Here is a 57671-nt window from a genome sequence, read left to right on the forward strand (position 1 = left end):
AATAGAACCGGCCATATCAGCGCAGAGCAAGGTAGTAAAGCAATTCGAGATCTTTACTATCTAGGTTTAGCTCGAAGTTATTCCGAATCTGATTTGGAAAACTTTGCAAGTTACATCACTAAGGTCGATACGGAAGAAGACCTCAGCCAAGAGGATCAAATCATTGGACGAGTGCTACAGCTTGAACAATTTAATTATTTGACTTATTCCTTAGCTAATCTAATGGACTTAAGTAAAATCACTTCTTATACACTCAAAAGAATGGAAAAAATCGTCGAACAATTGAAAAATCCAACAGATGGGTCAAACGATGAAGACACTTTACACGATTTATTAATGAATGTACCGCCTAAAATAGCTCAGTTACTTATCGCCGTTGCACGTAGTAAAGAACTAGATAGCGATGAAGAAATCGATACTAAAACTCTTAATGAGATATTACCTAACCTTCAAAGAATTAATGAAATGCTAAAGTCCTTAGACGTACCCAAGGACTTCCTAATTGCCTTTAATGAGTTCGCTCAAAATATGGAAACAAAATCAACTAAACCTCATTATTCCTTATAAACATTCTAGGCAAACTATAGATCGGGGGGGGAATGGTTACAAAATTGCATAAACTCATAGACAGATAGTGGTTTGGAGAAAAAATAGCCTTGAATAAATTCAACATTTTTTTGCTTTAAATAATCGTATTGAGCCCGCTTTTCAACTCCCTCAGCAACAAGTCTTAAATTCAAACTTTTAGCCATCACAATAATATGCTCGGTCACATTACTGATGACCGACTCCATTCCTAAACTTTCAATAAATGTTTTATCTATTTTTAGTACATCCAAGGGTAAATTCTGTAAATAAGATAAACTGGAAAATCCTGTACCAAAATCATCAATCACCACGACATATCCCAATTCTCGTGCTCGAATAATAATTTTTTTTGCTTTCTCTGCTTCTAAAAAAGTGCGCTCTGTAAGTTCTATCCAAATTTGATTTCTTGCTATCTTACTTTTTGCTATCTTCGATTCCAACTGTTCAAAAATCCTGCCGGTATAGAGATCTTCACTCCATACATTAATAGAAATATGTAATTTCTTATTTTGCGCAAGAAAATTTGCCATTTCGCGAAAGACGATATCAATCACGCGTTCTGTTATCAATGAAGTAACTCCGATTTCCTCTGCATAAGAGATGAATAGATCAGGCCGTATCACCTGGCCATTAGGACGTTGCCATCTTACTAAAGCCTCGGCACCAAAACATTCACCAGATGCGGAATGAACCATGGGTTGATACTGTACAAATAACTCATTATTTTTTAATGCTTCATTCAACTCTGATTTAAAAGACAAACGTTTCTGTGAATAATAGATAACCAAGCCTACAATAAACGCAGCGGTGATAAATCCTAATGGTAATAAGATGTATTGCAGCCTTTTATAACTCTGATTCACGAACGATTCAGGTTCTGATGCAATAAAGTAAAATGGACCATACTGATTAATAGATATCATTCGTCCATCAAGAAGAATTACTTGATTTTTTTCCAGGTTTTTTGCAGGCTTTAGACGTTCTTTTCCATGGAACAGTTCATAATACTTACTCAAATTATCATGACTCAATTTATTGATTATTATTTTAAGTAAGTAAGGCTCAATATCATTCTGCTCAGTGATTATTTTCCCATTGTAAATAATAGCCAACCATGTTTCGCGGGGTACAATAATGTCAGAGAAGCGTTTCGGATCCACAAAAACATCATAGTTTCCTTTTTTGCGCACAGTAATTAGAGATGCTTTAGGGTCAACTGATAATAGTGTAATGACACCTACCTCTAAACCATCCGGTAGAGTTAAATCCGTTTTAGAACGACGAATTTTTGTATGGGGGACCCCACACCCTCTACAAAGCTCCACACCATGTTTAAAATAAGAAATACCCTTAATATCTATTTTTGCTTCTGCAGCTTCTCGCATCCATTGGATATGTTCTGGCGAGCAGGCTGAAACTAATTTATGACCTTCAAGTGACGAAAGTACCTCTCGAGTTTGATTTAGCGTATCTTTTGCGCGGATGAGCATTCGGCTAGTATATTCATATAGAGTTTGACTCTCTTGATTAAACGCCAATAACCATGCAAAAAAAAGTGCCCCGATCATGGGCAAAATTGCCCCAATAATCGCCAAGAACACTGCGGTACCAATTATCCTTATCCGGCGCATCCTTTCTCCCAATTAAGGGCACCTACTAAAATTGAAGTTTTTCAGCACCTATTTTTAGTTGGCTCCTGCCAAGTTTTAAGAACTCATTGAGTTTTGTATTTTAACACTTGGATCCAATTGTTCTGGTTTATCATTTTCTCTATTATTGTTCATTTTGTCTTTAAAACTCTTAGTCTTTTCAACACCCTTAGTTATGATATTATCATCAAAAATCGAGGCCACTTTTAAAAAAAACTCAGATATTTTTCTTAAAACTCGGGGTAATTTGTGCTTTAGGCTTGAAGCAAAGTGTAAATCAACCTTATCTTGCAGTGCGTCGTCATTCTCAATTCTATGAACCAGTACATTACAAAATTTTTTCAGCTGATCTTTTCTCATCAATTTATGGGACGGGTCCATACTCTGGATTTCCTTATCGAGTAATGACACTAAATTATAAATATCTTTCTTATATAAAATAACCTCGCTGAGATGTCGAACTTTTTCTTTTCCTTCGTCCTCAAGTCTATTATTGACCACCTCTAACAATCTGCTTCGAAGTCCATAGGTAAAAGCTCCGCCTTTAGGTATCCCGGTAATCTCACTTAATACTCTAATTAAATCCTTTGCTTTAAAATTAAATTCTGTATTTTGCTCTACCAACTCCGCTATATCTTTTGGGATTTTTATGTCATCAAGTACTAAACAACACCCAAGCTCTAGGCTTTCATAGATTATTTCTCGATCCGTGCGACTGTGCGCCGCCTCCACATTCGCTAAAAGCCCTCTTATCTTATCCCATTGGCCTGTTTGTGCGTACAATGGCATTAATTGCCGTTGAACCTCAATATTATCTTGAGTTCCAAGATGTTCTAAAGCCACAATTTTCTGGGTACGACTATGTAAATGATGAATCCGGTCAAACTCTGCTTTAATCTCCAGGTTAACTATAGGAATAATAGATATTTTTGAAGGCATCATCAGTGCTTTTTCTTTAGGTAACTCCTCGATCGCATCTTGAATTTCTTTGGCTGCTTTATACCAAGTTATTCCATTCCCATGCTTAAAAGCCTGTTTCAATAATTTATTAATTTTTTCATATCCAGGGGTATCTTCGATGATATTCTTTACATACAAACAATATACTTCAGGAGAACAATACGTGTTACGTTGTAAATCATCTATCTCTCGAGTGCGAGCACGGAACATAAAATTCATGTAGGGGTCTTGGCCAACAACCGCTGTGCCCACAAGTCCTATATTCTTTTTCCATACATCAAAGGGGATGGAGGCGGATTGTTCGCGCCCCCAAGTCAAAATGCGGACATTTACCTTATCATTTTGTTCATCATACTCAATATTTCTAATAATAAAAAAATGACCATCCATAAAGCGTTGCACTAGATTTTGACTCTTGGGCTCCCCTTCCTCTGGGTCGAGTATATATGAAGCAAGACTTCCTGTACCTGCAAAACCAACCATATAACCATCCTGGATGAGGAATTGTAATTGCTTTATTGCTTCCCGATTATGGATAGGAATATTTTGCACATGGTGATAACCTGCTTGTTTCATCCAACGATTTATTTCCTGATGAGTCGTAACACCGAACAGCTGTTTGGCCAGCTCTGCACCTTCTGCACTATAGCGAACAATTGAATTTTCCGAAGAGCGTATCCCATTTAAAATGACATGATCGACATCACGAATCGTATCGTCCTGGGCACTTCTTTTATTTGCAACCGCATCAGTGACCTCAATGCGCAACACCCCTTCTTTGCCAGCAAACTCTTTAAGATCGCACACCCCCTTAGAGGCAAGCTCCGATACTATTTGTACGTATTTCAATGGATTAAATAAAGCGATATTGTGTACAAATGCATTGACGCCACAGACCTGCTCATCTCGTTGATTGATATAACGGGGATCCAATACCCGCATCATCATTTGGAGAGCAAGTAAATTACGATCAAAATTTTTAAATTTAAGTGGGTCCAGGTTATTTAAAAAGTTATCATAACTATACGCTTCATAATCACACTTTACTGATTGCAACAAGGGGAATTCTTCGAGGATTTGTTTAATTGCTTCTTGTTCGCCTGTTAGAAACGCAAAAGCTTCCAGCTGTTTTGCTACTATATATATTTGAGGATTGTTTTTATCGTACCAATCACTTTGCGTTTCTCGAAGATGCTCTTGAAATTTTTCCAATAAAACTTTTGCCAAATTTTTCACATACACAGGAGATAAAGGAGCATCTTCTTCGTTTTGACAAATATGCGTAACATTATCTAAAACAAGTAAATAATCCTGATAGGAAGTGGCCTTCTTTCCATTGATGATCGCATCAAATGTGACTTGGCCATTCGCACCATAATCTAAAAATTCTGATAGTGAAAATCCCATGTGATCCTCAAATAAAAACTGTTTTTATCAATGAGCGAACACCTGAAATGTATTCGATTTTGAAGAAAATGTATTATTTTTTCATCAGATTAAAAATACCAGATTGCTCTACTCGTCACTTATAATCTTAGTATAGTTGAACATTTGTGTTTAAAATCATTTAATACGGATGAGAAGCACTGCTGGTTTTTATATTCTTGCATTTAATGGATTATCTTTAAAAAAGGATACAACAATTGGCACTGGTTGCCTTCTCCCTAGTTTGATGCGCAAAATAATGATTTAGATTTTTTTTGTCCAACCGTTCAGGATAAGTAAACTCCTTGTCACTTAATAAGTGATTCAGCCATGAAGCGTTCATATTGAGAGACGAATTATAGAATGTACAGAGGTCTGTTTCAGTTAGGGAAAAAATCGTACCTATCCATGGATCGAGCAAAAAATCTTTTGTGATAACCACAGTATGTTCAATGTCTTCAATATCATAAATAAATGCGGGAATTTTTTGTTGTCGTAGTAATGCAGCTAAATAGAACGCTTGATGTTCACAGTTCCCCGTCCTACATTCAGACATTGTATATTTTATGGGAGCTCGCGCATCAAGAAAATTAATTTTCTTAGTCTCAATATATTGTGAAACTTTAAACAGAAAAGATCGAAGCTTGCCCATTTCCTGCAGCGCAATGAAACTATTTTCGTTATATTGAGCCATTCGCTGGGGACAAATTTTTGTTGTTAATTGATTAATAACTAATGCAGAAGTACTCGCAACACACACGCTCATGGTTGCCTCTAGTGCCTTACGTAACACCATATAATATTCATTTGGTGGATCAACCGTCTTTTTTTCATCTTTGAAAAATTTAACCATATCAATCTCCCTTTGAATGAATACAGTAGTTCAATTGCAACAAATTTTAAATAGGACTGGGTAATAATCAAATCATCTCGACCAATTAATGAGCTTTTTACATATATTTTGAGTATCAAAACGTGAATTTTTTTACTCAAGAAAATAACTTTTACTGAAGCTCACAATGAGTTAATATTAAGCACAATGATTATCTTAACTATTTTCATAACGTTCATTTTGAGCTCTATTTTTTCTTGAGCCAATTGAGTAATTCGTTATGAAAACTTCATAAAAAATATATTTATAATAAGGACATATATATCGCGTTTAGAACAATAGGCTGTTGTAATTGAACAATGCAATTATCTTTCTTCAGCCTATCATTTTGACATTAGTGCTTTTGAAAACATGCTGTGAACGGAAAAATGGATGTCCTCGAACACATAATAAAATTTGAGGATTTTTCTAGCTAACTAAAGAAGAGAGGGATAATGGGCATTTTTAAGGATATGACAGACCGTTATTGTCAAAAAATATTGGAAACCTATCAAACGCAAGCAGACGAAAAAACGTATAAAGGCAAAGAAGCAAAGCTATTGGTTGAACGGAATGAATTTGCCAAATGTTTAATCAAAAAAATAAAAGAAATTGAAGTTAAAGATAATGATTATCTTGACTATTTTGATCGCATTGTAAAAGAAATTAACTCGCAGAAGAAAGAGGTAAAGACTGCGGTTAAAGAATACAATAAAGAAAATAAGACGGAATTCACTACGGATCTCTACGAAAGTCTTTTTCATAATGGCTTAGTCAATTTTATTAGTGCCTTACGCAATCTATTTGAAAGTAGCCCTGCGCTTGTTACAGACATTAAAGATAAATCGTTATTTAGCACCAAGGGAGATGTCCCCTGGGTGTGTCAATTTTCAGCTGTTTTGTATGAATATATTCTTGAAAGAGAATTTGAGTTTGCGGTCGATAAAGTGGATAGAGATATTTTTGATGCAAAAAAACAATTGATCTTTAAGTACATCCAAAGCGTAGGAGACCTCTGTTCTCGCTTTGACAAGAAGGAAGATGATACTAGCTATCAGGAGTTGATGAAGGCATTATTAAAAAGTATGCGTTCGGAAGAACAAAAAATACAACGACGCCAATCAGAAGGAAATACAACAAGTTATAGTGTCATGTCTTATTTTTATAAGGCCTCTGAACAAATAGTAGGGAAGAATCAATTAGGACAAAAAATCGAGCTTTTAGTGAGCGAATTTGATGGAAGAGCGGAAAAGGGATTAGTGTGTAAATAATCCCTGGTTATGCTCCTTCAATAACATCCATTCTGGAGTTTTATTCGCTTTTTAGGTGTTGCTGCAAAAAATCATACGCTTTTCGTGCATACACAAGTGGAGGCGCTTTGGCAGGATCCTGTTCCGCTTCCACGATCATCCAACCGGAATATTGATGTTTTTGCAGCATCTTAATAATCGAAGCAAAATCAATAGCGCCATCTCCAGGAACGGTAAATACCCCAGCACGTACGGCGTCCATAAAGTTCATATGATCACTCTTAACTCGGTTAAGCACTTCAGCACGAATATCCTTTAAGTGAACATACAAAATGCGCTCATAATATTTATTAATTAAATCAAGCGAATCAATATCAGCAAAAGCTGCATGTCCGGTATCAAGCAATAAAGAAAGCAATTGAGGGCTAGTGTTTTCCATTAAATAATCGATTTCATGCTCATAAAAAACTCCCGTACCTGCATGGTAGTGATAAACAAGCCGCATATTAAAATCATGAGCAATACGGCCAATGGCATGCAATCCCTGAATCAGTTTTCCCCACTGAGCCTCACTAAATTCGGGCTTATGCGGACTTAAAATAGGTAGTTCTGTTCCTTGAATCGCATGTCCACATTCACATACATTGATAAACGATGCCCCCACTGCTTTCATGAAACTTAAATGCTCCATAAATCGCGATAAAGTCTGTTCATACTGTGTAGGCTCAGTAAAAAAAGTACTGAACCAAGCACTCGATAACTGCAATCCCCGCTCATTTAACGCTTTTTTTAAAACAGAAGCTTCACGAGGATACTTATTACCTAGCTCAGTTCCCACATAACCTGCTTCAGACATTTCACTAATGCATTGTTCAAAACTAATTTCTTTACCTAATTCAGGATCATCATCATTGCACCAATTGATTGGGGCTATTCCCAGTTTTATCCTCATACATCGTTTCCTTAATATTCTCTAACCAGTTTTAATTGTTCTTGCATCGCGTGATGTGCCTTACTCACTTCTTCAGAGTTCGAAATTTCTGCAACTGCGACACGCCACCATGTTTGATAACCATTACTCATCGTTTTAGGTAGGGTCGGCACTACAATCACCGAAGAATTTTTTTCATTACGCGCCGCATTCATGGCGACAGTCAATTGTTCATAAGCATCTACAAAAAAAGTTTTAGCCCCTAGTCCTTCTGCATACTTACAAAAATCAATCGGTAAATACTCTCCGGATAACTTATTGGTTTTAGCCTCTCGAAAGCGAAACTCATTCCCAAAGCCTTGGCTACCCTGACTTTCCTGTAAGTTTCTAATACATTGAAAACCATGATTATCGAAAATGATAATGGTCATTTTTTTATGTTCTTGAATGCTCGTTAGCAGTTCTGAATGCATCATCAAAAAGCTGCCATCGCCCACCAAAACATACACCTCACCCGGTGTCTTTTCTTTAGCTAACCGTACCCCTAAACCCGCCGCGACTTCGTAACCCATGCACGAATAAGCATATTCCAGATGATAATCTTTAGGTGTTTTGGATTTCCAAAGACGATGCAAATCACCGGGTAAACTACCTGCAGCACAGATGATGACATCATCTTCCGTCACTATCTCATTTAATAAACCGAGAACTTTAACTTGGGATAAACCACCTTCTGCAGTATGAGGCGAAGTACAAATGCGTTTTAATTCCTGCTGCCATTCATTTTGATAATGCTGCACCTGTTGCTGGTATTCTTGGGATGTTTTATACGCCCCCAATTTCTTTCCTAATTGCTCTAAGCCTGTTTTTGCATCTCCTTTCAACATCAACCCATTCATTTTGATTGCATCAAAACGAGAAACATTGAGATGAATAATTTGGCACTCTTTATTTTTAAAACCCCATTTAGACGCAGTAGTAAAATCTTGCAAACGTGAGCCAATCACTAAAATCACATCGGCTTGCGCGGCGAGCGCATTGGCTACTTCAGAACCCGTAACACCTACTCCGCCCACATTCATGGAATGGCGTGCTGGCAAAGCACTTTTCCCAGCCTGAGTTTCAGCAACAGGGATTTTGTGATGTTCAGCAAATTGTGATAAAACATCTGCCGCCAATGAGTAATGCACGCCTCCTCCAGCAATAATGAAGGGCTTTTGGGCTTTAAGAAGAAGTTGCGCTGCTTCCTCAAGCGCACGTTCACTCACCGGGGCTCTATCAATATGCCAAAAACGTTTTTCAAAAAAAGAATCGTCATAATCATAGGCTTCAGACTGCACATCCTGCGGTAAACATAAAGTGACTGCACCTGTTTCGACAGGATCAGTAAGCACCCTCATTGCATTGAGACACGCCGTCATCAATTGCTCTGGGCGAGTGATACGGTCCCAATATTTACTAACCGGTTTGAAGCAATCATTAACAGATAGAGTATAGTCATGTGAGGCCTCAAGTTGTTGTAATACCGGATCCGGTTGTCTGCAACTGAATATGTCTCCTGGCAATAACAATAAAGGAATTCTATTGGTTGTTGCGGTAGCCGCTGCCGTAATCATATTGGTCGCACCTGGACCTATAGAAGAAGTACAAGCAAAAATACTTAATCTATTTTTTTGTTTCGCATAAGCTGTCGCTGCATGCGCCATTCCTTGTTCGTTATGTCCCTGATAATAAGTCAAACCATAATTATCGTATTCAAGGGCTTCACCTAATCCTGTCACATTGCCATGTCCAAAAATTCCAAATACACCTGCAACAAACTGATGTGATTTACCATCCAACACGACATATTGATTTGCTAAAAATCGCAATAAGGCCTGAGCCATTGTCAATCTAATCTTCATAAAAACCACCCTTTAAGATTATTATTTTTTCCACACTCTATTATTTGCTTTACGTGTTCGCGTCCATTCATGTTCTTTGATGAACGTTGGTGTCGTATAAGGGTTATCTTTTAAATGACGAATAAACCAAAGCGTATAAAGAGCATATCCTGGAGCCGCACAATGAGCATGGGTCTGACCGTTCGCAATTCGATAGGTATCATAATTTTCGATACGTAAAACCTCGTTTCCATTTTCACCAAATGCATAGCCTTGTGGTTCTGAAAAACGATAATGATAGATTTCCGGCTGATCGTGATAATGGGAGGGATAACTTGACCACCGCCCTTGGAAGGTAATAATTTCGCCAACAACCAAATTTGACTCAGGTCTGTTGCGCTTATCAAATACAGTCCTTACGATGCGATACGAACTATCGTCTAAAATGTCTTTTCCTCGATTATCCAACTCCAAAAGATTGGACTGATTAAATAATAAAGGAGCAAATGAAGCATCATTCTCTGTTTCAATCAAGAGAATTTCACAATAAGTCAACGCCTCAACAACAGCTGTTTGGCCTGAGGGGCAATGCAAGACAATAGGTTCTTGAGAAAAATAATCGTAGCGGGCTGCACGCTGGCTTTGTTGTGCAAAATGGAACTCCACACATCCCGTCATTAATAGCGCCGCAAACTCATAGTGCTCATTGAAGAAGTATTTTTCTCCCGCAGCCAATTTAATCGAGCTAAAATTCATACTGTCATTTGATAAAGGATTTATAGTGACAATCGAATTGAATCCTCTAGTAAACCCTTGTGGATTCTTAATAAGCAACTGAGGAAGCGGCGCCTTCTTTTGGTGTAATTCTGCTAAACGAGCGCTGTTCCAAATTTGCGGATGCTCATCAAAATGTTGAATAAAATATTCTAACTCTTCTTTATAGGGAATGGCGGGGGCACAACCATGTCGCGTGACAACTAAAGCACCACTGGCATTTGCATAAGTAGTAGCAAGTTCCCAGGATCTTCCTCGTAGAAGAGCCGATAAAAGACCCGCCATAAATCCATCCCCAGCACCCAGTACATTAAGTATCTCAACAGGAAACGGTTTCGTTGGTAGGTTCTTGCTGCTGTGAGCAAAATTAACTTCACAACCTTTTGCACCTTGTTTTATCACTACAGGCGCTTGAGTTAAGTCCCTTATTTTCTTTAAGGCGCGATCAACCTCATCACATCCACCAGCAATACAAATTTCCTCTTCCGTACCCACAATTAAATCACACAAAGGCAAAATGCGTTGGTAGGTTCTACTTACGTTTTGGCTCTGGAGGTATCGTGTTTCTCCATCGCCCAATGTGGTTAATCCCCAAAGAACCGGACGATAATCCAGATCGAGAACTACTGCCGTTTCGGCTTGTCGTGCAAGTTGGGTAACTTCTTCAGTAGTTTGCAGCATGGCCTTTGTGGATAAACCGGTGCCGGTAATTAAAAGAGCTTTTGCCTGCTGCAATACATTTTGGCTTATTTGATGCGACTTAATTTGCATATCCGCACAATCATTGCGATAAAACATCAAAGGAAATTCATGAGGTGGCTTAATCCCGAGCAATACAAGGCCAGTCAAATGCTGAGCGGTTTCCTGCAATAAATCCGTATTGACCCCCTCACTTTCAAGCTCTTTTTTTAAAAAACGCCCCATCTCATCCTGGCCAATACAAGACAACATCATGCAGTTTAGGCCAAGGCGGGCCGCGCCTACAGCGATATTCCCCGCGCAGCCACCTAAGTATTTTTTAAAACTCTGGGCCTCGCTAAGTGCAATGCCAATTTGTTCCGCATAAAGATCGACTGCCACACGCCCCATACAAATCAAATCTACAGATCTGGTTGCATCAAAATAAAATGATGGATGAATCATGCCGTCCTCAACTCAAAAAAACAGGTAATTTAGTTACGAGCGATTGTTTCGCTGCTTGAGCTATGCGTAAAGCATACAACCCATCTCTTCCAGACACCGGGCTGGGTTGATTATGTCGCCAGGCATCATAAAACGAACTTAATTCTGCTCTAAACGCCTGATGATAACGCTCAAGGAAAAAATATTCCGGATTGGCTTGTTCGGTAAACGTACTGGCATAATGCATCACTGAATGTTTCAATTGATTATTTGCCAGCAACATTCCTTCTTTGCCAAAGACTTCAATTCGTTGATCATATCCATACACAGCCTGACGACTGTTATCGATTACTCCCAAAGCACCATTGGCAAAACGCATTTGGATGATTGCGGTATCCACATCATCCAATGCTTCAAAATCAGGATTAATTAGGACTGCTCCTGTTGCATACACCTCAACCACTTCGGACTGGGTTAAGAAACGCGCCATATCAAAATCATGAATGGTCATATCCATAAACATACCGCCAGAGGTAGCACAATACTCTTTAGGAGGACAAGCTGGATCCCTAGAGGTGATCTTAACCAGATGAACTGCTCCAATTTCACCGGCTTGGACCTGTTTTTGCAGATGGGCAAAACTGGGATCGAAACGTCGATTAAAACCCAGCTGTAATAAGGTATTATTTGCTTGAACTGTGTGTAACGCGTCCAAAATTTCTTCTTCATGCAAACCAATTGGTTTTTCACAAAATATCGCTTTACCTGCCTCACTTGCAGCTTTAATCTGCTCCACATGGAGATTCGAAGGTGATGCAATCAGAATCGCATCCAAATTCGGATGAAACAGTACTTGCTCAAAATGAGTATATTGGCCCGCAATCGATAATTTATCGGCCCACGCTTGATTCAAAAAGGGATCTGCAATGGCTTGTAACTCAAATTGTGGTAAATAATTTTTGATATTTTCTGCATGGAGTTTCCCGATTCGTCCCGCGCCAATGATTCCTATACGACATTTTCGTTGCTGATTTTCATTATCCATTTTTAATCTCTCACTAATTCAAATTCATTTGTTTTTATGGCTGATACTGGCTTGCCAATGTCTCTGATTTTTTTACCCGCTCGCAAATTTTTTTCTATTTTTTCTAAAGAAACTCCGGTTGTTTCAGGTACAAAATGATAAATAAAGAAAAAGGCCACTAAGCATAATGAACCAAATAAAGCAAAAGTAAGCACTTCTCCTAAATTTTGGTAAATCGCCAAAAAGGATATAGAAACTACAAAGTTAGCGCCCCATTGCGCCACAGTGGCAATGCTCATTGCCAGGCCTCGTACCGATAAAGGATAGATCTCTGAGATTAAAACCCAAAATAAAGATCCGACACTAATACAATAACCCATCACATAAATGGATAATGCGCCCAATATCCAGAATTTTTGACCTGGTAATGGTGTGTTAAATAACAAGCAAACTACAAAAAGACTCAATGCAGCGATCATTGTTCCGCTTAACAATAAGAAGCGTCGACCTAATCTATCGATATAAAATAAAGTCAGTAACGTAAATAAAAAATTAACAGCGCCCATACAAAAAGTGGCCAAAATAGCATTAGTAACTGGATAAAAACCTGCCGTTTCAAAGATAACCGGCCCGTAATACATTACGGCATTAATTCCCGAGAATTGCTGAAACACTCCTAAAGCAATGCCCACTGCAAGAACAAAAATAATTGGCGCTTTGGATAATAAATTCTTATGCGGGTGAGTTTGTTTTAAATTACCCTGAATTTCATCAACTTCTTTTTGAATGTCATAACCTGAAGGGCGGATACGCTTCAATAGCTGTAGCGTTTTATTTACTCCATGTCTCTTCATGATCCAACGTGGCGAATGAGGAACAAAATGCATCCCAGTAAATAAAATCAAGGCAGGAATACTTCCCATTCCAAATAACAATCGCCAACTGTTTGTGGAATAATCATGAAGGAAATAACCAATTAAATAAGCTATAGCTTGACCAAAGGTAATCGTTAATCCATTAATCAGAACCAACGCCCCCCTTCTATTAGGCGGAGCAATTTCCGCAATAAACAATGGAGCAATATAAGAAGCAACTCCGATACAAATACCGATTATGAATCGACCTACTAATAACACGATGAAATCATCGGTGAGCGCACAAAGAGCAGTCCCCAAAATAAAGCCCATCGCCACGGTTTTTAGTAAGAAGCGCCGACTTAGCCTGTCAGCAAAGAAACCACTTAAAGGAATACCAAGAACACAACCTAAGATACTAATGCTTACTATTTGAGACCATTGCCACTCAGAAAGAGATAATTGGGCCATAACTTGATCTTTGACATCCGCAATGACACTGGAATCAAAACCAAATAAAAACCCTCCAAATCCAGCAATTAGGGCTATAAAAAAAATAAATGAATTAACTCCATCATTCATGGTAACACTTTCCTTAGCTTATCCTTAATCGTTGCTGATGTTATCACCCTCCATACTGAATAAACAGATGCTCATAACACGAATAATGGGTATTTTTATAGCAAATCCATCCGTATACAGATTTTTAAAAGTCCCCAATTTGTCATGGATTTATAATTTTTATGATATAATGAACACCTTTAATTCTTTTAATTCATCATGCTAAAAAAAACCGAAATCGAACGAGCAGAAAAAGTTAAACTTTCTCCTGTTCAAAATACAGGGGATTGTGGCTATCATGTAGTCGTCATTGGGCTCTTTTATTTAGCACTTAAAGCCGCGGCGGATGAGAAAATAGTATCGACGCTTAACTCCAGTGAACTGCTCACGAAGCTTTTAGCAGCCCAGCCAAGCTCTATAACAGGCTGTCTTGCTAAACCATTTAAAACAAATCAAGAATGCTTATTAAGTTACTTAGATGCAATGACTGCAAAAGGCTTTGATCAACTTACTTTTAGTGAGATTTTATCTAATTTTACTTTGCAATTAAAACAAGTTAATTCCAGCTCCGATTGGCTACAAGAACGCGTTAAAAATGAAATTAAAAGCGGCTTATGGTTAGAAGTAAATCGAGCTTGGGAAAAGTTATCTTCATTCAAAAATATAATGAAGAAAATTCAAATAAAATCAGATGAGTTGTATCAACAAGCAACTAAAGAAAAAAGCAGTAAAATGGATACTGATTCCTTATATGCAGTTATCTTTCAAGCCCAAATCGAAGCGTGCAATGCGTTAAGCGAAGAAGAGTTGACCGCTTCAGCGCAAGAAGTGATTACTCATTTTTATACAGTAGACGCACCCAAAGCCTGGGTAGACAGCGAGTTTCTCAAACGCTTAGTGACCAATTTATTGGGAACATCCACACTCATGTTTGATCTAAATGGAGCCGAAATAACTGGGGAAGGACCAAGTGATTGTCATTGGTACATCAAACTTCCAAATGATGAATACACGAAACAATTGATTTCAATTTATAAATCAGGCTATCACTCCGGACTTACTATCGTTTTACCGGGAACCAAACTTGAGGTAAGTTTATCAAGTTATAGCTCCCTTTTTAAACCCGAAATCAAAAGTTATCCTAACGATTTCGAAGGATATTCCATATTCAACTATAACTAGCGAACATTATGTCGGAAAACCTTTATCACTTTTTATCGACGTTCCATGCTCCTCAATTTTCTCCATTTTGCCACCAACTGTTGATTTTTTAGCGCCCTTAAAAGACAAATCAGAATGAATCAGTGAGGATACGGACGCCTTTTGTTTTTTTAATTCAAGCTCTTTTTCAACTTTATTGATTTTTTCATTTATATCGACAATTGACTTTCGAGTCATACTCAGCTCAGTGAACTCTGGAAAACTCTTATCATCAATGGAAATAATAGGCATTAACACTTCATCTATGGTTTCTTGGCTTGGCGGTTCTTTATCAAAGAGACTTAAAGCTGAAAGTCCGAACAGTACGTCTTCTGAAAAAGATGAATCAAGATGCTTAGCATAAAGACCTGAAGCAGTTTCTTTAAATTTAGCAATTAATTTTTTTTGTACTTTAAGTAAATCATAGTGCTCATGCTTTAAAGCAGATAAATCGTTTAGTCCTTTTTCTTTGACACGATATACTTCAAGTTCGATAAGATATTTGCTCGAACCTGAATTTACGAGTTTCAATAGAGAATCAGTAGTCGTATCTTTAGGAACATCGATGTACCAATGCGTGCTTGAAGGCCCAGTACTCGTGATTTCAATTTTACTAGGATCAAAGAATAAATTCTCAGCCATCGGAAACATTTGTTCCGAAAAATATTTTAAAAATTCCGCATCTAACCAGGCTTTCTCAGAACCAGGACCATAATATTTTTGAACCACGGCTTTCGCCATATCCTCCAATACCGAATCACTTAATCCTTTAAAAATTTCAAGTGTGGCCTGGAATCTTAGTTCACCTGCTTGCTCTGGGCTCACATTCTTGCCATTTGCAAGTTCTGCCATTCTATCTAAAATTTTTACATTTAAACGTCTAAATGGCGGCAGATCCATCCATTTTTGATTATCAATTACCCATGCTCCCTCTTTAAGCATGGTTTTAAAATATTCGGTTCCCCAATCAGACTCAACAAGTGCACGGCGCACACCATTACTAAATTCAGTCAAGACCTCTTTCAAAGTAAGGCTATCCCAACCTGGTTCACCCAGTTTTTCGAGCACATTTTCAAGAGTACTTACGTTGTCAGAACCCATTACTTTATTTACCTGGGGCATATTAGTAAAAATTGTTTTGAGAACTGCACTTTGATTTATCAATGCTGCCAATTCTATATTTGTTTTAGCTTGCATTCCAAGATGTAATAAACCAACGCATAAGGCATAGTAACCACAATCGCCAGCATCATAAGGGGGTTCAAGTTTGGAACGTCTTCGAGCAGAATCACTATCGATTCGTAGTTTAATTTTCATAGCATGACTTATATTGGCAATTACTTGATCAAATTATAGTACAATTAGACAATTTGACTTTTCCCACCATTTTTACCCAAAGAATAGGTATGCGAAATAAAGGAATACGTGATTGCTTATGCGGGATTTTTTGGGTTATCCAGGACTGAGTGATTCCCACTCGTCTTTTGATTACCCCAAGATTACAATAGAGACGGCTCTATTGATTAATTTTTCAATATTTATGGACAAGGAAAAGCACATGATTGCGAATAAATTATTTAAACTAATTATCCTGATTGTTTATCTCTGTATGACACTATTCTTACTAAGTTCCTGTGCGAACTCTAACTCACAAAATAATGGTATCGGTGAAGAATACGGTGCAAGCGATCGAGCATGGTATTAGGACAAAATTTGATCTCCATTGCGAGTCAGGTCAAAATAACACTTCTTTATTTGTAATTGCTTTTATTTTTAGGGGAGATTTACTTCCTATGAGAATTTTATTGTTCTTGCTTTTCTTAATGCATTGCGTTTTTGCCCAAGCGCACTCAATGATTGCTTTTGAACGCTATGGGTCCATTTGGACTGCGAACATGGATGGTAGTAACGCAAAAAAAATTACTGAGGGGTATATCCCTGAAATTTCACCGGATGGGAAATACATTGCCTATAATGTTGTCAATCGCGACCAATCCGCAAACCGTTACCTGGCAATTATGGCCCTTGAAACAGGGCTAGTTACCGTATTGAAGAATATCCCTTCTTCAAACAACTTTAATCCCGTGTGGTCGCCTGATGGCCAAAAACTACTGTTTAATACTTTTATAAACAGCGATTGGCACTTAGCATTAATTAATGCTGATGGCAGTGGTTATCGCCTAATAGAGAATACTCAAAATGAATACAGCCCCGCATGGGCTATGAATGGAACCTCTTTTTTTAGCCATGACCTTGATTCAATTTATTGGCAGGACTTTGAAGGAAGGCTAATAAAAAAATGGCGCATTAATGATATTATCCCACAGGCAAGCATGAGTAGCGCTTCGCATCTCCACGTCGCTCCAGATGGAAAAAAGCTGATTATGGATATAGATATGGATGAAGAAATTCATAGGAACAATTGGAATGAACCACCACTTGCATTATGGACATTTGATCTGAGCTCCGAAAAAGCAACCCGTATTACTCACAAAGGCAGATTGGCATGGAGTCCTTTTTGGATTAACTCAGAAGAGTTTATTTTTTTAGAACAAGAAGTAAAAGAGAAACACCCTACACTGTTTCGTGGTTCACTAAAAAGCGCCTCTAAAACACTCTTATTAAAGGATGTTCAAACACCAAGCGCGCACCAATCCTGTTAGCGAAGGACTTCCGGCTCCTTTGCAAATAAAATCAATATTAAAAAAACTCAAATTACACATGTAATTCAGCTATTCTTGTAGGTTGATTCGGGTCAACTCCACATTTGATATAAAATTGAGAATGGTTCATCTGTTGGCATCTTGGCGAGCGATTCAAATAATTATCAAACTAAGAAATAATATAGAGACAAAATAAAGCAAAATAGTTTATAAAGGACTTAGGGAAACTATAAAAAATACAATTATGGATCGTACGAAGAAAAAAAGTATCTTTGCCGGTTTATATGGAAATACTTTAGAATGGTTTGATTTTCTTCTTTATGCCAATTTTACTCCCTTATTTGCGCAAATATTCTTTCCATCAGATATCTATTTTGTTTCCCTACTTCTCACCTTTGGCGTATTTTCGGTTGGTTTTTTTATGCGTCCATTGGGAGGGGTCTTATTAGGACATTATGCCGATCATATTGGTAGAAGAAAAACGCTGATTCTCTCCGTGTCGATTATGACCTTTTCCACAGCCTGTATCGCTTTAATCCCAGATTTTCAGACTTTGGGAGTCCTTTCTCCACTACTGTTTGTTTTTTTTAGATTAATTCAAGGAGTTGCTGTTGGAGGCGAACTTCCAGGCTCCACCACTTTTCTCATAGAACATATGGCAGGTCATCGACGTGGTTTTGCCGGAAGTTTGGTATTAAGTACTGCTTTTCTCGGTATTTTTTTAGGTTCATTTACAGCTTCTTTACTCAGTGTTTTATTGAGCGAGGATACTTTGCGCTCTTGGGGATGGCGTTTGGCTTACTTAATCGGTGCCCTCCTTGGATTAATCGGAATTTACTTACGTCTTACCAGTGTTGAACCCGAGACTTTTTTACAAACCAAACATACTACCGAGCTTCCTGCAAAGATTGTGGTACTTGTTCATCAGCGCAAATTATTATTAGCCATTATTTTTACCAGCATATTAGCAATGACTAACTATTTACTCATTGCTTATATAACAAGTTTTCTAGTGAAATCAGAAGGATTTATATTAAAAGATGCTCTGATTACTAACTTTATCGCGCTATTGGTATTAACCATATTAATTCCATTGATGGGCTTATTATCAGATTACGTAGGTAGGAAACCCATTTTTTTATGCGGAGCTGTTGGCATTTTTATTTTTATTTATCCTCTCTTTATTCTTTTTTTGAGCGGTAACTGGTGGTATGTCCTTATGGGAGAAATAGGGTTAGCAATCATACTTGCCCCATTGAATGCTACAGTACCGACTATGCTTGCAGAGATGTTCCCCACAGCGATTCGCGCGAGTGGTGTATCTATTGGATATAATATTGGCCAAGCAGTTTTTGGTGGAACCATGCCCTTAATTTCCTTAACCTTGGTTGAGTTAACTGGAAATAAATCTGCTCCAGCGTTGTACATTATTTTTTGGGTCGTTATCGCAATTATTGCTGCTCGATACACAAAAGAGACTTATCTGGATAAATTGGACTAATTACTTGCGCAGTCTTATGAAATGTCGCAAAAAATTGCGAACATCCAAATAAGAGCTTTATGATAGTTAAATAAAATAAACACAGGATCACCACGACTATGAACCACAGGATTTTAAAAAGTATTGTATTAAGTTTATTCGCTGTTTACTCGACATTGGGTTTTACCGAAACCCATAGAGACAGTGTCTCTAAAGAAGAAGTAGATGGTACGTTCATTATGAAATTCCCTACCCCCCATAATGATATGTCCAATACACTGACGGTTCGCGCGTTGGGCGGGGGAAAACTTAATATTTCCTTCGAACTAACATACCCCTATATGGTTAATGGCGAGCTTCAAGCCAATACCGGGGAACTCTCAGGCGTCGCCATTATTAAAGGGGATACTGCTGTATACTCTTCTTCTGAATATGGCTCATGTACCATCACCATCACATTCATCAAACCAGGAATGTTATCTGTTAAACAAGAAGGCTCTGATGCAGATTGTGGTTTTGGTCATAATGTTTATGCGAATGGAACTTATTACAAACAGAAAAAATAGTTCATTTTTCATTCTTTAATCCAGACCCCGCTTGTTTGTCCTCAAGCTAAACGTGACAGGGGACGAAGCACTTTTTTATTTCCTTGCAACATAACGCCCAACCATTTGCCCAATGAGAACGGCTAAATAAAATTGGCCTATTAAAGACTCAATCCAGGCAAGCGTTTGTGAGATTGGTTTAAGTGGAACAACATCACCATAGCCTACCGTCGTTAAGGTGATCATTGAAAAATATACTGCTTGCGATTCATGTTCTGTGGTTAAACCAGAAAAGGAAGTTGGGATTAATAATTCCAAAAATAAATAAACATAAGCAAAAATGAGCCCAATAAATAAATAACCCGCAATGGATCCAAATAAAGTTGTAATACTGATCGTTTTATCTTGCAATGTGAAATAAAGGCAAAAATAATTCAAGATAACCAGATAGGCAATAACGGCAAGGATTCTTAATGCATTGATTAATTGTTCACTGCAACAAAATTGCAATACAAATAATACAATTTGCAGCAAAATAATGGATGTGAGCAACAATATAACTAAGTTTTCTCTATGACCGATGATTAAAAGACATGAACCAATAAGTAAGGCAAAAACAATCTCATGCAGATCCCACCAAAGAAATTGGGTGGCTATCGCTTTAAATAAACAAAATACAATGAGCAACATAAAAAGTAACATAAAGCGTAACTTATTGATTAAATAAAACATGCTATTCCCTGTCGTTATCTTTTAAAAAAAGCGAAAAACTAAATACGCTTATCCTTTTCTATTTCTGCATATAACAATCAACAGATTACTCAATATAAGATATCCAGATTAGTGCCCTAGCAAAAGGTATTTTAAAAAATTTATTAAAATGAACTTTCTAGGGAGCAATCGCTTCTGGTCTTGTCTGGACTGAGTATAGAGAAATCGTGAACTGGATTTCATATTTTGAATACTTGCACTTCAGTCAAACATTCAATATAGTGGAATATCAAGTTGGTATGTAGTTCCACATTTAGACTAATGGATTTAGCTTTAAAAGGAATTTTACATGACGAGACTAGAAGAATTAATCTATTCCCTGACCGCAGTTATAGTGCGTTATCACGACAGTCAACCGAAAGTAAAAAAATTAGTTAATGAAACTGATGAGGAGCTACTCCGAGAAAAATCATTAATTCGCGCTAAAGAAATCATTCAAAATAAAGATGTTCATTTTAACATACGCTTGAATGAGCTCATTAAACAATGCAACGATAGTGGTCGCAGACCTTTCTTATATTATATTTTGCATGAAATAACCTTACTAGAGACACTGCTGAACAAAAAAAGCTCACTTGAACCTGCAAAATTAGAAGAATGCAAAAATCAAATTTTTCAATTACTTGTTGATCTTAAAGTCCTTTTGGAGACTCCAAAGCACAAAACGTATCGAATGAGTTACAGCCAACCTGAAGATACCAAGGAAAGGACTATAGGATTGTCTGGTTTAAAAAACGACGGTTATATTGGCGGTGAACTATGTAATTCCGGGGATATTTTAAACGATAGTGTTTTAAAACGCTTTAACATCAGCACCCAAACTTCCAATGCGCGAATTAGTGACATTGCAGAACAAATATGCACCGAACATCAACATGTTCTTTTAGTATCCGAGCTATCGGAAAAAAATACCGCGCTAAACAAAATAAACTCGGAGCAAGAACAAGAGCTGGATTTACTATCAACTGAACATAAAGATACTCAAAAAAAATTAGAAAATATCACTGCAAAAGAACGTATGGCCATATATGTGTTCTACATTATATTTAAACGGATGCAAGCAAAAGAAGAAAAACAAAAAACCGTGATTGAACAACAGCAAGACACCATTGGCGAGTTACGACAACAAATCAGTGAATTAACACATTCAGGTGGCACAAAATCCTCTAATCATAGGTTTTATACTCCCTCCTATTAAAGGATATACACTCTCAAGTATGCTCGGGTGAAGCGAAGCAGAACCCGGGCTTTCCTGCAAACTCCCGGATTACACTCCAAAATCCATGTCATTCCCGCCCAGGCGAGAATCCATCTCACAACAAAGTCAGGAATTATTTTGAAAGATAGATTCCACCAGCGTGGGAATGACACGCCTAAATTGTTCGAAATGTGACAATACCTAAGGTTCGTGATGATGTAGCCTTCGCTCAAGCTCACAATTACATTCAATATGTATTAATTGCGAGTCGCCTCAGGTAGAGAGGCTTTAGCTTTTTTAGTTTTTAACTGGAGCAAGATGTAGCTACCAATAACCGCAATAATTAATAAACCAATCGACATGAACGGTCGCGTAGCAAACCAAGCAATCGCGGTAACAATAAGCCACACACTAAAACCCAATAAAAAGGCTATAAACCCCGTACCAAACCCTACAATAGAGCCTATAAATGGAACTACATCGGCCAAAATAACTAAGGGTTTCATGATGAGAGAGAATCCCCCAATCAATAAAAGTAAAGAAACTAACCGCAAGAGCCAAGTGAGCAACCTATTCTCTGATTGAGCTTCTTCAATCATTTCATCAGATGAATGCTGGCCGGTTGATAATAAAATGACACTTTGTCCTGCAGGTGCAAGATATTCTTGCAGCGTATTTCCAGTTTGCTGCGCGATAATACTGACTGTTTGCGGTTCAACAGCCGTTAGAGTAAGACGCATATCACCCAGCTGCGGATTTTGAGTATCTTGCCCTAAATACAATTCATTATTATTCAAACTCACGGGCTTATTAAATTGATTCTTTAGGTCTTCTTTATTAACCGGAGCCAAACTAATTGGCTGGCTAATATCAATCTGTTTAATTAAGATATCGGGCAACAAAAAATCCCCTAGGGTTACGGTTTTTGCATACTGTATCTCAGAGTGAATGGGCATGGACTGTGGATTCTGATGCCCTGCAGGCGTTTTGAAATTAGAGCTGTCGATTAAGTGTTCCGACCAGACTTTATCATAGGTATAGGTGGTAATATGTTTTTCCGATCCCCCTAGTTGTGATTCGGTTCTCGTTTCAGTTTTTTGTTTCCACTGATACATTTCAACCTTACGATTAAGATTTATCGCATTTACGGTGATCCCCAGTAAAGAGTCTTTCAAATGCTCTTTCGTCGTGGCTAAACCACTCAAATAAACAACCTTAAGATTATTTTGTTTGTCTATGGGGGCATTGGGTACAGCAATTACAACCTTTTTTGTTTGTGCCAAAGATTGTGCCATATGTAAACTGTGTTTTTCATTCCAGAACACAAGAACAATAGCCCCAATAATTAAGGCTATACCGACAATAATACCCAGGAATGCTTCTTTTAATCGGGAAAACCATGAAGTTGTTGTTATTTCCTCATCTGCCATGTTTTCGCTCCATCGATTATTTATTATTTTACTCTAATAATAGTACTAATTTTATTAGTACGTTTAAGTTCCACGAGCAAAATAACTTAAAGACACACCTTCAAAGTGTAATAAATTTAAAAAATGAACAATAAAGATGCATATTTCGCATCAATATGGTAAATTATGGTGCAATTTATTTACTTATTGGATTGGTGGTATGTTTTTTATTCGCTTAGATACATTGTTAGTCGGGTGCTTTTTGATGCTATTTCAACAGCCAGCTCATAGCCACGGACTCATAGAAAAACCTATGTCACGAGAGTATTTCTGCGGCAAAGTGACGCAGCCACATCATATTGAGCCAGGCAACAAACTGCCTTATGAAGGGTGTCGTCCCATTTTGACGAAACAAGATGGAAGTTACAATCATGATGTCTATCAATTTATGAGCGTACTAAGCCACACCCGAGGTTATTATCAAAACAGCAATCTCCCAAAGCATGTGTGCGGTTTTGATAGTGAGACCTTTAAAGGAAAAGTATCTCCATGGGATGCAACAATTAATTGGCCAGCCAATAAGTTCGCAACAACTCAGCAAGAATTCGTCTGGGATGTTTCTTATGGCCCTCATTTTAGTGATACGGAGCATTTCCGTTACTGGATTACCAAATCTGATTATCACTTTAATCAAAATCAAGCCCTAAAATGGAGTGATTTTGAAACAGAACCCTTTTGTGAACTTACTTGGGATGATAAAAATCCACCTCGAGATAAGAGTACCATTTGGGCAGATAAGAAAAATAATAAGTTTCATATGACCTGTGATGTACCAGCACGCACCGGACGCCATGTCATCTATGCGGAATGGGGAAGAGACCAAAGCACCAATGAACGATTTCACTCGTGTATTGATGTAGCTTATTAATTACCCATACCGATAACATCGTACGCGTTGTTTTTTGACAATAAATCGCTCCTAATTTTCGCGATTGGTCAGTTTGCAACGCGCGCACAAGCCTTTGATTTCTGTTGTGCAATTAATAATTGAAAATTGAAGTGAATTTGCTAATTCTTTAATGCAGGTGAAATCAATAATGCATTCTAATTCTTTGACAAAATCACATTGGTTACAGATTAGGAATTGGGCTTGGCCCACATGATGTCCATGCAAACAAGCAACATACGATTTAAGACTATCAATGCAATGAATAAATCCCTCCTGATGCCAGAACTGAATCGCACGATAGACTGTAGGCGGCTTGGGATTTTCAATTTGTGTAGAGAGTCGTTGCAAGATTTCATAAGCACCTAGAGGCTTTCTTTCCTCTATCAATATCTTGAGGACACGCTCTCTCGGTTCTGTAAACCGATAGCCATGCTGCATGCAATGCTTATAAGCCTTGTCCAACAAACTGTATTTCATCAATCATATTTTAAATTAATAACTTAACTTTATTATACCACAGTCCTTGTTTTACAGAAAAATTATCAATTACAGGTGCCGAATATTAGCAAAATGCTTCTGGTTTAAAAATTATTTAATATGACTTGTTCTTTGGCAAGAGAATGTTACAATGTAACACTTTCTAAGGCTAGGACGCATCGTAACAAATACCAGACGCTGTTTTATCGGTTTTTAACGGAAAAAACTAATTTGGTCGTACCGTTTTAAAATTACTGTAAATACCAGTAACAGGTCTGAAATTAATTGATATACAACTGAAGTGGGCCGTGCTCCTCTTTAACATTTATGTTGTCCTTTAAATGGAGGAAACCAATGTATTGTAATTATAGATTCAAACTTTATGGTAACGAACCTTTTGATCTGGAAAGCACTCCATCACAAATCGAACAGATTTTGTATTCAGCCGAAAATTTAAAGTTAGTACGAGTCGCCGTCGATTTAACCAGTCAAGATAAAAGCATCAGTTTGCTATGCAAGTCTAAAGATTCGAGTATGATACAAACAATCGCGACTGAGCTTTTATCAAAGGAAGGAATTTTTTTAAGTGACAAAATGGAAGTGGAAACCATAGAGTATGAAGAAGAAATAGTGCATTTCGATAACACCTCAATATCCCCCCCCAATTACTCTGCTCCTATTAAACAGAGTAGAAAAAAAACAAAACATCTTCACTCTCACGACCATTCTCACGACCATTCTCACGACCATTCTCACGACCATTCTCACGACCATTCTCACGACCATTCTCATGACCATTCTCATGACCATTCTCATGACCATTCTCATGGCCATTCTCATGGCCATTCTCACGGTCACGGTCATGGTCACTCTCACGGCCACGGTCACGGCCATGCCCATTCTGATGGTGATGACAATCATTGGTTTAAAGCGGCCTTGGGGTTGCTTTGGGGAATAGGGATGCTTGTTATTGCTATTGGAAGTTTTAATATCCCTATGCTTGCCTATTACCTCATCACCGGGCTTACTGCCTTGATGACATTATATTTGGGACGGACTGTTTATAAATCAGCATGGTATGCATTGCTTGCAAAGGAATGGGATACTACCACCTTATATGCGATTAGCACCTTGACCATCGTTGCGGTATCGCTCGCCAGCCTATTTATTCCTGGATTACCCATGATGTTTGAAGCAGCACCATTGGTTTTAGGTTTTTGGCATTTGGGCGAAGGCATCGAACATACTTTAATTGATGAAATTAGTAAAAAACTAGATGTACGAGATTGTTTGCTCCCTACAGTCCTATTAAAAGGGACTCCAAATAAAGATATTTCAGTTAAAAATTTAATCCCTAACGATATCATTCGTATTAAAAGCGGAGAGGTTCTTCCTGTCGATGGAATATTAACCACAAAAGCACTACTTTATACCACCTGCATCGATGGTTCACCGCATCTACAAGAATTTAAGCCGGGTGATCCAGTGAAAGCGGGGATGCGTTTGGCAGATCATCTTTCCTCATTGGAAATGCGCGTTACTAAAACGTACCAAAGTTCCTACCTCTCATTAATCGCAAAAAATATTGAGCAAGCTAATGCTGAAAAAGCGCCCATTGAACAATTTGCAAATAAATTATTGAAATATTTTATTCCTGGTTTACTGACCGTGGCACTCATCTCCGGCATAATCATAGGCACGGTATTTACTCCCGCTTTAGCGATTCAGTGCGTGATCTCAGTGCTCGTGAGTGCATGCCCATGCGCTTTGAGCTTGATTACGCCTATGGCAGTTAAAATTGGGATGAAAAAAGCATCCGAAAACGGAATTCATTTTAACAATGGTAAAGCATTACAAGCAGCTGCTGATATTGATACCGTGGTTTTTGATTTAAATGGCACCCTGACTCAAGGAAACATTGTAGTTCAGAAACTGCGGATTAGTGATAAAAAATTCTTGGCCCATGTGGCATTATTAGAGAGTAAAGCAGATCATCCAACGGCACATGTTATTGGATCTTATATAGAAAACCTAATCTTTAGTTTAGAACCTTTAGAAATCACCTCCATTGATAAAAGTCATCACTCGGGAATAAAAGGTGAAATTCAGGGTGAGACATTCATGATTGGCAACAAAGACATGCTCCAAGCGAATGGAATTTTTCACATTGATACGCCTTATGATAATCCTGAAAATGGTAGCGTTTATATTGTGCGTGGCACCACTGTAATCGGGCAAGTCGCTTTAACTGACCCCTTGCGCGAAGATGCTATTGCAACTGTAAAACAACTACAGCACCTTGGTAAAACAGTTCATATTTGTACGGGAGCAGATAAAACCACTGCGGCAAAATATGCAGCTTTATTGGGTATTTCTGAACAGAATGTGTGTGCCAATACGGTAGGGGCGGTCACGAACCCAGATGAGATATCCAAAATTAGTTATATTGAAAAGCTAAAACGCAAAGGCTGTAAAGTTGCTATGGTAGGGGATGCAGCCAATGATGTGAGCGCAATTGCCTATTCCGATCTTGGAATTGCAGTTAAATCAAGTATTGGAGATACCATCACGCAACAACATGCGGGTATCGTCATTCAACAAGGAATATTATTTTCCATTGCAACTGCATTTGATGTCGCAGAAAAAACAAAACAAAATATTGTTCAAAACTTATCCATAAGCCTGAGTTATAACTCACTCATAACTTTAGTAGCCGCCGGATTGTTTGTTGCAATCGGTTTTGCACTTAATCCTGCAGTGGGAGTTGCATTAATGGTACTTGAGTCTGCAATTGTGTTATCCAATTTATATCGTTTTAAACACCAGGAAGTAATGTCTACTGCAGCCAATAATGCAAATGCAGGAGTGAATGTAGAAACTGGGAGTAATACGGCCTTCAATCTATTGCATACCTTGGGTTATGCCGCCGAACCCACACCGACCATAAGCAATTCTAATCCTGTGACAACCCCTTCTAAGGGTTTAGGCTTCTTTGAGAATAGAGAAGAGCCTCATGGTGCTCATCATGGAGTTCAACCCGAGAGAGGATGTCTAATGTGTTGATTAGACATCTCTATTGAAATGATATCGCATAGACTTACGAACGATATCTCAAAGCATAGTGGACTTAATACTCTCACTCTGAGCTGACAAAGCTTTCTCTTCAAGATCGGATTTACTAACCCTTATACTTCCTTGCCAAAAAAGAACTCTATTATCTTTAGGCTCTATATGGGATAAAAGACAACGGGCCTCGGTGAATTCTTCCCAACTTAAATGACAGGGGTCCTCAAGCTGATAATCTGCCAAAATGGTCTCTGGAAACAATTTATTTTTGAATCGATCCCCATATAAAAGGCACTGATATACGGAAATATATTTTTGATACTCTTGAAAAGAAAAACGCTCATAAATTTTACTTCTATGACTATAAAGAATGAACAACAAATCCTTCACAGCGGTTGTTGACTCCAGCTCCAGGGTTACAGACTCCCCGCTATTTTTTTTATTGATTATAAGTTTCATTGGTGACCATTAATTCATGAACCCAGTCTATTAATATATTTTGAAACAACAAGAAAGGGCAATAGCATCCAAATTTAAATATAATTAATGGGTAAATTCTAGCTATAAATTCCTTGCTCTCAATCGAGAGCTGACTCACTCATTTTATCATTCTTAAGGCGAAAAAGTATTATTAAAGCTCAAATTAATAAATTTATAATCTTTTTGAGCTAAAATAATACTATTAGTATATATAATTGATGTGAACAACATGGGTGTTTTACTTAGTAAACTTGCTACGAAAAATCGAGAAGCTGGTAAAGAAATTGAAAGGCAAATTTCATCGATCTTAGCATTGGAGGAATTAGAGAATGAAGATATAGATGATATCCTTAAGCAAGTTTTTCAACAATTAAAAGGTGCTCGAGGTGAGGCCTTTAGGAAAAAAGGTTCTATTTTAGAACATCTTGAAGATGATGAATTAATGGGTATCATTAAGACATTTAAAGAAATGTTACCTAAAATTTCTAATAAGCTTAATAAAGAAAGAGAGATGCTACAAGAAGCTATCCGTGAGGGAGATAGAAAAGCATATCAGCTCGAAAAAACCTCTAGGGAAATTCTTTCAAATCAATATAAAATAAAAAATCTATCACCAGAGAAACCCGGAATCTGGGAAAATACAATTGCAGATGAACAACCTGGTTTGATTACAAGATTCCTCTTATTGTTCGTATCCCAAGAGTCAATTGATGCAGCCAAGAGAAAACGTGCTGATTATCAAAACCGCATTGATTTAATCAAAAATAATGACGACCTCGATTTAACCAAGAAACAACTAGAAAAAGAAGTCGGCGCCAGTGAGGAAAAAGTTACAACTCGAACCAAGAAAGTTGGGGAATTAGATCTGTATCATAGTGTGTTACGAACCAGTATCGAAAAATTAGAAGAAAATGCTAGTGCTTTAATTCCTAAAATGACAGCAAATAAAAAACAAAAAACAGCTCAAGTTAAACCTGAGGAGCCTGACGAGATGATGTTTACCATGGACTTGTAACCAACCCCAGCACCACTATATATTTTGAAAGAACAAGAAAGCAATAGCATCCAAATTTAAAATATAATTAATGGGTAAATTTAACCTTATAAATCCCTGCTCTCAATTGAGGGCTGAGTCGCTCAATTATTCTGTGATCGAGAACAAGTATTATTCCAAGCCTATTTAATAAATCATTAATTTTTTTGTATTAAAATTATACTAATAAAGAAATAATGTCTGAGATAAAAATGGGCGCGGCACTTTATCGACTTACAATGGGAAACCAAAGGGCTGGCAGAGAAATTATATATGCTGTTGAAAAAATTCTAGAATTAGAGGAAGAATATGTTAGCCTCCTCTGCTATGAAGCTTTTGATCAATTAAGAACCGCTCAAATGGTCGCCGAGCATAATTACTATGAGTCTATTTTAGATACGCTAACAGACGATAATTTAATTGAGATCATTCTTAAATTTGAAAAAGGATTCCTCAAAATTCAGTCAGAGCTTAAGCAGATTCATGAGCACCAAAAAAACCTGATGGGCGACCATTCAAAGGTTCAGCTTTTAGAAAAACAGCACAAAGACCATGAAAAAAAGATTACTGATAAAGAAACAGAAATAAACCGTCTGTCTCGGGAGACACCAGGGTTTTGGGTCCGTATTTTTGCAGATGAACAACCCGGTATTTTTAAACGTTTTTTCTTATTATTTGTAAATAAAAAATTAATCGATGAGGCAAAAAGTACATGGACTGATTATCACCATCGTAATACTTTAATAGCTGAAGTTAAGGGCCTTAAAGCAATCCAGCAAGAACTTAAAAAAGAATCTGATTTTTTAACAAGAAAACTTATGGAGCAAGATAGGACGCAGGAGTATGATACATTAAGTAATCACCAACAGATCCTACAAGAAAATTTCAACAAACTCAAAAAGCAAGCGGGTGTTTTAATACCCGCTAAAGATATTCACATCATTGAAACTAAAATCAAAAAAAATGAAGTTCAAGAGCGACGGCGTGATGAAGATAACGAACTGCAGTTTAACTGGTAGCCTATTTTTGATACTGAATCTTAAAAGCAAACTTGAGTTTCAGCACTCCTCCTGGCTAAGCGTGCAACCAGAGTTTGACATCTCTCCGTGACAAAAGGATTTTTAACGCTCCTTATATTAATACTGCCAGTTAGAAGCTTTTTGTAAATAATGAATGTCTCCAGCAGCATCAAACATCCCAGCGTCCATAGACTCTTCTAAAGTGTAATCGTCATACATTGTAGGGTGCTTCTCCAACATGTCTCGCTCCGGTGTCGCACTTCCAGCGGGAGGCCCGCCAGCTAATGGCTTTGGTATTGCATTAAAAAAGGTGTATCTGCGATTGTAATTAATCTGATCGGTATATACCGAATTATGAGCGTCGGCTGAGTATCCGTATGTAAGCGACTCGTAATTTTTAATTGAACCATCAGGTCGAGTACTGATATCAATGATCCGTGGGTCCCAAGCATCAACCTCCCAGATAGAGTAATTTCTTTCTCCTCTTAACTGAATTAATATTTCTAAATAAACATGATCATATTTGAGCGAGTTAAGGATGCGAATTCTTGCAACCGCCCCTTGACGCATAATTTCTTTACCAATCTCTACCAGAAGATAATCTGCAAGCTCATGACAATTTCCTAAACCCACATGTCCAATAAGATCATGTCGATACATATAATCATCTTCTTTGGTAGCAACAAGAGGGGTGCGGACATTTTTAGTGAAGTAGTCATTTTCTTTAATCTCACAGTGATATTTTACATATCCACTTTTTTGATTTCCGATCGCTACTTTTCCTCTAGTGTTTAAAATAGCTTCTGTACATATATTTACAAACTGTTCTCGTGACAAAAAAGGCATAACAATTCCCACAACTTTAAAATGCTTCAAATAGAGAAGTGATTATACCTTCATAGTGTGCGTAAATTAAGCATTAAAAGTAGATGTGTTGACTTCTCATCTCAATCGAGGCCTGCGTGCCGCGCTTTATGCGCGGTATCCAGAGGATGTTTGTTGAGGCACAAAAAGTTCTGATTAGGATAGATTGTTCTGATATCGCGCATAAAGCGGGGTACGTAGGGGTTTAAATTTCGTCCGGAACGCTTAGGAACAAGCCGCGGGACATAGGAATATAGAAGGACTGTTTTTTCATCGATGTGTAAAAGATTAAGGTCTTATTGAAAAAGAGAAATTATGAGCCTAAGCCTCAATGCCTGTTCCTATATTTGGCTCTCCGTGTAATCAGAGTAATTTAAGTGATATTATCGCATTGAGTCCAATACTCTAATCAAAAACAAGGAAGCAAGATGAGGTCATTTTATGCCTATATTATGGCAAGCAAGCGAAATGGTACATTATACGCTGGTTCAACATCAGATTTAATTAAGAGAGTCTGGGAGCATAAAAATAACTTAACTCCTGGATTTACTGCTAGGTACAATGTTCATATGCTGGTTTATTATGAGACTCATGAAACCTATGTGGAAGCTGCTCGACGAGAAAAACGTTTCAAAAATTGGCGCAGACAGTGGAAATTGAATTTGATTGAGAACCTAAATCCAGAATGGCGTGATCTATTTGAAGATATTTACCTTTGATTAAAAGCATCTGGATGCCGCGAACGCGTCGCGGCATGTAGGCAGTGGGGATGAGTTGCTACCTTTAAACATTAAGCTTCCAGCATCCAGTTTAAGGTCTCTTCTAAAGTAAAACGCGAAAAGGGACCGATAATTTGCTCAAGTTTTTGTTTACATCCAACTAAGTGCTTTACTTCCTGGCTGCGAACAAACGCGGAATTAACACGAATTTCCGGAGTATGACCTGTTAATTTGCTCAGCATAGAAAGTAACTGCTGCAAAGAGTATCCTTGGCCCGTACAAATATTCACAACTTCATTTGCAACCCCACCTACTTCAATTAGGCGTCGATAGGCGTGTGCAACATCACGGACGTCAGAAAAATCGCGTACAATATCTAAATTACCTAACTCCAAAGAATCAGCACGCTGGGAAAAATGAGTTACTATTTTTGGCACCAAAAATAAAGATGATTGTTCCACTCCCGTATAATTAAATGGACGTACAATGGTAATAGGAAGCTCGCTCATCCAGAGTCTTGCCATGTGCTCCATAGATAATTTACTCACTGAATAATCATTGACCGGTGCGGCGGGTGCTGTTTCATCAATGAATTCGCGATCTGTATTACCATAAATATTTCCACTACTGGCTAAAAAAATGTGTTCCGGACGTTTGGATAATCGAGCTAAGGCCTCTAATAAATTTCGGGTACCGATGATATTCGTCCGATACATTGTTTCCGCATTATTCTGGCCTATAAAAGAAATCGCTGCCAAATGAACAACCACGGTAGGTTCTATTTCTTTAATGATCTTGCTCAGCTCATCTTTATTTAAAAGATCACATGGAAAATAACGCACATCCGGAATAGGGTGAAGCGGTAGACGCTGGCAAAGACCGATTACGTTCATTCCAGAACGAACCAGCTCCTGCGACAGATAATAACCGGTAAACCCTGAGGCGCCGGTAATAATAACCTTCTTCATTATAAGGCTACCCCACGCTTATTTCGCTCAAGATCCGCTTCGAACATCATTTGACATAAATGTTCTAAAGTTATTTTAGGCTCCCACCCCAAGCATTTTTTGGCTTTGGAGGCATCACCAATTAGCAAATCGACTTCTGCTGGACGATAGAATTGAGGATTAACTTTCACTATAGTTTTCCCAGTTCGTTGATCAACAGCTATTTCATGAGCACCACTTCCTTCCCAAGCAAGATCAAAATCTGCTGCTTGTGCCGCTAAGTTTACAAAATATCGAACACTTTCAGTTCGTTGAGTTGCCAATACATAGGTATCAGGTTCCTCTGCTTGCAGCATACGCCACATCCCTTCTACATACTCTCTAGCAAACCCCCAATCTCGTTTTGCATCCAAGTTTCCTATTTCTAAGACATCGAGCATTCCCAGTCTGATTTTTGCAATACCGTTGGTTATTTTTCTAGTAATAAATTCACTGCCTCGCAGAGGCGATTCGTGATTAAACAAGATGCCGCTACATGCAAACAGATTGTAACTTTCACGATAATTAACAGTCATCCAATGAGCATATAATTTGGCAACCCCATAAGGACTACGAGGATAGAATGGTGTTAATTCAGTTTGCGGCACAGTTTGCGCTTTCCCAAACATCTCCGAAGTACTTGCTTGGTAAAAACGAATCATCGGATTCACCATACGAATTGCTTCTAAAATATTTAAAGCCCCAAGCGCAGTAATTGAAGAGGTCATAATGGGTTGGTCAAAAGAAGAAGTGACGAAACTCTGTGCCGCTAAGTTATACACTTCGGTCGCTTGGCTTTTCCTAAGTAAACCAACAATGGAACTTAAATCAGTTAAATCAAATTCAACCAAATGTAAATTAGGATGCTTATCGATACCTAATTCTTGAATTCGCCAAAAATTAGTTGCACTAGCCCGGCGATAAGCACCATAGACCACGTATTTTTTTTCTAATAATAACTCAGCCAAATAAGCACCATCTTGGCCGGTTATCCCTGTGATCAATGCGATTTTAGGAGATTTAGTTAGTTGCATTGCCCCTCCTCTTCTAATGCGTTTTCATTCATCACTAAACATTGATTCCAATCAAATTCACAATGATCTGAGCTTAATTGGGTATACCACCGCTCATTAAACAATACCTCCAAGAGTTGCTGCGTACTTTGTTCCCAGGTAAGCCAAGGCATGTCTTCCGATAAAATATGCGTCTTTTCTTTAAAATCATCCAACCAAGAAAGAATAGCCTCTGCCAAAGCAGAAGGATCATTAGAGTTAAAATAGGTAGCATAATTGCCAGCGACCTCACGAAAAACCTCTAGATCACGTGCTATAATTGGAAGTTTATATTTCGCTGCCTCAATTAAAGGTAAACCAAATCCCTCCCCTTCGCTCGCAGCCAACATACAAGATGAAGAGGCGTATATCTTTTCTAAATACTCATCACTCACCTGTTCTAGCCAGAATAAATTTTTAAATAATTCCGGGTGTTTTCGCAATTTTTGGACTAGTTTTTCTACATTCCACCCTTGCTTTCCTATAATCACTAAATTAACTCGATGTCCTTGCGACCATAATAATTCAAATGCATTGAGCACTTGTGTGTGCCCTTTTCGTGGCTCAACCGTTCCAACCATAATAAAAGTAGGATCGTGTTTCAATTGTTGAAGAATTTGCTCCTCATTACTATTTATCCCATGGGTTGGCAACGAGTTTTCAATATCGGCGCCAAGGTGAAAATAGCCTATCTTGAAGGGGCGAGAATTTTCAAATTTAAAACTCTTTAAGTAGTCACACACCGTGTCAGCCACTGCTTTAGAGATGCATAATGCACCATCAAACATTGCAACCGTATTCATCCAGTTGTGGTGCATTTTTTCCGTTTTGGGATTGAACATTTCAGGCATTAATATGGGTAGTAAATCATAAATAACAAAATTAATAGAAACGCCCTTACGATGAAGATTCAGCAAATAGTCCTTATGTTTAGGAACAATATTGGGACTTAAATCCAAACCTAAAAAAATATCTCCTGCGTTGGTATCAATGGGAGTGTCGTCAAAACCATCAGCAGAACACGATAATAAATTAAGCGTGAAATTGCGAGCATAGCGATATGTGTGACTCTCAGAAGCATAAACAGGCTCTACTCTATAACCGGATGGAGGGGACTCCAATAAACTTTTTACAATACTTCGTGTCACTCTTTGAATCCCTGATTTCACATCTTTAACAATGAGCAATGACACATCAATCAAAAATTGTCGGGTAGGAATTGATTTAGGAATGGACTGAGCTACATCTCTGGCTAATTGCATTAAATCGCGCGTATCTGGAGAATAAGATGTAAGTTGCGCTATTGACCTACCTAAAGAAAACATATCAGCTGAAGCGAGGTCATACATTTTTTCGATAGAATGATAATAGTTCCGTGCACAATCATAAGGTGCATGCTGAACTCTTATATGTTTTTGTGCTAAATCGCCTAGTGCTAATCGACGATTTTTATCGTTCCAAAGAAGTTCTAGGGATTCCTTCAATTGGTGATCAGTAAAATCTTCTGGTACCTTCCACACACAGTTATCAGGTAATTCGCAGAGACTTCCATGCGCATTGATAATAGTAGGAACACCGTAATTCATACAATCTAACACTGTTCCAGATGTTTCTCCCCGCGAGTTGCTCCGAAGTTGAACCGCTAGATCAGCAGCTGCTAGATACAACTGGTACGTTGGCTCATCGCACCATCCAGTAATAGTTACATTGGTTCCCACACCAGCATTAATGGTGGCTAATAATTGTTTCCCATAAGAACTTTTAGAATTGTTTATTCCTACAAAGATAAGTTTGCATTGTTTACTGTGCGCGAGTTTGGAATCCAACCAAGCCTCTAATAACCTATGGTTTACTTTATTAGGGCCTAAAATGCCAAAACTACAGACTATAAATGCATCAGGGTTAAGACCTAATTGTTCGCGCGCTGCCATTTTATCAATGAGTTCGACAGGTTTTCTTAAATGAGGAATAACCGCCCAATCCCTTGCGGTATTGGTACCATAAAAATGGTTCGCTAAATAACGAGAATATTCTGAATGAACAATAATGCCTGTTGCCTGTTGTAGGATTCGAAGATTACAAGGATATTTAGAGATCGCAGCATCATGATCATTTACTCTATCCAGACACCCTTTATAGCCGTGGGAATAATATAATTCTAAATTTAAAAAATTCTTAGCTTTACCATGATAAGCAATATAATCAACGACACCTGAAAGGAAAAAATCATGCAACACAATAATACCCGGTATTTCTTGAATCAACTCAAACATATGTCGATGAAACATCGAGTTACCAAAATGATAAATAACCCGATCGTAATAACCAAGGCCATGCTCCTGGAACCAACTTGCTGATCGAATACGATGATTGGCGGAAATCCAAGGATCACTCACTTCATTTTGAGCGACAACAACCTCAATGTCATAAAATCGACTCAAGAAGGGTAAAAGCTCCGCACTGTAATAGCTTATTCCACTACGTTCTGGAGGAAGGGGGGAAACATAGGCTAACTTCGGTCGTTGGTGTGAATTCAATGAGAGACTTTGTTGTTTTTTTTGTTCAACATCTAAGGATTCCAGTGCTTTAATTGCTCTGCGGGCACTAATATCCCAGGAAAATAATTTAGCTTGCTCAAGTGCTGCATGTCGCAACTCACATCGGAAGTCATCATTATCCAAGACCTTTAATAGCATGTTGGCAATTGATTCATCGTCGCGAGGATCAAAAAGATTATCTTCTCTTCCAATCACTTCCGGGATACTGCTTGTATTAGAGCCAATTACCGCTTGACCGCAAGACATTGCCTCAAGAACAGGTAAGCCAAATCCCTCATGCAATGAAGGAAAAACAAAAATTTTGCATAAATTATACAAGCTCAGCAGATCATCGTTGGGTATAAATCCGGGGAGTATTAATTCGTCAGTAGCTAAACCATGCGAGGCCGACAATGAAAGAAGATTTTTCTTTTCTGTACGTGTTATAGAGCACACAATCATTAATTGATGCTGATCACGAACATCGAATGGTAATTTCGCATAAGCGCGAATTAATCCGTCAATGTTTTTGCGAAAATCAATTCCGCCTGTATATAAAACAAATGGACGGGTTAATCCATATCGTTTTTTCAAACTCTCTGCATTATTTACTTTTATGGGTTTAAAATAATTATCCACAGCTGAAGAAATATTAACAACTTTGTCTTCTGAAAAATTTAAATATTTTAACGCCTCCTGTCTGGAGTGCTCGGAGTTAGATAACAGTAAATCCGCTTGCCCCAAAGAGTCGAGTTTTTTAAAGTACCATTTTTTTGTTTTTGAATCGTGTAGGTAATGCTCAGCATAAACAAGAGGAATTAAGTCGTGCATCACAACAGCTACAGGTATTATTTTGCTGAGTCGGCCGATACTCGTGACAACCCCGCCTCCATTTGTTCCTTCAAAAAAACTACCTATCAGGACTACATCAGGTTTTAGTTGAGCAATGAATGCCTCTTGTATCAGTTCGGCTGTTTCATCATTTTCAGTTGTACTGTACCACACACGAATATGCTCCTGCGGCAATATTCCATCAAATACAGCGCGTATCGGTTCAATACTACCTGGAAATTGTCCATTGAGCGCAATAAAAATTTCGTGTTCTCCGCGATTTTTGACAATCGCTAAGGCGAGGGAAAGTACATAACGGCCAATGCCACGAAAACGAGTATTGGGTGCTTGTGCTCCTTGCAGATCCAAGACAATACGCATAAAACAACTCCTTCAATACAATCCAAATGGATTTTTAATTTAAAATAAAATTAGAAACTCGAGTACAGATTGGTCCACTTAATTTAATATACCGTCATATCTTCATATAAATTTTCGTTGAACCAGACCTGAATCCCATCCAAGGTTGTCATGCCCGTTAGATTAGAAAGTTTTGGATTGAAATCAAATTTACAGGGTTTTTCATGAAGTAAAGTCCATTTATTTTGGATGAACAGTTCCAATACTTCACCTTCGATTTTTCGACTATGGGTTGCTATAAGCATAAAACGAACTTTTTTATTAATTGATCCAATTGAATGTCTTAGTGATTTAAATTCACTACCTTGAATATCCATATGGACATAATCAACATAGTTAAAATCATCTAAAATGTCTTCGATCGTATAGGATGGGATCTGACTCTTGGAGAGCTCTTGTCCACGATAATCCATTGCAGATGAATCATTCGAGACGGCCCCGCCCCAATCAGCAATTCCACTCGCGCCATAAAATAAAGGCTCTTTGCTCTCACTAATTCCACCATAAATGCAACGCGTATTGATCTGGTTTTCGGTTTTAATATTATCAGGTTCCGAAATAGGCAGACCATTTTTAATAAAATGGGCTCTCATCAAGGCAAGCCGTTCTATATCGGCCTCAACTCCGACAAGAGTAATGTCATTTATTCCATTTTGTTGCGCAATTTTTGCAGCAAACACCAGCCACGGCCCATAACCTGCACCCAATTCAATGCCTACGAATCGATTTTTAGCAGCCTCTATGGCCTTAACGGCGCCAATGTATTCAAGGGCCTCAGCATGAAGGGTGTCGCAAGGGAAAGGGAGCCTACCAATAGATTGCTCATGGTGGGTATTATTAAGTGAAAAAAAAGATAAATCGGTTTTAATGCCAAAATAGTCGGTATAAAACCCTTTTTCCAATTCTGAGTGGGCCTGATATTTTTCGAGTCGTTTTAAATCGTCAAAGGTATATCCTAAATAAATCTGATTTTCTGTCAAATCCGTTTTCCAACTACTGGCATTTTCTAACATTATTGCAATCCTTTGTTAACATCCAATTTAAATAGTTTACGAAGTTTTTCTGCAGGTGCTTTTATTAAGCATCTAATCAATACATTTTTTGAGTTGATAAAAAACATGACGTTCATGTTCCGATAAATGATGTAATTCGGGCTCAACTTCATTCGTACCTGTAGCTAATAAATGTTGCTTGATTTTATTATTTTGCTTTTCATAAACCTTTCTAAAATACGCTCCAATCATCGGCCAATTTTGTCTTTTATAACAACGAAAAGCCTTGTTAAGTCCCTTGATGCGAATTTTTTTACTCTGTCCTTCGGGTGATTTTAATAAATCTTTTATTATTAACGTCTTATTCCGACCTGCAGATAGATGGCTCAGATAATACTGCATACCCTCGGGATCGGGTTCTCTATTCAATGCGGCAAGGTAGGCATGGTAAATAAAATCCTCTCCTTGTCGATGTAAAAGTAAGTTGATATCGCTTGAGTTCTTTATTGAAGCTTGAACGAGCTGATTTTGCTGTTGCATTTGAGTAAGTGCATGCTCTTTTCTACGCGATTCTTTTTCCTCAATAAGTTCTGCATTTAAGGAGTCCAGTTTTTGGTTGGCGCTATTTAATTCATTCTGTAAATTTTGAATATGTGCTTGTTCTTTTCTACGAAATTCTTTTTCCGCAATAAGCCCATCGCTAAGAACAACTAATTTTTGGTTGGCCTTATTTAATTCAAGCTGTAAATTTTGAGTATGTATATGCTCTTCCCTACGATGTTCTTTAATGGTAATCAGCTCTTCGCTTAAAGAACCTAATTGTTGATTAAGCTTATTTAATTCATTTTGTAAATTTTGAACAAATCCTTGCTGATGAACGCGGTATTCTTTTTGTAAGTTCAATTCTTGGACTAATGCATTCTTTTCTTGTTGTACACGATAGGCATCGTTTTGCTGTTGTGCCTGATATTCTTTTGCTAAATTAAGTTCGCTTGCTGTTTGCTCCAGTAACATATTAATTTTTACTTTATAATTGGCGACTAATTCTTGGCAAAGCCATGAATTCTCGGTAATCTGCCATTTATCAAATATATTAGGCGGACTAGTGAACGCATCGAGAAGTTCCGGGTGCTCTTTCGCAACATAAAAACGGTTAAGCCCATCAGCATACACAAAGAGATAGTCGGCGGAGATAAGTAATGATTCCCATTGAGCATGATTTGTTTCAGGTGAATTAGGGACTGTGGCTTCAATTAATATTATCCAAGGACGTAACCGTGTGGGATCCCAGCCGTTAAGCACTTCTTTTTCAAACCCTTCAACATCAATTTTCATCCAATGAATGTCATTCTCAGCTAAAGTATTCATTGCTGATTGCAATGTGAGCGTTGGCACTTGTACTTTATGGCAAGGTAAGCCTAATTCATTGGAATGAGTTTCTGCAATGTGGTCAATGGCTGTACTTAAGCCGGTTCCAGGAATAATATTAAAATCAAGTAATCCATTATGGTCTGATAGGGCGATCTGTAATACTGTTTCATCAGGTCGTGCGTGTCGCAAAAGCTCAACAAATTCAGGAACGGGTTCAATATGAATACCCCGCCAACCTTTATCATAAAATGCTTTACTAACCGAATCGATTACCGGATGTTGAGCACCAATATCAATATAAAATCCCTTCTGCACATGTTTTAGTGCCCGCCATAACATAATGTCTTCAAAATTTTGTGCAAAAGACACGAAGCTCATAAGAATCCCTTTAATTTAATGCCAAGCCGTTAAATTGACTTCTTCCGACAGATACTATTAAACCTTTTCAAAAGAGTTCAAAAGTATAAGTCTTGTCCTGTTTTTGTGAATCCATTATACTTTTTCAATTAAAAATAACAATCGTTTTAGCTCGAAGTTAAAGACTCTATCCCCTCTATTTATCGTTAGGAACGTGCCATTAAATAGGATTTTTTATGTCATTGCCAAAAGACTCATTACTCAAAATACAAGCTCGGGTAATAGGCGCACTGCTTATGCGCGAAATCTTGATTCGCTATGGCCGACACAATATTGGATTTTTATGGATCATCGTAGAGCCCATGCTATTTACCTTGGGAGTCACTACATTATGGACATTAACCAAGCTCACCCACGGCTCCAGTTTACCCATCACCGCCTTCGCACTCACAGGGTATTCATCGGTTCTTGTGTGGCGAAATACAGTAAGTCGATGTACTATGGCGGTACGTTCAAATCGCAGTCTGTTGCATCACCGATATATTAAAGTACTGCACTTGTTTTTAGCCCGCATAATCCTTGAGATTAGCAGCGTAACGATGTCCTTTTTGATTTTATCCATAGCATTTATCAGCATGGGTTTAATGGATTTCCCAGATAATATTTTAACAATTTTATTCGGCTGGTTCTTGCTTATGTGGTTTGCTATCGCCCTGGCATTGATGATTGGTGCGATTAGCGAACACTTTGAAACAGTTGAGCGATTATGGCATACCGTAGCATACTTACTTTTTCCAATGTCAGGTGCTGCGTTCATGGTCGACTGGCTGCCTCAAAAAGCACAGGAAGTTGTTTTATGGTTACCAATGATTCATGGGGTTGAATTAGTGCGGGAGGGATTTTTTGGATCCGCGTTACATACTCATTACTCAATTCAATATATGTCCTCTTTTTGCCTGGTCTTAAGCCTTTTTAGTCTTGCTATGGTAAAAGAAGCGAGTAGACGCGTAGGCTCAGAATGATTCATATTCATAATATCAGCAAGATTTACCCTATTCGCCAAGGCGTACGTACTGTTCTTGATAAGATCAATTTAACCATTGACCCCGGTCAAAAAATAGGGATTTTAGGACGCAACGGCTCTGGGAAGTCAACCTTAATCCGTCTCATTAGTGGCGCCGAACAGCCTAGTGCCGGAAAAATACATCGGGGCATGAGCGTTTCATGGCCCCTCGCTTTTGGTGATGCATTTCAAGACAATCAAACAGGACTCGATTGTCTTCGATTTATATGCAGAATTTATGGCATTAAAAAAGAAGCCATGCACGATAAGATCGAGTTTGTAAATGATTTTGCCGAGCTTGGCCTCTATTTTCATGAACCCATTAAATCCTATTCATCTGGAATGCGTGCGCGTTTAAGTTTCGCAATTTCAATGGCTGTCGAGTTTGATTGTTTCTTAATTGATGAAGTGATTGCGGTGGGTGATGATCGATTTCATAAAAAGTGTTATGAAGAATTATTTGAAAAAAGAAAAGACCGGGCACTTGTTATAGTGTCTCATGATCCAACTTATATAAAAACACATTGTGAATCAGCAGCGGTCCTCAGCAAAGGCCGACTCTATTCTTTCGATAAAATAAATGAAGCCTACGATTTTTATCAATCAACACGAATCAATGCGCCAACCAGAGAACATGTCATTGCTGGCTATCGCTTTATTCTCGGACGCGAGCCCGAAAGTGAATATGCAATTGAATATCAACAGTCAGCTTGTGAAACCGTCGAAAAGTTAAGAAAATGCTTGTTTACGTCTGAAGAATTTAAAAATCAATTATTACAAAATAAGTTCAGCGTATTTTCTGACACGCTTTGTTCCAACGCCCCCCAAGAAGAAGATATTACTCTTGCATTTAACCTAATCCTTGCTCGAGATCCTGAACCAGATGAGCTGAAGAACATTAAAAAATCATATAAATCATTTGAACGATTAAGAACTCGCCTCCTTGAATCTAAAGAATTTCAGTTAAAGTTCAAACGACTGCTTTTTTAAGGACAATGAGCGAATTAAAGCATCTTTAGCTGCATTTTCTTGAAGATGATTTTCGAATATTGAAGTCATCTTAATACCATCCTATAGCGATTTATTTAAGGTTTTTACTTTTATACGATGAAGTAAATTATATTCAGCAATTATCATTATTGTTATGATATAGCTGAAGGGTTCCAGGAGGAGCACAGTACTAATGCTTTTTTACAAATAGATGTGTCTAAGTTTGGTATTGTTTTTTAATTAGCTTTAATTTTGAGAGTATTATGGATATTACTGTGTATGGTGCTGGTTATGTGGGATTAGTTACAGCATTATGTCTTGCCAAAATAGGCCACCGAGTGTGTTGTATGGATAAGTGTCAAGCACGTATTGCGTTACTTAAAAAAGGACATTCTCCTATTTTTGAAAAAGACATCGATTTACTGTTACAGCAACAATTAGAAAAAAAACAATTATTTTTTACTGCAGATTTAGAGGAAGCAGTTCATTTTTCTACCGTACACCTTATTGCTTTAGGCACACCCCGTTTACCTGATGGCAGCACTGACTTAACCCAATTGTTTGACGTAATCGAATATATTTCACACCGTGTTACCCAGTCGTGTTCTATTGTTATCAAGTCTACGGTTCCTGTGGGAACTAGCAATCAAATTAAACATACAATTCAGAAATTTCTATCGGAACACTCTAAAAAAATTACTATCTCAGTAGGAGCAAATCCAGAGTTTTTACGTGAAGGGACAGCGATTAATGATTTTTTAAATGCGGATCGTATTGTTATCGGTGGTGATGAGCAAGTTACTGCGATATTAAAAAATATTTATAAACCATTAAGTGATTTGGGTATACCATTATTAACTATGGATCCGTGTTCTGCTGAACTTACCAAATATGCTGCCAATATCTTATTAGCATGCAAAATTAGTTTTATTAATAAAATTAGTGAATTATCGCACGCATTTGATGCCGATATTAATCAGATTGCTCGAGGTATTTCTTTGGATCATCGCATTGGACCACATTTCTTAAAAGCCGGAATTGGTTATGGTGGCTCCTGTTTGTCAAAGGATATACATTCTCTTATTCAAACATCTAAATCAGCAGGCATAGACGCTTCATTTTTTGAAGCAATTGAGCAGGTAAATCACCATCAAAAAAAATGGGTTATGACACAGCTCAATCAATATTTTAAAAAGCAACTTACTGGATTACATATCGGTATTTGGGGTATCGCATTTAAACCTGGAACAGATGATATTCGTGAAGCAAGTAGTTTAGTCACCATCCATGAATTAAGTAAAGCTGGGGTTGATTTACTCATCTATGATCCTAAAGCCATACCTAATACCAAAGAAATGTTAGGTTGTTACGATAATATTACGTGGCTTGAACACTGCGATGAGGTGTTTCAATATGACATTGATGCATTGCTTCTGCTGACTGAATGGGACGAATTTGTTCAGTATCCGTTAGTACAATTAAAAGAACATTTACAAGACACGCCTTTATTCGATGGTCGTAATTGCTATAACTTAGACATGATGAACAAGCTGCAATTTAATTATTATTCAGTAGGACGTCCTGCCGCCGTTACCGCAACGGCTACCGCGAAGGTTGAATGTATCTAGTGGGTCAAAGATGATTCTAAACGTGAGATGCTATTTCATTGACTGCATAACTTATTTGTTCTGAGCTATGGACACTACTTATAAAAAATCTTAATCGAGCCTGATTATCAGGAACCGCAGGATATATAATAGGTTGCACGTTGATTTTTTTATCATAAAGTTGACGCGATAATATAATTGCTTTTTTAGAGCTACCACAAAGGATTGGAATTATTCCCAATCCTAGGCTAAATCCTGTATTCAGATTTAATGCCTTCGCTTCTTCTAAAAATTGCGTTGAACGCGCATTCAGAGCAGTAACTCGTTCAGGTTCATCTAACATAATTTCCAAGGCTTTTAAGGACGCAGCAGCAAGCGGCGGCGCCATACCTACGCTGTATAAAAAACCAGGGGCGGAGAATTTAAGATGCTCCACTAATGCATGGCTTCCAGCAATGTATCCGCCACAACCGGCTAAAGTTTTGCTCAGTGTCCCCATCCAAATATCAATTTCGCGCCCATTTATCTCGAAAAACTCATGAATGCCTTTGCCACTTTTTCCAAGGACGCCTATTGAGTGAGCCTCGTCAACCATCAAAAAAGCTTTGTGCCGCTTTTTTATTTCTATGAACGCTGGCAAATCCGGATAATCACCATCCATACTGTATAAGCCTTCAATGATAATAAGTACTCGCTCAAACTGATGGCGACGTGTTATTAATATATGCTCTAAAGCTTGCCAATTATTATGAGGAAACGACATTCTAAAGGCACCGGATAATTTGATCCCCTGTAAGGAACTATCATGAATTAACTCATCATGGATAATTAAATCCTTGGGGCCAAATAAATAACCAATGGTGGTGACATTAGTTGCATGCCCACTAACAAAAATCAATGCATCTTCAACTCCATACATTTTCGCTAATGCATTCTCCAATTGTTGATGAATAGGCCTCTCTCCAGACACCAGTCGACTGGCAGATGCAGAAGTTCCATAACGTTGGATGGCTTCTTGTGCTGCGGCATTGACTCGAGAATCGCCATTTAAATTCAGATAATTGTAACTGGAAAAATTAAGGAACGACTCTCCATCAATAATCGAAGTCGCTGAGGCTGTTCCTTCATGCGTTAAAAAAAATGGAGTGTCAATTTTTAATTTTCGCAAATAAATTTGTTTTTGTTTTATTGTTTGGTAGTTTGGATAATCTTCAAAATTACAAAATCGCTCAGGAATTTGAACAGCTGAATTATGAGCTTGAAGCAACTCATTCTGAGTAGTATTAGCAGAGTCTTTTAAACGAAGTTGGCGTTGACCTAACGCCATTTTGATTAGACTATCCTTTATCTTGCTCATTGGACTGTACTCTCAATTATTCTTGATTCCTGTTCGAGTTCTATTGCTTCTTTAACAGAAATAATCTCACCGTGGCGTGCTGCCTCATGCATTACCCTAAGTACAGGACTCTCATGTTCTTCGTTAATTTCATTTTGATTACTTAATTGGCTAACAATGCGTTCTGTTAAAGTATCTAATGAAAACCCTTGAGAAAGGGTCATCATGGGTAGCGGAAAATTAAAGCGCTGCTCTATAGCATTGCTTAACTCAGCCCCAACTAAAGAATCCAGGCCAATATTAAGCAAGGATTCTTTTCTATCTATTTTTTCTTTAGGTAACCGCAAAATTCGTGCTACTTCATCGGCTAAAATATTACTAACAATTTCCAAAGCTTCTTGGGTTGATTTGCCAGAAAGGAGCTCATGAATGTCTGTTTGTTTCGTATATTTTGAGTTTTTGTGCTCCTCTATGCTAAGCAGTTTACTATATTTGGGAGCATTCATCTTGGGAAAAGCGCGCTGCATTTTTCTCAAGTTAAGATCAGCAATAGCCGCGCCCATTTCTTTATTAAGAATTAATTGTTCCAGCCAATTCAAAGCATGTTCTGAAGTAAAAATCTGACCGCCCATTTGGGTCATCAATAAAGCTCTAAGTTTTTCATTTCTGGCCAAATAGCCTGCGTCATAAATTGGTCCCCAGGCAACAAATAAACCACTTAAACCTTGTTTTCTACGAAGGGAGATCAGTTTTTCTAAATAATGATTTGCTGCAACATAATTACCCTGTCCTGGATTACCAAAAAGAGTAGTAACCGATGAATAAACCACAAAAAAATCTAATAATAAATTCTTGGTGCTGTGATGCAAATTCCAAGCCCCTTTTACTTTAGCAGCAAAAACATTATTCATTTTTTGCGTATCCAGATTTTTAATCAATGCATCTTCATACACGGTTGCCGCATGAATGATGCCTTTCAATAAAACCTTGTTCTGCTGCAATGAATTAATAAGCTGTTGTATTTGCATAGGATCACTGATATCCAGTGCATGGATATCGACTTTAATTCCTTGCTCAGTCAAACGCGAAACTGCGTTTTTAGCTTCCTCTTTTACGAGTCCTTGTCTTCCCAGCAGAATTAAATGCCGTGCACCTTTTTCCGCCAGGTATTGCGCCGATTTCAAGCCAAATCCACTAAAACCTCCGGTGATTAAATAAGCAGAATTTGGACATAAGGATAATGAAGAAAGCGATTTGAAATTTAATAAATGATCATTTGGTTTTTCTGTAAAACGAACAATAATTTTGCCTATATGTTTTGATTGCTGCATGTACCGAAAAGCATCATGAATACTGTTATTAGCAAATTCGCGATAGGGCAAAGGTGAAAGTACATTTTGTTCGAATAAAACCAGTATATTTCCAAAAATCTGGGAACATAATTGGGGATTTTTAATGATTAATTGATCGGCATCAATCCCAAAATATGCGATGTTGTTTTTAAATGGTCTTAAACCAATTTTACTGTTGAGATAAAAATCTCGTTTCCCTAACTCTAAAAATCTGCCGAAAGGTTTTAAAATAGTTAGATTTGCATTGATAGCCTCTCCTGACAGGCAATTTAAAATGACATCAACCCCCTCGTTGGCGGTTTCTTGCATAATCTGCTCGGCAAAAACGAGTGAACGGGAATCAAAAATATTCCTAACTCCTAGAAGGCGAAGAAAATCCCTTTTTGATGCTGAACCCGCCGTAGTATAAATTTCCGCACCAATGTTGCGAGCAAGTTGAATTGCTGCAATCCCTACACCACCCGCCGCTCCATGGATTAAAATCCGCTCACCAGGTTGTAAATGAGCGAGATGATGCAAAGCATAATAGGCTGTGAAAAAAGCAATGGGGACACCTGCTCCTGCTGAGTAATCCCATTGAGAAGGTAAATGGGCTATGGCATATGCCTTGGTACTGGTCGTGGTACTAAAGCTTGCCGGAGCAAATCCCATTACCCGATCACCCACTTTAAAGTTGGAAACTTTTTTTCCCGTAGCAAGAATTTCGCCGGCAAACTCCATACCTAAGGTTGCTCCCAAAAATCCATCTTGTACCGCCTCATCAGGTATAAAACCCATTGTGTACATGAGGTCGCGAAAATTAAGTCCCGTAGCATGAGGTTTAATTTGCACCTCGTCATCTGCAAGTTTTATCTCCTGAACTGGAAACCATTTTAAATGATGAAGCGAACCAGAGCGCTCGAAATCAAGACGATACTCTTGTAAAACACTTTGCTCTAAATGAGCTGCCGTCGGCATCATAAGGCGGATGCCATATCTGGCGGTTGCAGTAAGAATAATTTCATCTTCGCCATCATTTAGGACCAATTCATTTGCCAGATTGGCTGCCAGCTCTGGGGTGATATCACCTTGTAAATCAATGAGCTTGCAGTCAAAGCCTGGATACTCATTAATTAACACACGGCCCAGCCCCCACAAAGTGGCCTGTACCGGGTTATCAGCGATTGTTGTGGGGATAAGATCACAAGGAGCAGCATTGGAAGTTACCAGTATAACTTGAGGTTGCACCGTCCAATTATAACGTTCAATCGTTTTGATTAAATCAATCACTTCATTACACTTAACCCCAGCCTGCTCCATTTCAATGCGCGCATCAAGAAGAACCACCAGTCGTAATCGGGTTGATTTTTTAATAAAAGGCGCTAATGATTGTTGCAAAAGTTTCGAGGAACAATCAAACGCTTCGTTATCATTGCTGACGAAATAAATGTCAGCTATCGCTCCTTTGTTCTCTATTGCCTGAGTCAAATAGTCCTTGGCTTTATGCTGAGATGTAACTACGATAATATCTATCGGTTGCGGCCTTATTTGAGGAGCGAAAACCGTCGTGGTATCACTAAGGGGTTGAGCCAAAAATAAAAAACTGCCTTCTCGCTGAGCTGCCCCTGGCTCAGGTAACGCTTCCGTATATTGAAAACCAGCATCCTGCAAGAGCTTGCCCCAGGTTGGCAAGGAATAAAAACGAGATAAGGGTTCATTTTCGTCATTAAGACGCCACCATTCTGGCCTCAACCCTAAACTCATATCATAAAGACGATCGCTATGTCTTTCCATGAGAAGTAAAATACCGTTCTTACTTAATAAAGAACGCAACATCGTCAAAGGATGCAATACATTGTCAACTGCATGCAAACAATTGCGGAGTAAAATAATATCAAACGATTGCTCTGCCAAAGAGCTCTGATTAATGAAATCAGAGTCAAGAGCTAGTGTTGTCGTTTTCGCAAACAAATATTTACTTAGATAATGTTTTGCTTCGTAAGACGCTGTTTCATCTCCTAGAGCGATTAAATAATCCGTTCTTTCTGCAGGGAGAGATTCTAATAGATTAAGAGTTAAACTACTGAAGCCTTGACCAATTTCTAGAATACGAAGTCGTCGTTCACTGGGCCAACGAGCTACTATTGCTTGAATAGACTCTCTAACAAGAATATGAATCCCATCTGCAGAAGGAGCGCTGTTTAGAAAATAATGAAAAGTATCATCGTGTAATGAAGGTAAAAACTCCTCGGTAGTAATTTTCCCTTGCAAAAGGGATGTTAAATGCAAGCTCCAGCGACCAACAATTGATAATTCCGAGAGGTAATTTGGATAGTGATTTAAAAGTGCGTTCCAAATGAACTCTGCATCATATTGTTCTTTGGGTTCAACAAAAGTGTACTCTTGAGATTGTGTTTTTAATAATAAGCCATCTTCAACAAGAACTCTCAGGTATTGCTTTAATAAAGGTTGTTGCGACTTAATCACTCCTCCATAATCACATAAAGAGTCTAAGGAGAAGGTTTGTTTTTGTGCTGCAATTGTTTTAATTGCACGATAAATAAACTGGGCAATCATCACATCAAATAGAGGCATTACCTCTTCAAAATGGCGAACCCGATCTTCTTTTTTTGTGTAGGCAATATCCTGCACGTGTTGCCTAATCATGGTCAATGTTGAGAAATCGATGCTTAAGGGTGCAGCACAGGATAATAAATGGGCCTTATTAACATACATTTTCATGGCATCCCCTTGCCTCGAAAAAGATATATTTTTAAAGCGACAATCATCAATTAAAGCAATTAACCTACCTAAATTGTCAATAATCTTGAATTGGGCATGAATTCCCTGTTTGGTGATCGTTAAGATCTCAGCGTAAAGATAAATTTGTTCAGGTAACTGAGCGAACATCCGAATACGGCCTATTCGTACGGGAAGTGCTGCTTGGCTTGAATAGCCTTGGCGATGTAGGACACCAATAAGTAGCTGAAAACAACTATCAAGAATAGTTGGTGGGATACAATATTGCTCGAGACCAGCAAATATACTCGGATGAATTGTGGTTTGCGCTAAAGCACATCGTTTTTGTAACCAAAGATACAAAATACCTTGAAAGGTTTGTCCATAATCTAGCCCTATTGAACGAGCCATGGCATAAAGAACCTCTCCCTCAATAGGGGAATTAGCCGCTTTCCGCAAATGCATGATATCGATATGATCAGGTTCAGAAACTACAGGTTCATTAATTAAACGCCCGACCGCATGAACAATCCAAGATTCATCTGAATGTCGATTACGACTTTTAATATTGAAACTACCATCCTGTGGTTGTAGCTCAAAACGAGTAATACGACATTTTTTTTCTTCAAAAACCATAGGTACGAGGATGTCAATATCTCGGACATCATGGTGGTAATTGCCATACCATAAACGAGAAGCAGCCAGAGCCATTTCAGCAAAACCAGCTGCTGGCATGACCGGAGTTCCATCAACTACATGATCAGCAAGGTAACTCACAAGCTGAGTATCTAGATGATTTTCCCAAATGAATTCCTGAGGTCGGATTCTCCAACCCAATAAGGGATGCTCGATGCGTAAATCGGTCAGGTTATTATTCTCATTAGTTGGTTGTTGTCGATGAACCTCTTTAATCCAAGGATACGCAGGTAAAGAAATTGCTTTTCCTACGACCGGAAATAAACATGATTTATCAAAATTTGCGCCACTAAGTAAGACTTTATAAATGGATTGTTTGAGATCAAAAGATTCATCCCCATGTCGTTTTAACGTGGTAAAAACTGCTCCTGATGCTTTTCTAGTGTGCAAAATATCTTCAATGTAGCGTTTTAAAACGGGTTGCGGCCCAACTTCAAGGAAAACTTTTACGCCATCATCAATTAATTGATTAATTGCTTTTTCAAATTGTACTGGTTGACGAATGTTATCCCACCAATAATTTGCATCGAGTTTCTTACCCCGACGTTTAGTGCCCGTTACAGTGGAGAAGAAATTAATTGGATTCGCTTGTGGATGGATATTATTCACTCCAGAAAGAAAATTCGCTTTTAAAGGCTCCATTTGTTGACTATGAAATGCATAATCAAGATCCAGTGGCCAATGTAAGATGTTTTGCTGAATGCAAAAATTGTGTACTTGGTTAATGGCCGATTTTTTTCCGGAAATAGTACATCCTTTGGGGCTATTGACCGCACAAACTTCCAAAGAAGAAGATAACTTGAGATCCTTAATTAACTTTGTTGCCTCACCAGCACTTAATGCAAGCGCAATCATTTTCCCTTGCCCATGGGTTTTCCCTTGCCAAAAGCTGCGTTGAAAAATAACCTGGCAAGCATGTTCAAGTGTTAAAGCACCACATGCCCATGCAGCAGCAACTTCGCCTACACTATGACCTACTACTGCATTAACTTTTACTCCTTGAGCAATAAGACAACGAGTGAGTGCTACCTGCAAGGCAAATAAACAAGGCTGAGCAATTTCTGTGGCAAGATAACGCGAATTTTTTTGCGTATTTAATAATTCCTCTTTAATTGAAAAACCAATTTGTGCTGGTAATAAGGAATCTATTTCTTCAATGGTCTCTCTGAATAAGGGATTACCCGCCAACAACGTGCATCCCATTTCCTGCCATTGAGCACCATTTCCGCAATAAACTAGAGCAACAGGGGCACTTTTTCCCACATATTGTCCCTGTATTGCATTATGATGGACTACTCCATGGCCAACGCTAATTTGTTCAAGCACGTCAATAATTTCGGGAATAGTCGCTCCGTCGATGAGCAAGCTTTTATTTAGCAAAACATGACGATTAGCTAAAGTATACGCCAGATCATGATAAAGCTCTGGCTTTAGGCGAAGCAATTGAGCGTATTGTTTCGCCCTTTCAGGTAGAACACGTTCATCATGTGCAGATAATAACAAAGGCGGTAAATCGTTTAAATGCTGAGCTCGTTCCGAAGTGGACTTGGCACGTGAGGCATAAGCTTGCAAAACCACATGCGCATTGGTACCGCCAAAGCCAAATGAATTAACGGCCATAATATGAGGAAGTCCGCTAGGTGACAAATCTGTAAGTTGATCAACAACCTGTAAATGCAATTCCGTTAAATCAATATTTGGGTTAGGAGTTTTATAGTGGAGAGTTGCTGGTACCGCATTATTTTGCAGACACAATACAGTTTTTAATATTCCTACCAGACCAGAAGCGACTTCCAGATGTCCCAAATTACTTTTAATTGAACCGATTAATAGGGGTGTTTTATTTTTTTTTTGTCGTTTTTTTCCTAGAGCGGTACCAATTGCCAATGCCTCAATAGGATCACCTATTGTGGTTCCCGTGCCATGAGCCTCCAAGTAAACAATGTCTTCTGGTGAAATGTTTGCTTCCTTGTGAACCTTAGTGATCAATTGCGCTTGTAATTCGGAACTAGGCATAGCAATGTTTCTAGTTCGTCCATCACTATTTACACCGGTATTAAGAATCACAGCATGAATAGGATCACCATCTCGTTCAGCATCAGCCAATGGTTTTAAAAATAAAACGACACACCCTTCAGAGCGAACATAGCCATCGGCGGTCGCATCAAAACTTTTACAACGTCCGGAAGGAGAAAGCATTGATGCTTTTGAGAAACCAATAAAAGAAATTGGTGACATCAATAAATTAACTCCGGCAACAATCGCTGTTGAAGACTCCCCACTCCAAATACTATTACAGGCTTGATGTAACGCAACCATCGATGAGGAACATGCTGTATCAATTGCGATACTAGGACCTCGTAAGTTAAAAATATAAGACAGACGATTGGCAGCAATACTCACGCAGCTTCCGAGCATCGCATGAGCATAGAGGACCGAACAATCATTAATGTATTTGAACGTGTGCTCATTGCTACCAATACCTACATACACAGCACAATTAGAACCATCTAATTGCTCTACATTTTGGCAACCGTTTTCCAAGGCTTCCCATGTTGTTTCGAGGAGGATCCGCTGTTGTGGATCCATCTGACGCGCTTCCCTGGGAGTGATATTAAAAAAACTGGCATCAAACTCATCAATTTTTGATAAAACGCCGGCACTGAAGGTATAACTTTTACCCAGTTCAGTTTTCCTAGGATGCAGATAATTTTTAATAGGCCAACGCTGATCGTCAACGGAGGAAATAAGATCTTTTCCTTCACTTAGCGCATCCCATAATTGAGGGACTGTAGAGATGTCGCCAGGTAGGCGAAATGCCATTCCCACTATAGCTATTCCATTTTTCCTTTTGCTACTCATGTACCTACTATTCCCTTTTTATTAAGTCAGATTGAAATTAGCGCATGAGGATTATGTATTTATAAACTGGAACCTTAAATTACACCAATTTTCAAACAGCTGGTAACTTCTTTAATAGGAAGCTCCTTGAATGGGGTTAAGTCTAGCAATTTTTTTAGTTATACTAAATAGTTTCATTAAAACCACACACGTATATGGTCATTTGCCTCGTTGCTTAATTAAACGTTCAAAGTTTGATTCTGCTCCTGGAAAGAACTCTAGAAGGAAGAAAAGAAGAAGATGAGAATTTTAGTTACAGGTTGTGCAGGGTTTATTGGTATGCATACGGCCCTACGCTTTCTAGAGCGAGAGGTAGAGGTGATTGGCGTGGATAATTTAACAAATTATTATGACGTTAGATTAAAAAAAGCCCGCTTAGCAAAACTTACTTCTCACTCCAATTTTAAATTCTATCAATTTGATATAGGAGATTATCAGTTAATCAGCAAATTATTTGTTGAAGAAAAACCATGCCTCGTAGTGCACCTGGCTGCTCAGGTTGGAGTACGGTACTCACTCGTAAATCCTCAATCCTATATCGACTCAAATATTCAAGGTTTTATGAATATATTAGAAGCCTGTCGACATCATTCAATTGAGCATCTAGTTTATGCCAGTAGCTCTAGTGTTTATGGCAATAACAAGCTCATTCCATTTGATGAGTCATGTGATACATCTCACCCTATCAGTCTTTATGCCGCAACAAAAAAATCTAATGAGCTAATGGCCCATGTATACAGTCATCTCTATCAGTTACCGACAACAGGGCTACGTTTCTTTACAGTATACGGCCCTTGGGGAAGACCCGACATGGCGTTCTTCAAATTCACGCAGGCGATTACTACAGGAAAACCTATCGATATATATAACAATGGAGAAATGCTGCGCGATTTTACCTATGTTGATGATATAGTGGAGGGAATTGTAAGGGTCACAGAAAAAAGCTCTGCTGAAACTGGCATCCCATATCGTATTTTTAATATAGGAAATAATCATCCTATTGATTTAATTACTTATATCGAGACGCTAGAAAACGAGCTTGGTATTGTAGCCCTAAAAAATTATTTGCCTATGCAACCTGGAGATGTATTTGCCACTGCTGCGGATATTTCAGCACTTGAGGAGTGGGTTGCGTTTAAACCCAGTACCCCCATTGCTTTAGGAATCAAACGTTTTGTTAACTGGTATCGCGATTACTACATGAATATATTGCAAATAGCATGAACTGTTTTTAAATATCGCCGCACCGCTGTGAGAACAGTGATCATCAATTTCATATAACCAACCAATAATAGGGCACATACCGAAGATGTGATGAACCAAGACTGAAGGATAGGGATTTATATGTCACGAGATACACCCAAAACAATATTAATTACCGGAGCGACAGGAGCCATTGGTGGCGCTTTAGCTTTGGCTTATGCCAAACCTGGAGTAAAACTAATATTGCAAGGACGTAAGCAAGAACGTTTAGATGAATTGAAAATGTTGTGTGAAGACCAAGGGGCACAAGTATCCATCAAAGCCGTAGATGTTCGTCATGAAGAATATAAAACTTGGCTGCAGCACATGGCGCAAGAAGAACTTGACTTAGTGATGATCAATGCGGGGATGAATACTCATACTGGACCGGAAGGAGAGCCAGAACCTTGGGATGAAGTGGAGGCTTTAGTAGACATCAATATATTAGCTGTTATGGCAACTGTTCATGCTACTTTACCTGCTATGCGAGCACGAAAAAAAGGCAAAATTGTTTTAATGAGTTCTTTAGCTGCTTATTTTGGGCTGGCACTCACTCCTAGTTATTCTGCAAGCAAAGCGGCAATTAAAGCATATGGTGAGGCTTTGCAAGGATGGGTGCGTTCAGATGGAATTAAAATTCATGTCATTTTTCCAGGTTATGTGACCTCCGAGATGTGCAATAAAATGCCTGGCCCTAAGCCGTTTCTATGGACGCCAGAACAAGCTGCTGCAGCGATTCAAAAAGCAGTAAGCAAAAATAAATCACGTTTTAGTTTTCCTTTTCCGTTAAATTTTGGTGCATGGTGTTTATCCATCTTAAGGCCTGGATTTTCTCAGTGGATACTAAGTAAACTAAGATACAGTAATTAAAGGATTCCCATGCGTATTTTAATTCTTACTTCTGCAACAGGTGGCGGGCATGATATGCGAGCTCGTGCCCTAGAGGCGTGGATTCGTACCACAAAACCTTCCTGGACTACCAAGATTCACCATGCCTTGGAAGACTCTCACGGGGTCTATAAATTTGGCGTTGAATTATATAATTTCATTCAACGTACCTGGCCTCCCTTACATCATATTTATTATAATTTTCTTGAGTTAGCGGGCGTGATGAGTAGTGGGAAAGCCATGCTTGGTCAAGCGCGTTATATTGAACTTTTAGAAGAATATAAGCCGGATCTTATTTTTAGTGTACACGATTCAACGAATCATTGTTTTTTTGAAGTTGCACGAAAGGTCTTGGGTACTAAAGTACGATGTGTTATTTATTGTTCGGAAATGCATGGCGGTTATGGGATGAGTCGACACTGGGTAAATCCAGATGCAGATTTATTTATCGCTTCCCTGCCAGAAACAATCGAAGGAGCAATTCGGCTTCGTATGCCCGAACAGAGAATCCGCTTAGGTGGCTTTCTTTTACATCCTGATTTTTATAATCCTCCCACCGCCGCAGAACGCTCCAGTTTTTGGCAAGAACAACTGCTATTGGACCCCTCTATCAATACGGTGATTTTAGGAACGGGAGCAAATGGTGCAAACCATCATCTTCCACTTCTAAAAGCAATTCAAAATTTTAAGGCTCCTTTACAACTCGTCGTTTTGTGCGGGAAGTCACAAAAAAAGAAAGAGAGCATCCTTCAATATGCGCAGCGTAATCAATCCTCTGATTTATCGATTCGTCCGTTAACAACAACCAATAAGATGTCGCTTTTGATGCATGGTGCTATGGCAATAGTAGGACGTCCGGGGGCTGGGTTGAGTAATGAAGCAATTCAAGCGGGTTGCCCACTGATTATTAATAAATTAAACGGCTTAATGCCTCAAGAAATGATTAATGAGCGCTTTGCTATAAAACATAAAATTTCTTCCCGTTTGCGAACGCCAAAAGATTTATGCACTATATTAAATCACTGGCTTAATCATATTGAAGATTATCAGCAGCTAAAGCAAAGGATTACGCATATCAGACCCAAACAACATCCTTCAGAAATTCTTGCTATGTTGGAATCTTTATAGCTAAGGAATTTGCCACTAATTTAGTTAAGCGGGACGCCGCGAACTAGTCGCGGCACGTAGCGGTGGAGTATGACTTGTCAACACGTTCCAATTTTTTTGAGATTGAATGCTAATGAATATAATATTATTTGATATACAGTTTATGCAGTCGAAAAAGTGGGCGATTTATCATGGTGGAGGAGAAAATGATTATACGGTATTACTGGCTGTGCTCAATGCTATAGGTAATAAATCGAATTGGAAAGTATATGGTCATTATGTGCAGGGTGCTGCATTTACCCATGATATTAATTTTTTAGAAAGCACTTATTCTAATTTTAAATTGGTTTCAGATAAGGATTTGGATGACTTAAGGAAAAAAGAACTTTTTGCAGGAATCTATTCTAGTGGAATCGAAGGATTACAATGGGTTTATCGGCGTCAATTACAATCAAAACATACGATGATCGTGATCCATGGAATACGTCGATATGAGTTGACCGTACATTTTAAAGATATTTTTCTACCTAATCGTCCAAGAGATAAAGTATTTATCCTTAAAAATTATTTTATGAGGTATTTTATGCGCCGGACGATCGTTAAAAATTACCAACAATTATTTGCCCAAAAACCTGAACACGTTAAATTGGTCGCAACCTCGCACGACACCAGAGATAAATTAATTGCTTTGTGTCCTCAATTAAAAACACTAGGTATAGAAACTTTATATACTTCTGCGAAAACTCTTGTTCCAAACAAGGATATGTTGTCTTTAGCAAACCAGCAGCGTGTTTTAAAAAAATATAATCTTGAGGCAGGAGCTTATTTTCTTCTTGTTTCCTTAGGGCGTATCGAAAAAAATGTCTATTTCGCTTTGGAAAATTTATATCGGTTGTTGAAAGAGCATGATTTACCTTTGAAAATTTTTGCTTGTGGTGAGACAAAAAATAATTTCCTTGTTAACCGCTTTAAGAAATCATCACACGTAGTGATTACGGGTTATATTTCGGCGGATGAGTTAGCCATATTATATAAAAATGCTTTTGTCTTTGTTTATCCTACTCGTTCAGAAGGGTTTGGCATGCCGGTATTGGAGGCAATGGAGCATGGTACTCCAGTTTGCTGTACGGCCTTGTCATCACTTATTGAAGTGGGAGGTATGGCTGCTGAATATTTTAGTTTAGGTAATCAGGTGGAGTTTTGTGCAAAAATTCTGCGCCTTTATCATGATCGGGAATTTTATCAACATAAGCGCCAGTTGTCGTTGAATCGTTTTCAATACCTAAAGGAATTGCAGGAAATTGATCTGAAAAAGAAGATTACTAAATTGCTTAGTGAAGGACATAATTAGTTGCTTGCTTATTAGTAATAAATTACACTTTGCGATTCACATCATAGGGAGATAATTGTGTTGTATGAAACAAGCCTTCGTATCCAAGCAAATCATTTATTTCCCCTCT

The 57671-nt window shown here is 38.2% G+C and carries 41 protein-coding genes (1 of these 41 running past the window's edge); 20 read left to right on the forward strand and 21 right to left on the reverse strand.

Going from position 1 to position 57671, the window contains the following annotated elements:
- Nucleotides 1–567, forward strand: partial view of a type III secretion system effector protein gene (locus ACWTEW_RS33055; protein ID WP_454782218.1) — the end only. It extends 1035 nt beyond the left edge of the window; 567 of the gene's 1602 nt are visible here — the last part of the coding sequence; the start codon falls outside the window, past its left edge; the stop codon is at nucleotides 565–567.
- A gap of 14 nt (nucleotides 568–581) precedes the next feature.
- On the opposite strand, the gene ACWTEW_RS33060 is transcribed toward ACWTEW_RS33055, so the two are convergent.
- The 3 genes from ACWTEW_RS33060 to ACWTEW_RS33070 form a co-directional block, all read right to left on the reverse strand.
- Nucleotides 582–2219, reverse strand: a complete 1638-nt coding sequence (locus ACWTEW_RS33060; protein ID WP_454782219.1) for an EAL domain-containing protein — start codon at nucleotides 2217–2219, stop codon at nucleotides 582–584.
- A gap of 75 nt (nucleotides 2220–2294) precedes the next feature.
- Entirely contained in the window at nucleotides 2295–4604 is a 2310-nt protein-coding gene (locus ACWTEW_RS33065) for a hypothetical protein (RefSeq protein ID WP_454782220.1), read from the reverse strand.
- 217 nt (nucleotides 4605–4821) lie between these two features.
- Nucleotides 4822–5475 carry a hypothetical protein gene (locus tag ACWTEW_RS33070; protein WP_454782221.1) on the reverse strand — a complete coding sequence of 218 codons (654 nt, stop codon included), beginning with the start codon at nucleotides 5473–5475 and terminating at the stop codon, nucleotides 4822–4824.
- 473 nt (nucleotides 5476–5948) lie between these two features.
- On the opposite strand from ACWTEW_RS33070, the gene ACWTEW_RS33075 reads away from it, so the two are divergent.
- A complete protein-coding gene (locus tag ACWTEW_RS33075; protein ID WP_454782222.1) occupies nucleotides 5949–6764 on the forward strand; it encodes a hypothetical protein in 816 nt (271 codons plus the stop codon).
- Nucleotides 6765–6804: 40 nt separating this feature from the next.
- Here the strand turns inward: ACWTEW_RS33075 and iolE are convergent, their stop codons facing one another.
- The 5 genes from iolE to ACWTEW_RS33100 are packed head-to-tail and all read right to left on the reverse strand — an operon-like array spanning nucleotide 6805 to nucleotide 13913.
- Nucleotides 6805–7695 (reverse strand): myo-inosose-2 dehydratase, encoded by an 891-nt coding sequence (gene iolE, locus ACWTEW_RS33080; protein ID WP_454782223.1) that lies wholly within the window; start codon nucleotides 7693–7695, stop codon nucleotides 6805–6807.
- Nucleotides 7696–7706: 11 nt separating this feature from the next.
- Nucleotides 7707–9578 carry a 3D-(3,5/4)-trihydroxycyclohexane-1,2-dione acylhydrolase (decyclizing) gene (iolD, locus tag ACWTEW_RS33085; protein ID WP_454782224.1) on the reverse strand — a complete coding sequence of 624 codons (1872 nt, stop codon included), beginning with the start codon at nucleotides 9576–9578 and terminating at the stop codon, nucleotides 7707–7709.
- A 21-nt stretch (nucleotides 9579–9599) separates the two neighbouring features.
- Nucleotides 9600–11474 carry a 5-dehydro-2-deoxygluconokinase gene (gene iolC, locus ACWTEW_RS33090; RefSeq protein WP_454782225.1) on the reverse strand — a complete coding sequence of 625 codons (1875 nt, stop codon included), beginning with the start codon at nucleotides 11472–11474 and terminating at the stop codon, nucleotides 9600–9602.
- A 7-nt stretch (nucleotides 11475–11481) separates the two neighbouring features.
- The gene (gene iolG / locus ACWTEW_RS33095; RefSeq protein WP_454782226.1) at nucleotides 11482–12498 is read right to left on the reverse strand and encodes an inositol 2-dehydrogenase; all 1017 of its coding nucleotides are present in this window, start codon (nucleotides 12496–12498) and stop codon (nucleotides 11482–11484) included.
- Between the two features lie 2 nt (nucleotides 12499–12500).
- Nucleotides 12501–13913, reverse strand: a complete 1413-nt coding sequence (locus ACWTEW_RS33100; RefSeq protein WP_454782227.1) for a sugar porter family MFS transporter — start codon at nucleotides 13911–13913, stop codon at nucleotides 12501–12503.
- Nucleotides 13914–14111: 198 nt separating this feature from the next.
- Between ACWTEW_RS33100 and ACWTEW_RS33105 the strand changes: the two genes are divergently transcribed.
- Nucleotides 14112–15074 carry a hypothetical protein gene (locus ACWTEW_RS33105; protein ID WP_454782228.1) on the forward strand — a complete coding sequence of 321 codons (963 nt, stop codon included), beginning with the start codon at nucleotides 14112–14114 and terminating at the stop codon, nucleotides 15072–15074.
- Between the two features lie 6 nt (nucleotides 15075–15080).
- On the opposite strand, the gene ACWTEW_RS33110 is transcribed toward ACWTEW_RS33105, so the two are convergent.
- Nucleotides 15081–16409, reverse strand: coding sequence for a hypothetical protein (locus ACWTEW_RS33110; protein ID WP_454782229.1), 1329 nt, complete (start codon nucleotides 16407–16409; stop codon nucleotides 15081–15083).
- A gap of 241 nt (nucleotides 16410–16650) precedes the next feature.
- Here ACWTEW_RS33110 and ACWTEW_RS33115 point away from each other — a divergent pair, with 241 nt between their 5' ends.
- The 4 genes from ACWTEW_RS33115 to ACWTEW_RS33130 all read left to right on the forward strand — a co-directional run bounded on the left by ACWTEW_RS33115 (nucleotide 16651) and on the right by ACWTEW_RS33130 (nucleotide 19801).
- Entirely contained in the window at nucleotides 16651–16797 is a 147-nt protein-coding gene (locus ACWTEW_RS33115) for a hypothetical protein (protein WP_483099569.1), read from the forward strand.
- 88 nt (nucleotides 16798–16885) lie between these two features.
- Nucleotides 16886–17755, forward strand: a complete 870-nt coding sequence (locus ACWTEW_RS33120; RefSeq protein WP_454782230.1) for a TolB family protein — start codon at nucleotides 16886–16888, stop codon at nucleotides 17753–17755.
- Between the two features lie 244 nt (nucleotides 17756–17999).
- Nucleotides 18000–19256 carry an MFS transporter gene (locus tag ACWTEW_RS33125; protein ID WP_454782231.1) on the forward strand — a complete coding sequence of 419 codons (1257 nt, stop codon included), beginning with the start codon at nucleotides 18000–18002 and terminating at the stop codon, nucleotides 19254–19256.
- A 98-nt stretch (nucleotides 19257–19354) separates the two neighbouring features.
- On the forward strand, nucleotides 19355–19801 hold the full coding sequence (locus ACWTEW_RS33130; RefSeq protein WP_454782232.1) for a hypothetical protein: 447 nt from the start codon (nucleotides 19355–19357) through the stop codon (nucleotides 19799–19801).
- Nucleotides 19802–19876: 75 nt separating this feature from the next.
- On the opposite strand, the gene ACWTEW_RS33135 is transcribed toward ACWTEW_RS33130, so the two are convergent.
- A complete protein-coding gene (locus ACWTEW_RS33135) occupies nucleotides 19877–20512 on the reverse strand; it encodes an ion channel (RefSeq protein ID WP_454782233.1) in 636 nt (211 codons plus the stop codon).
- 328 nt (nucleotides 20513–20840) lie between these two features.
- On the opposite strand from ACWTEW_RS33135, the gene ACWTEW_RS33140 reads away from it, so the two are divergent.
- On the forward strand, nucleotides 20841–21749 hold the full coding sequence (locus ACWTEW_RS33140) for a hypothetical protein (protein WP_454782234.1): 909 nt from the start codon (nucleotides 20841–20843) through the stop codon (nucleotides 21747–21749).
- Between the two features lie 257 nt (nucleotides 21750–22006).
- Here the strand turns inward: ACWTEW_RS33140 and ACWTEW_RS33145 are convergent, their stop codons facing one another.
- Nucleotides 22007–23179 (reverse strand): TMEM43 family protein, encoded by a 1173-nt coding sequence (locus ACWTEW_RS33145; protein ID WP_454782235.1) that lies wholly within the window; start codon nucleotides 23177–23179, stop codon nucleotides 22007–22009.
- Nucleotides 23180–23315: 136 nt separating this feature from the next.
- On the opposite strand from ACWTEW_RS33145, the gene ACWTEW_RS33150 reads away from it, so the two are divergent.
- The gene (locus ACWTEW_RS33150; RefSeq protein WP_454782236.1) at nucleotides 23316–24086 is read left to right on the forward strand and encodes a lytic polysaccharide monooxygenase; all 771 of its coding nucleotides are present in this window, start codon (nucleotides 23316–23318) and stop codon (nucleotides 24084–24086) included.
- Between the two features lie 51 nt (nucleotides 24087–24137).
- Here ACWTEW_RS33150 and ACWTEW_RS33155 read toward each other — a convergent pair whose 3' ends face one another.
- A complete protein-coding gene (locus ACWTEW_RS33155) occupies nucleotides 24138–24584 on the reverse strand; it encodes a Fur family transcriptional regulator (protein ID WP_454782237.1) in 447 nt (148 codons plus the stop codon).
- 354 nt (nucleotides 24585–24938) lie between these two features.
- Between ACWTEW_RS33155 and ACWTEW_RS33160 the strand changes: the two genes are divergently transcribed.
- Nucleotides 24939–27647: a heavy metal translocating P-type ATPase gene (locus tag ACWTEW_RS33160; protein WP_454782238.1), complete on the forward strand. Its 2709-nt coding sequence runs from the start codon at nucleotides 24939–24941 to the stop codon at nucleotides 27645–27647.
- Nucleotides 27648–27695: 48 nt separating this feature from the next.
- Here the strand turns inward: ACWTEW_RS33160 and ACWTEW_RS33165 are convergent, their stop codons facing one another.
- Nucleotides 27696–28109 carry a hypothetical protein gene (locus tag ACWTEW_RS33165; protein ID WP_454782239.1) on the reverse strand — a complete coding sequence of 138 codons (414 nt, stop codon included), beginning with the start codon at nucleotides 28107–28109 and terminating at the stop codon, nucleotides 27696–27698.
- 250 nt (nucleotides 28110–28359) lie between these two features.
- Here ACWTEW_RS33165 and ACWTEW_RS33170 point away from each other — a divergent pair, with 250 nt between their 5' ends.
- Nucleotides 28360–29145, forward strand: coding sequence for a hypothetical protein (locus ACWTEW_RS33170; RefSeq protein ID WP_454782240.1), 786 nt, complete (start codon nucleotides 28360–28362; stop codon nucleotides 29143–29145).
- 215 nt (nucleotides 29146–29360) lie between these two features.
- Nucleotides 29361–30182 carry a hypothetical protein gene (locus tag ACWTEW_RS33175; RefSeq protein WP_454782241.1) on the forward strand — a complete coding sequence of 274 codons (822 nt, stop codon included), beginning with the start codon at nucleotides 29361–29363 and terminating at the stop codon, nucleotides 30180–30182.
- Nucleotides 30183–30299: 117 nt separating this feature from the next.
- On the opposite strand, the gene ACWTEW_RS33180 is transcribed toward ACWTEW_RS33175, so the two are convergent.
- Nucleotides 30300–31028, reverse strand: a complete 729-nt coding sequence (locus ACWTEW_RS33180) for a hypothetical protein (RefSeq protein ID WP_454782242.1) — start codon at nucleotides 31026–31028, stop codon at nucleotides 30300–30302.
- A gap of 446 nt (nucleotides 31029–31474) precedes the next feature.
- Between ACWTEW_RS33180 and ACWTEW_RS33185 the strand changes: the two genes are divergently transcribed.
- A complete protein-coding gene (locus ACWTEW_RS33185) occupies nucleotides 31475–31765 on the forward strand; it encodes a GIY-YIG nuclease family protein (protein WP_454782243.1) in 291 nt (96 codons plus the stop codon).
- 71 nt (nucleotides 31766–31836) lie between these two features.
- Here ACWTEW_RS33185 and ACWTEW_RS33190 read toward each other — a convergent pair whose 3' ends face one another.
- From ACWTEW_RS33190 to ACWTEW_RS33210, 5 genes are all read right to left on the reverse strand, one after another.
- Nucleotides 31837–32733 carry a GDP-mannose 4,6-dehydratase gene (locus ACWTEW_RS33190; RefSeq protein WP_454782244.1) on the reverse strand — a complete coding sequence of 299 codons (897 nt, stop codon included), beginning with the start codon at nucleotides 32731–32733 and terminating at the stop codon, nucleotides 31837–31839.
- Complete coding sequence (gene gmd, locus ACWTEW_RS33195) at nucleotides 32733–33785, reverse strand: GDP-mannose 4,6-dehydratase (RefSeq protein ID WP_454782245.1); 1053 nt, start codon at nucleotides 33783–33785, stop codon at nucleotides 32733–32735. The genes ACWTEW_RS33190 and gmd overlap by 1 nt, the downstream gene beginning before the upstream one ends.
- Nucleotides 33776–37552, reverse strand: coding sequence for a glycosyltransferase (locus tag ACWTEW_RS33200; protein ID WP_454782246.1), 3777 nt, complete (start codon nucleotides 37550–37552; stop codon nucleotides 33776–33778). The genes gmd and ACWTEW_RS33200 overlap by 10 nt, the downstream gene beginning before the upstream one ends.
- A gap of 83 nt (nucleotides 37553–37635) precedes the next feature.
- Nucleotides 37636–38604: an FkbM family methyltransferase gene (locus ACWTEW_RS33205; protein WP_454782247.1), complete on the reverse strand. Its 969-nt coding sequence runs from the start codon at nucleotides 38602–38604 to the stop codon at nucleotides 37636–37638.
- A gap of 72 nt (nucleotides 38605–38676) precedes the next feature.
- On the reverse strand, nucleotides 38677–40332 hold the full coding sequence (locus tag ACWTEW_RS33210) for an FkbM family methyltransferase (protein ID WP_454782248.1): 1656 nt from the start codon (nucleotides 40330–40332) through the stop codon (nucleotides 38677–38679).
- A gap of 215 nt (nucleotides 40333–40547) precedes the next feature.
- Here ACWTEW_RS33210 and ACWTEW_RS33215 point away from each other — a divergent pair, with 215 nt between their 5' ends.
- The 3 genes from ACWTEW_RS33215 (at nucleotide 40548) to ACWTEW_RS33225 (ending at nucleotide 43992) form a co-directional block, all read left to right on the forward strand.
- On the forward strand, nucleotides 40548–41333 hold the full coding sequence (locus ACWTEW_RS33215; protein ID WP_454782249.1) for an ABC transporter permease: 786 nt from the start codon (nucleotides 40548–40550) through the stop codon (nucleotides 41331–41333).
- Nucleotides 41330–42364, forward strand: a complete 1035-nt coding sequence (locus ACWTEW_RS33220; protein WP_454782250.1) for an ABC transporter ATP-binding protein — start codon at nucleotides 41330–41332, stop codon at nucleotides 42362–42364. The genes ACWTEW_RS33215 and ACWTEW_RS33220 overlap by 4 nt, the downstream gene beginning before the upstream one ends.
- Nucleotides 42365–42627: 263 nt before the next feature.
- Nucleotides 42628–43992, forward strand: a complete 1365-nt coding sequence (locus tag ACWTEW_RS33225; protein ID WP_454782251.1) for a UDP-glucose dehydrogenase family protein — start codon at nucleotides 42628–42630, stop codon at nucleotides 43990–43992.
- A 16-nt stretch (nucleotides 43993–44008) separates the two neighbouring features.
- Here ACWTEW_RS33225 and ACWTEW_RS33230 read toward each other — a convergent pair whose 3' ends face one another.
- Nucleotides 44009–45328 (reverse strand): aminotransferase class I/II-fold pyridoxal phosphate-dependent enzyme, encoded by a 1320-nt coding sequence (locus ACWTEW_RS33230; RefSeq protein ID WP_454782252.1) that lies wholly within the window; start codon nucleotides 45326–45328, stop codon nucleotides 44009–44011.
- Nucleotides 45325–52935 (reverse strand): SDR family NAD(P)-dependent oxidoreductase, encoded by a 7611-nt coding sequence (locus ACWTEW_RS33235; RefSeq protein ID WP_454782253.1) that lies wholly within the window; start codon nucleotides 52933–52935, stop codon nucleotides 45325–45327. Before ACWTEW_RS33235 ends, ACWTEW_RS33230 begins: the two co-directional genes overlap by 4 nt.
- 279 nt (nucleotides 52936–53214) lie before the next feature.
- Here ACWTEW_RS33235 and ACWTEW_RS33240 point away from each other — a divergent pair, with 279 nt between their 5' ends.
- From ACWTEW_RS33240 to ACWTEW_RS33255, 4 genes are all read left to right on the forward strand, one after another.
- The gene (locus ACWTEW_RS33240) at nucleotides 53215–54198 is read left to right on the forward strand and encodes an NAD-dependent epimerase (protein ID WP_454782254.1); all 984 of its coding nucleotides are present in this window, start codon (nucleotides 53215–53217) and stop codon (nucleotides 54196–54198) included.
- A 120-nt stretch (nucleotides 54199–54318) separates the two neighbouring features.
- Nucleotides 54319–55086, forward strand: a complete 768-nt coding sequence (locus ACWTEW_RS33245) for an SDR family NAD(P)-dependent oxidoreductase (RefSeq protein ID WP_454782255.1) — start codon at nucleotides 54319–54321, stop codon at nucleotides 55084–55086.
- 9 nt (nucleotides 55087–55095) lie between these two features.
- The gene (locus tag ACWTEW_RS33250; protein WP_454782256.1) at nucleotides 55096–56232 is read left to right on the forward strand and encodes a glycosyltransferase; all 1137 of its coding nucleotides are present in this window, start codon (nucleotides 55096–55098) and stop codon (nucleotides 56230–56232) included.
- Between the two features lie 112 nt (nucleotides 56233–56344).
- Nucleotides 56345–57562, forward strand: a complete 1218-nt coding sequence (locus tag ACWTEW_RS33255) for a glycosyltransferase (RefSeq protein ID WP_454782257.1) — start codon at nucleotides 56345–56347, stop codon at nucleotides 57560–57562.
- Nucleotides 57563–57671: the final 109 nt, after the last annotated feature.

Source organism: Legionella stuttgartensis (assembly GCF_977063405.2).

Coding starts and splice junctions, on each gene's coding strand:
- ACWTEW_RS33060 (WP_454782219.1), bottom strand. CDS start 2,219: ATGCGCCGGATAAGGATAATTGGTACCGCAGTGTTCTTGGCGATTATT.
- ACWTEW_RS33065 (WP_454782220.1), bottom strand. CDS start 4,604: ATGGGATTTTCACTATCAGAATTTTTAGATTATGGTGCGAATGGCCAA.
- ACWTEW_RS33070 (WP_454782221.1), bottom strand. CDS start 5,475: ATGGTTAAATTTTTCAAAGATGAAAAAAAGACGGTTGATCCACCAAAT.
- ACWTEW_RS33075 (WP_454782222.1), top strand. CDS start 5,949: ATGGGCATTTTTAAGGATATGACAGACCGTTATTGTCAAAAAATATTG.
- iolE (WP_454782223.1), bottom strand. CDS start 7,695: ATGAGGATAAAACTGGGAATAGCCCCAATCAATTGGTGCAATGATGAT.
- iolD (WP_454782224.1), bottom strand. CDS start 9,578: ATGAAGATTAGATTGACAATGGCTCAGGCCTTATTGCGATTTTTAGCA.
- iolC (WP_454782225.1), bottom strand. CDS start 11,474: ATGATTCATCCATCATTTTATTTTGATGCAACCAGATCTGTAGATTTG.
- iolG (WP_454782226.1), bottom strand. CDS start 12,498: ATGGATAATGAAAATCAGCAACGAAAATGTCGTATAGGAATCATTGGC.
- ACWTEW_RS33100 (WP_454782227.1), bottom strand. CDS start 13,913: ATGAATGATGGAGTTAATTCATTTATTTTTTTTATAGCCCTAATTGCT.
- ACWTEW_RS33105 (WP_454782228.1), top strand. CDS start 14,112: ATGCTAAAAAAAACCGAAATCGAACGAGCAGAAAAAGTTAAACTTTCT.
- ACWTEW_RS33110 (WP_454782229.1), bottom strand. CDS start 16,409: ATGAAAATTAAACTACGAATCGATAGTGATTCTGCTCGAAGACGTTCC.
- ACWTEW_RS33115 (WP_483099569.1), top strand. CDS start 16,651: ATGATTGCGAATAAATTATTTAAACTAATTATCCTGATTGTTTATCTC.
- ACWTEW_RS33120 (WP_454782230.1), top strand. CDS start 16,886: ATGAGAATTTTATTGTTCTTGCTTTTCTTAATGCATTGCGTTTTTGCC.
- ACWTEW_RS33125 (WP_454782231.1), top strand. CDS start 18,000: ATGGATCGTACGAAGAAAAAAAGTATCTTTGCCGGTTTATATGGAAAT.
- ACWTEW_RS33130 (WP_454782232.1), top strand. CDS start 19,355: ATGAACCACAGGATTTTAAAAAGTATTGTATTAAGTTTATTCGCTGTT.
- ACWTEW_RS33135 (WP_454782233.1), bottom strand. CDS start 20,512: ATGTTTTATTTAATCAATAAGTTACGCTTTATGTTACTTTTTATGTTG.
- ACWTEW_RS33140 (WP_454782234.1), top strand. CDS start 20,841: ATGACGAGACTAGAAGAATTAATCTATTCCCTGACCGCAGTTATAGTG.
- ACWTEW_RS33145 (WP_454782235.1), bottom strand. CDS start 23,179: ATGGCAGATGAGGAAATAACAACAACTTCATGGTTTTCCCGATTAAAA.
- ACWTEW_RS33150 (WP_454782236.1), top strand. CDS start 23,316: ATGCATATTTCGCATCAATATGGTAAATTATGGTGCAATTTATTTACT.
- ACWTEW_RS33155 (WP_454782237.1), bottom strand. CDS start 24,584: ATGAAATACAGTTTGTTGGACAAGGCTTATAAGCATTGCATGCAGCAT.
- ACWTEW_RS33160 (WP_454782238.1), top strand. CDS start 24,939: ATGTATTGTAATTATAGATTCAAACTTTATGGTAACGAACCTTTTGAT.
- ACWTEW_RS33165 (WP_454782239.1), bottom strand. CDS start 28,109: ATGAAACTTATAATCAATAAAAAAAATAGCGGGGAGTCTGTAACCCTG.
- ACWTEW_RS33170 (WP_454782240.1), top strand. CDS start 28,360: ATGGGTGTTTTACTTAGTAAACTTGCTACGAAAAATCGAGAAGCTGGT.
- ACWTEW_RS33175 (WP_454782241.1), top strand. CDS start 29,361: ATGTCTGAGATAAAAATGGGCGCGGCACTTTATCGACTTACAATGGGA.
- ACWTEW_RS33180 (WP_454782242.1), bottom strand. CDS start 31,028: ATGCCTTTTTTGTCACGAGAACAGTTTGTAAATATATGTACAGAAGCT.
- ACWTEW_RS33185 (WP_454782243.1), top strand. CDS start 31,475: ATGAGGTCATTTTATGCCTATATTATGGCAAGCAAGCGAAATGGTACA.
- ACWTEW_RS33190 (WP_454782244.1), bottom strand. CDS start 32,733: ATGAAGAAGGTTATTATTACCGGCGCCTCAGGGTTTACCGGTTATTAT.
- gmd (WP_454782245.1), bottom strand. CDS start 33,785: ATGCAACTAACTAAATCTCCTAAAATCGCATTGATCACAGGGATAACC.
- ACWTEW_RS33200 (WP_454782246.1), bottom strand. CDS start 37,552: ATGCGTATTGTCTTGGATCTGCAAGGAGCACAAGCACCCAATACTCGT.
- ACWTEW_RS33205 (WP_454782247.1), bottom strand. CDS start 38,604: ATGTTAGAAAATGCCAGTAGTTGGAAAACGGATTTGACAGAAAATCAG.
- ACWTEW_RS33210 (WP_454782248.1), bottom strand. CDS start 40,332: ATGAGCTTCGTGTCTTTTGCACAAAATTTTGAAGACATTATGTTATGG.
- ACWTEW_RS33215 (WP_454782249.1), top strand. CDS start 40,548: ATGTCATTGCCAAAAGACTCATTACTCAAAATACAAGCTCGGGTAATA.
- ACWTEW_RS33220 (WP_454782250.1), top strand. CDS start 41,330: ATGATTCATATTCATAATATCAGCAAGATTTACCCTATTCGCCAAGGC.
- ACWTEW_RS33225 (WP_454782251.1), top strand. CDS start 42,628: ATGGATATTACTGTGTATGGTGCTGGTTATGTGGGATTAGTTACAGCA.
- ACWTEW_RS33230 (WP_454782252.1), bottom strand. CDS start 45,328: ATGAGCAAGATAAAGGATAGTCTAATCAAAATGGCGTTAGGTCAACGC.
- ACWTEW_RS33235 (WP_454782253.1), bottom strand. CDS start 52,935: ATGAGTAGCAAAAGGAAAAATGGAATAGCTATAGTGGGAATGGCATTT.
- ACWTEW_RS33240 (WP_454782254.1), top strand. CDS start 53,215: ATGAGAATTTTAGTTACAGGTTGTGCAGGGTTTATTGGTATGCATACG.
- ACWTEW_RS33245 (WP_454782255.1), top strand. CDS start 54,319: ATGTCACGAGATACACCCAAAACAATATTAATTACCGGAGCGACAGGA.
- ACWTEW_RS33250 (WP_454782256.1), top strand. CDS start 55,096: ATGCGTATTTTAATTCTTACTTCTGCAACAGGTGGCGGGCATGATATG.
- ACWTEW_RS33255 (WP_454782257.1), top strand. CDS start 56,345: ATGAATATAATATTATTTGATATACAGTTTATGCAGTCGAAAAAGTGG.